The sequence below is a fragment of the Mucilaginibacter sp. BGA-UO-ETr-C110 genome, from assembly GCF_059567985.1.
In genome coordinates, this window is sequence record NZ_JCAQPB010000002.1 from 4,727,891 (window position 1) to 4,785,561 (window position 57,671).

A 57,671-nucleotide genomic window follows, 5' to 3' on the forward strand; every position below is an offset into this window, starting at 1 on the left:
TCAATTCATGGCAACATGATGGAACCTGGGTAACTCAGGATAGAATCGCCGCGGTTCTATTCCCATCTTTGAAAAGCCAACATCCTGACGAAATTCTCCCGACATCACCGGCTACACCTTCTTCTTCACCTGCTGCGAAAAAAGAGACAGAAGACTAACCTCCCCTGTCACCCTGAAAGGAGTGAAGGATCTATTAATGAATCGACTTGCGCTCGTTTGTAACGAGTGCTTATTGTGGTGCGGCGATTGCATCGCCATAGTGTTTTAAACGCAAACCCATGTTAAGCACTCGTTGCAAACGAGCGCAAGGGAGTAACCTCTTCTTTACTCCGCTACCCTTAATTCCTTTCGCCTGGTCCAAAAGTAAATTGCGAAGCAAACAGATACAGTGGCTATAACCGCCCCAAATTCGTCGGCAAAATACTTGGTCTGCGCATTAGCAACTGTTATTGGGGTAAAAAAACTTTGAATAAAAAGGTTATGGCTGGCATGTAGCATGACTCCGGTCCACAAACTATTTGACTTTAGCCTAAACCAGGCGCAAATGAAACTCATACTTACTACCGCTACCGTAAAGCATGTTAAGCTGTACCAGAAGGGTGTGCCGCCGTTATAGCTTCCCCATATAATTAAAGGATAATGCCACACAGCCCAGATAATCCCACTGATCAAAGAGGTAGAAGTGAAGCCGCTAATTTTACTGAGTTGTGGAACGAGAAAGCCCCGCCATCCTATCTCCTCGCCCAATGCCGTAGACATACTTGCAAAAAAACCCACGACGCCGTTAACCAGGAAAAACAAGGGAATGAAAACACTGTCGGGGAGATTACTCCATCCCAGGGATTGTGCGGCTTCTCTGATGAACTGTTTATTATAGAATCCACCCCATCCCATTATCCAGATAATACCATAGCTGATTGCCGCGTATATCAGCGGCACAAAATAAGCCCATACTTGATATTTCGGTTTCCCCCATTGCCAGGCCAGGCGTGTAAAGTCGAGTTTGAGTATTTTACACGTTAGGTAAGTTGCCAGGGCAGGGCACCACATAATACCGTATCCATATATACGGCCGCCGATACGGCCTGTACCCTGGTGCAGGGTTAATATCCAAACAACAGCACTGAGCAATAAAGTGAGTAAGAGATAAACAAAAATTGACTTCTTGATTTGTGGTTTAGTTTGACTTAATTCCATCTCCAAATATAAATAAGTACACTAATTAGGAAAATAATGGTGATGTCACAATTCCGCTGCCAACAGCAGCCTTCGCTGCCGCAAGCGTCTCGCTTGTGGTAAATTGAATAGTTGAGTTTATTGCAAATCATGGTGACCACAAGCGGGACGCTTTCGGTAGCAGGGAGAATTTTCCTCCAATGTCATCCTGAGGAACGAAGGATCTTCTTCGCATTGAAAGCCAGTAATATACATGATGACGAAGATCCTTCACTCCGTTCAGGATGACAAGTTTTGTAGTGCCAAACGGGCGCAAGGGTGATGCTCTGTTAGCTCCGGAAACTGCTAAAAATAAAGCTATTTGCTTTTCGCGTGTTGTGGCAGTTAAAGCATTGTTCTTTGGTTGGGTGCAGCGCCTTTGTGGTTACGCTATCGGTGTACATAAATTCCTCGTATCCCCAGCCACCTGTTTCGTTAAACTGGGAGCTGTTTTTAACCATTACATCTATCAGCTTTCTTTTGCCCTCGTAAATATCCCCGTTTTTTTGCGGGAGAGATTCCAATACATCAAACACGATGATGGAGCCATCGGCAAACTGACCCGTTTTGTAACCTTCCAGGGCTTTTGGATTGGCGTAGATATGATGAAAACCCGAATGTGACGCGAAAGTGGGGTTGTTAACTGCCGTTTTCACATGCGTCCAGTTCCGGTAACCTTCGGGGATTGAAATACCTTCAGGGCTTTTCTTTTCGGCCCGGCTAAATGAATACATCATGATCACCATCAGGCTTAGCAGGCCTACTATAATTATTTTTTTCATAGGTTTGGGTTTAATTGGCTTTATCAAACTTACAAATATTTGATAATAAACCCATTATGCCAATCCCACCTTTTAAAAGGAGCGCTACAAACAAAAATACATGTTGTATTACTTGTACACTGCTTGATCTTAGCTATCTTTAAATATTCATGATGCTTTTTGTTTCTTCCAAAAAACGCTCTATCTGCTCGCTTGATTTAAGCATTTGCAACATCATGCTCGCCTGTTGTTGAGTATTAGGTATGCGGTAATACATTTGTATTTCTGTACCTGTATATACCGAATTGGTGCTTTTACGTATGGTTTGAAAACCTGCAAAATCATTAAATGAGATGGATTTATCACCCCAACCCAGGGGGCTCGCCCTTTTAATGGTTTGGGCCCCTGTATCAAAAACAATGCGGGTAAAAGCGGCATGGATAAACCCCAGGCCAAAAACCAAACACACTACGATCACCAGTACTAATTTTAGTGTATTTACATCCTTCATCCAGGGATCGATCCATTCATGAATACCAAGGGCCAGGAACAAAATACCAAAAACAATAAGCCCTACTTTTCTACCCTTTATCGTGAAAGAGCCACCTGTATTGGTGTAATATTTATAGGAGGTGATAGGTTGTGGCGCGCTGTCAACCACAGGGCCGTATTGATCCAGATAGCCGTGTATAACCGGCACCACTTGTGCAACAAGGTCCTGTGCATTGGCATCGTTTTTTTTACTGTAGCCCGAAGAAACGAGGATACCTTTACCATACCTGTCTTTTTTTAAAAACATCCTGTAATTATACCCCCCCATTCCGGTAACCACATTAATGCCATAAAGCTCACTCATAGGCACGGTTTTAACCGGGATAAGCCCGAAAAGCTTTTTTTGCATAATGCCCCTTGAACCATCAAACTCCACATAAGTATTTCCGTGCCAAAAAAACAATGCCAGGATCACCACCAGGAAAACAAGGAACGCAACAGAACCAGCTATACTGCCATTTTCATATTTTATATAAAGCAGCATAATACCCACAAAAATGACGCCCAGTACCGTACCGAGGATGTAAGATACTCCATAAGGATAAACAGCTACACGGTTTCCATCTATGGTCCACCGTGTTTTATAAAGTGATTTAAGTGACATGATAGGCTTAAGTTTTATATTCTTTTTAAACGGATTCCTGACTTTTTGGTTTTGAATTTATCCAACTACGCTGGCTTTTTTTTAAATGCTTAATTTATTCTCCCCTGCTTTTATCGAATAGCTTTTACCTTTCCATACCAACACACCCGATGTATTTGGCGGCAGGTTGATCCAGACCGTCCACTTGCTTTTCGCCAATTCGTACTTTACCGACAGCTTGCCATTAGGATGTGGAATTTCGCCGCTCACATTTTTCAGGTCGCCTAAATGGGGTTCTATTTTTATTTTGTTGAAGCCCGGGCCATAGCTATTCACTCCTAATATCGTCCGGTAAAACTCGATGTTCGGGCTGGCGCCCCAGGCGTGACAGTCGGAGCGGTTATGCTCCAGATCGGATATCTCGGCCCAGGTGGTAAGACCCATATCGATGTTCTTGCGCCATATATCCAGCCATTGCAGGTAATCGTTACCCAAACCACCTTTGATTAAAGCCTGATGCAGATAATATTTAAAGTAGATGGTGCATTTGGTGATGGATGTATCGGTAAGCATTTTTTTGCAAACCGCCGCGGCATCGGCATCAGCCAGCATACCGGTTAATATCGCCAGGGTATTGGTGTGCTGCGAAAACAGTTGTTTATCTTCGGTATCGGCATATAATTGCCGGCCGGCATCCCAGTATTTATTTTGAATGGTAGTTTTTAATTGCGCGGCTTTAGCCTTGTACATTTCGGCGAAGGCGGGCATACCCATTTTCGCTTCCATTTCGGCAGCCTGGTTATAGGCCCACATCAGTTGCAGATCCAATACCGCCGAGTGGCCCTCTTTGCTTTGAGGGGCTTCGCCAAAATCCCAGCCTTTGTCGTTTACCCAGTCCACAAAAGTCCAATAAGGTGTATCTTTCAGCGAGCCATCAGCCTGTTGGTATTTACCAAAGAAAGCCAGCACGGCCCTTGCCCCTTCCAGCTTATCTTTTATAAAGGCGCTGTCGGGCCGGTACATCCAGTAATCATGCAGCATACCAATGTACCATAATGAAAAGGTAGAAATGATCTGTGGTGAGAAGGATGGGTGGCGGCTCAGCGTTAAACCTTCGGCAATACGCGATTGATCCATCTGGTTGATAGCGTTGCGTGCCAGCCGGTCGTCGCCACTATTATAGTAGGATACCAGGGCTTGGATGCGGGTATCGCCTACATATTGCAACTGCTCGTAGTAAGGGCAGTCGGTATAAGTTTCGCCGGCGCAAAGGCGGGCGGTGCGCCAGCCAATATCCAGTATCTTTTGCATTTCGGGCTTGCCGGTTTCCAGTTTGGCGTTCAGCTGGAAGGGATAACCGGTGAATGTTCCGTAAATATCATCAATAACCAAAGGCTCATTCGCGGTTTTAACCTGCAGCTGGATGTAGCGGTAAGTACGCCAGGCCAGGGTGGTGAATGTTTGACTGGCTGAGCCATCAGCGGTAATGCTATCCCGCCTTCCGGCAAAAATTTTACCGTCCACATCATTCCGGTTACCTTTAACTATGCCATGAGCCAGACTGTTGAACATGGATTCGGCATAAGTAAGTCTGATAGCCGCGTTTTTTCCTTTGCTAAAATTAAGCGTTACAAAAGCATTGGTTAAATAAGTTTGATCGAGCAGGAAAGTAGCTGTGGTATTAGCGGGTATTGTTACCGTTGTTTTTGCTGATGGAAAAGTTTTGGGCACATTTACCCCTTCCGCTTTACGGAGCACGGGGATCCGCTGATATTTCAATTCCATTTGCGGTAACGACGAGGGTACCAACATCCAGCCAAAAGCGTTCACGGTACCTTTAGGGTTACCAAAGTCGATTTTAACGGCATTTTTCCAGGAACTGTTGTCAAAATCAGTGGCGTTCCAGTTTTTGATGGTGGCGTTCATATCTACCAATTCGCCCGGACCTGCAACGTAATAAGGATGATAACCTATCCCGGTAAGCGGCCGGTAAGCTTTATCACGGATGCATTTCCAGGTTTTATCGGTATTCACTATGTCTTCTGCGGTGGTATTACCCTGCATAATGAAACCCGTGCAGATAGAGATCTGTGCTTCGGGGCGGTAATCACCCTCGTTCCAAACCAGTGCGGCAATGCTGTTGTTGCCTGCTTTGAGGTATGGGGCCAGGTCGACGGTTTCATAGTTCCAATAATAGGTATCGCCACGGGCCGGCCCCAGGGATACCAGCGTTTGATTTACGTATAATTTATACCGGTTATCGGCCGATACATGTACCATAAACGAGGCGGGTTTAGTGTTCAGACTGATGTTTTTGCGAAAATGATAAACACCGTAATCTTTTGCAGGCTCGTCGGGTGCGGTTATCCACACAGCTTTCCAATGCCCCCGTAACAACGATGGAGAAATGGTTTGCGACCGGGTGGTTGCGTTGATCAATAAGCAGCAGAGCAGCAGGGTGTGCTTAAAAAATAGCTTCATCATCAGGTTTTTTTATCGTCATTTACAGCATGGTTAGTGCCATAGGATTTATAACTATCGCTAAAGTAGTTAATTGACTTAGCATTACCTTATCTGTAAAAAGCAAATGTCTATCTGCGTACCTCTGCTATTTTTTTTGCCTTATGCAGTTCGGATCTCAGGCCTGTATTGATAAACCAGCCTTTGGTTATATGTCCGGCTTTATCGGTTTCAAATTCGATCTGCCGGTCGGTACCATCGCCGTAAAAAAACTTGGTATTTGACTCAGGTTTTAGTTCTACATCAGCTATCCCATTTTGATGGCGATATAATTTCCCATCCTTTTTGATGATATCGAAGCTTAAAGTTAAACCCTGAACATTACGGGAGTAAGCACCCAGGTATTTGTTGAGCATATTGGTATTTGTAGCTATTATTTCTTTATGAACATAGGGTAAGGCTACCTGTGCGTCGAACAAGATCCCGGTGATACCATAAGCTATATTGGAAACATTCGATTCGTTATTTGATAAAATGATGATGGTAACATCTTTTACCGGGTAACGTGTTAAAATAGTATGGTAACCTGGCCAGCCGCCGCTATGACTAATATAGCCCCCAAACTGATCTGTTCCGATACTTACTCCATAACCATAATATTTTTTAGCCAGCGTATCCATCAAAATTTGTGTTGCAAACATTTCGTTCTGAACGCCCTGACTCAATAAAGTATGGTTTTTTAATGCCTGATCCCACTTTAACAGATCGCCGGTTGTTGAATTAACAGTGCCATCGCCGACTATTCCATCCAGATAAAAAACGGCGTCATCTTCCTTTAAGCTATCGGGAAGTACATATTTTTTTAAACTGTCTGCAAAAACAAATCCATACGCATAATTGGGAATGGTCTTTTTTGCTGAGCGCCTGGTATTATAGATCTGTGAATGATCCATCCGTAAGGGGCCAAAAATGTTTGTATGCATGAAATACCAATAGGTTAACCCGGATACTTTTTCAATGATGCTGGCCAGCATAGCATAACCGGTATTGGAATACTCAAACTTTTTGCCCGGAGCAAAATTTGCAGGAACTTTTTGCGAAGCGAGAAAATTGATCATGTCATCATTAAACGCGATCTTTTTATGATCCCATTTATGCTCCATCGCGGTCATATAATCGGGCAAACCCGACGTGTGTGTGAGCAAGTTTTGTATAGTTACTCTTTTGTACGGAAGCTTCGGGAAAAATTTTCGCAAGGTATCTGTTAAAGACAGCCTCCCTCTTTCCCATAAAAGCAGGATCCCCATAGCTGTAAATTGTTTGGAAACAGAAGCTAATTCAAATACAGAATTGGTATCAAGCAGCTGCTTAGTATCGTAGTTACGGTACCCAAATGCCTTTTGATAGATCACTTTTCCGGCCTTTGCAATCAATACATTCCCGTTGAAGCTATTTACCGTAACCTGGGCCTGCATAAAATTATCAATGGAGGCCGGATAGTTTTGCTGAGCCAGCGTAGTTAAGGGCAATAAAAAGAGCAATATCAAAATGTTTTTCATAGCCTTTAAATTTAATAATTACCGCTGTCAATAAAAAGAAAGTCAACCGTCATAATACCGATGGAGTGAAATGAGGGGATCCTCCCAAACCGCTGCTAAATAATTTTTTTGTGATTGCCTTGCATAAATCATCTATCTTTAACTTTTGCCAAACCTATGCCCATGGACATTTTAACGATATGTATACTACTCCTGATTATATTTTTAATAGTAGGCAACAAAACGGATACCAACCGTAAGTTGAGCGATATTGACAATAAATTAGCTGAATTAAAACGGTTAACAGATGCACTTAAGTTTTACAGATCATCTGATGAACCGGCTAAAAAGGCCGAGGAAGCCAAACCCACCATCAGCGAAACACCTACTGTAGTTCCGCATGATGAACCGGTTAATATACCCCAACCAGAACCTGTTGTTCCGCAAGAACCACAACCGGAGCCGACATTTATTAAACCCGATCATATTGAACGGCAGCCTGAGGTAATATCAGATAGCTTATCTGCCATCCACCGACCGGTTAAAACCGGAGACTTTACTCCGCCAAAACCCAAAGAGCCGAAACCATCTTTCTTTGAAAGCCATCCCGACCTGGAAAAATTCATCGGCGAAAACCTGATCAACAAAATTGGTATTGCCATACTGGTTTTAGCCATTGGCTTTTTTGTGAAATACGCTATTGATAATGATTGGGTAGGGCCAATCGGACGCGTGGGCATCGGCGTTGTATGTGGGGCCATTTTAATTGGCATCGCGCATCGTTTGCGCAATAGTTATAAAGCGTTTAGTTCGGTATTAGTGGGTGGCGGTTTAGCCGTGTTTTATTTTACCATAACGCTGGCTTTTCACCAATTCAATCTATTTAGTCAAACGGTAGCGTTCATCATTTTGATCGTGATCACCATTTTCGCGGTACTGCTATCCTTGCTGTACGATAAGCAAGAGCTGGCGGTGATAGCCCTGGTAGGCGGCTTTGCCAGTCCGTTCATGGTAAGTACCGGGCATGCCAATTACGATGCCTTATTTATATACCTGCTGATACTTAACACCGGCTTGCTCATCATCTCCTACTTTAAAGCCTGGCGGGTCCTCAACATCATCAGCTTTGTGTTTACGGTGATCGTCTTCGCATCGGTGCTGTATACACTTACCGCGCCAAGCTATCATATCGGCTTTATTTACGCCAGTATTTTTTATGTGCTGTACTTTATTATCAATGTGGCGCATAACGTTAAGGAGAACAAAAAATTCATCGCCTCTGATTTTACTATCCTGCTCAGCAACACCGCGCTTTATTTTGCTGCCGGTTTATACCTGCTTACGGTGATGAAAGAAGAGCAGTTCCGGGGCTTGTTTTGTATAAGCCTGGGCGTGGTTAACCTGGTGTTATCCTACCTGTTATTCCGCAACCGCAAGGTGGATACCAATATATTGTACCTGCTCATCGGCATTACGCTAACCTTCATTTCGCTGGCGGCACCTATACAGCTGCATGGCCATAGTATTACTATTTTCTGGGCATCTGAAACCGTGTTATTATATTGGTTGTACCAGCGTTCGTCTATCCAGTTAATGAAGCTTACGTCTTTGCTGCTTTGGGTAGCCATGCTGCTGAGCCTCCTGATGGATTGGTACCAGATATACGTAGACAATAACTTAAGTCTCACCGTTATTGCCAATAAAGGCTTTATAACTACACTGGTTGCGGCCATCAGCTCATACCTGTTATCGCTATTGGCAGGTAAAGAAGAACCGACCACGGTAAAAGGCATAGCTGTTGACCGCCATGTTTTCAGTATAACGGCTTTGGCGCTTTTGTTTTTAAGTGGCTTATTTGAGGTTAACCATCAGTTTGTAAATCATTTCCCCTATACCTCACTTAATATATTATACATGATGCTGTACACGCCCGTGTTTGTGTATACGTATTACCTGGTATCGTTAAAAGTAAAAGCCCTCAACTTTAATGAAAAAATAAGGCTGGCCATACTCATGGTATGTGTTACGGTTTACCTGGTCTTAACTCCCGAATTTTTCGCCCTGCAACGCATCATGCTGAAGCAGCAAAAAGTGCCGGCAGGTCATTTCACGGCGCATTGGATAGCGGCCATTTTTGTTGGTCTTTTATTTTACCGCATCATTCGCCTGAGTCAGAAAAACCTGGATGCTAGGATGAAAGTGATCTTCACCTGGCTCATCAGCGCGGCCGTGGTATTGTTTTTAAGTTTGGAGATAAGCCTGCTCAGCAACCTGGTATTTTATAGTAATAGTCATTCCATTGATCGTATCGAAACAGTTTACATTAAAACCGGGCTGCCTATTTTATGGGGACTATTATCTTTTGCACTGATGTGGCTGGGAATGCGCCATAAGTTACGGGTGATGCGAATTGTATCGTTAAGTCTGTTTTCATTAACGCTGCTTAAATTATTTTTGTTCGATATTAATAACATACCGGTGGCAGGCAAAATAGCAGCTTTCTTTTGCCTGGGTATCATACTGCTGGTGATATCGTTCATGTACCAAAAGGTTAAAAAAATTATTGTTGATGATGAAGCCAAACCTAAGGATGAATAAAATATTAACCCTCACGACGCTATTTTGCGGACTGGTGCTATCGGCATCAGCACAACAAAATTTCAAATACCAGGCTACCTTGCCCAAGGTGGACAACACCGGTTTTTATCGTATCAGCCTGCAGCCTGCTTTTATAGCGAAAGCCAAAGCCGACTTGTCCGATATCCGGATAGTTGATGCCAAAGGTAATTTTATGCCTTATATACAGGCAGGCAGCCTGCCTCAGAAAGATCAAAAAAGCTTTGTGGTTTTTAACCCCGTTGATGCCAGGCTGAGTACCGATACCGGCACCACCTTTATTGTAGAAAATAAAACGGGCCTGGCGCTTGATCGCCTATGGATAAAGCTTCAAAACACAGCCGTACAACGCAAAGTAAATTTAGTAGGCAGCGACGATCTGAAACAATGGTTTGCCATTCAGGAAGATATCCCGCTACAGGAAGCCGTAGTGAATAGCGAGGGCACTTACATGCAATCACTCTCGTTTCCGGCAAGTAATTACCGGTATTTGAAATTGCTGGTGAATGATAAAAACAAAACGCCCATCAAGTTTTTGCAGGCTGGTGTGTATACAGAGTATGCGGCTACTTTAAGCTATGTAGCCATTCCTCCTGTTCAATTAACCCGTACTGACAGCAATAAAACCACCTACATCACCCTAAAGCTGAATGATAACTACCAGGTCAATAAGCTGCATTTAAACGTTACCGCACCGAAATATTTTAAGCGCGACGTTTCGGTTTACCAGGTTAGCGGGCATAATAAACAATTGCTTGGCGAAGCGGAACTGAACTCCACCAAAGCTACCGACCTGCTGATAGCCGCGAAAACCAATCAGCTGTTGGTACAAATAAGCAATGGCGATAATTTGCCTTTAACCATTACAGGTGCAAAGGCCTACCAATCTGCAGAGTCGTTGATCAGTTACCTGGATGGCAAACAAAGCTACCGCTTGCTGACAGGAGATCAATTGATACAGGCCCCAGAATACGACCTTAAATTTTTTGCAGACAGCATCCAGGATAATACCCCACAGATAAATCATGAGGCGGTTAGTCAAAACGCCGACTATCAAGCCAAACAGCCTATAAAAGCTGGCCGTGATTATACGGTGTTTATATGGATTGCCATTGTGGTAGCCGCGGGCCTGCTGCTTTTCCTGACCTTGAAAATGACCAAGGAGGTGAAGAAAAAAGCAGGGGAAAAGAACGATTAAAAGGCAACCCTGCCCGTCATCCCGAATTTATTTCGGGATCCCACAAGCCAGGTAATGAGCATGCATATTTGCTCTGCACGTGTCATGCTGAAACAAGTTCAGCATGACAAGCCCCCTCACCCTTTAATACTCAAAATATCGTGCACGGCATATTCGGCTTTTTCATATTGGAAGGTAAAACCAGAATCCAGCAGGCGTTTGGGTTTTACCCAGCGGCTTTTTAGGATCAACTCGGGTTCGGTACCAATCACTACGGCCCCAATGTCAAGCAGCCATTCCGGTGCGGGCAAGCCAAATGGCATCCCATAGCTTTTGCGTATAGTATGCATCATATCGGCATTTTTTATGGCGGCGGGCGCGGTGCAGTTAACAACCCCTTCAATTTCTGGATGATCAAGCAACCATTCGGTGCTGCGGGCAACATCATGTTCATGCACCCAGGCAATGTACTGCTCCCCGGTTCCTTGTTTACCTCCAAGACCAAACCTGACCAGATTAAGCAATCTCGGAAAAACACTATCGCTGCGACCCAACACAATGCCCATACGTAAAGCGATCTTGCGGGTATGTGGGGTTTCGCTTTTCAGGAAAACCTCCTCCCATATTTTACAAACGTCGATAGAAAAGCCATAACCAATTTCACCAGTTTCCTCATCCTGCGGATGGTCTTCTGCATGACGGTATATCGTGGCTGAAGTTACATTGATCCACAACTTTGGCGGGTTGCTCATTTTATGTATGGCGTGGCCAAGCAACTCGGTAGGTAAAACACGTGATGTAATGATCTCGGCCTTGTTTTTTTCGGTATATCGGCAGTTTACATTTTTCCCGCAAAGGTTTATCAGCATATCGGCACCGGCCAGGTGTACTGTCCAGCCGTTTTCGGCCTTACCATCCCAAACTACCGTACGGATGTTATCCACCGTTTTAGCCTGTTTACGGGCCAGTATGATCACTTCGTTTGCCTTGTCTTTATAATAGTTTGCCAGTACGGTACCTAAGTAGCCATTACCGCCGGCGAGTACAATTTTTTTGTAGGTTTTCATTAGTTCAGGTTTAAGATCAGTGCCAATAAAATAATACGGTATGCAACCCAGGTAATGGTCAATGTCCAACCCAGGTTCAATAGCTTAGTTCTGCGGATGTGTTCCAGAAACATTAATCCGGCCACTCCCATAAAATACAAGGCGTACACTTCAGACCCGAATTGAAGCCAATGGTTTATTACCATTGGAATTAAAAGCAGCAAACTGCCTGCCAAAGAAATGGTCATCATGTTGCCCAGGTAGGTCCAGGTTTGGCGGCGGTCCCAAAAGCTCATCACTGTTCCCTGGACAATGATCTGCCCGCCGCATATCATATACTCACGGTAAGCATTGCCTAAAGGCACCGTTGGGCTCAGTAAATGCGCGTAGGCGGTAAGCGTGTAGCCCACAATAAACCAGGTAAACAGCAGGTAAGCTATACGGTAACGTAGTTTAAACGTAGGCTGATATTCAAAACCATCGCCATCTTTATTCGGCGGGATAATAACCCGCCTGTTGTGTGATATAAAAGCGTAAAGCTTGCTCATGAGCCATACAAATGGCTTAAACGCGAACAGGGGCGCGAATACCGGCCATGTATTGCCTATTATTTTAAACAGGCTTTTGATGCCATAGGTTACTTCGCCGGTTTTTAGGTTGACCAGGGCAATTTCATCAGCAGCGCGCTGGCGATCGTACACCGGGCAGCTATTTTCGGACACCTGCTGATAAGCCTGCCGGCCATCGCCGGCCAACATGCCTGTTTTAACAAAAGCTTTGGTATATACACTGCACATAGGGCATTCAGCATCAAAAAGTACCACATGATCTTTTAGCGTTTTCATACTGCTATAATTTTATGTTCTGATGATTCAACAACACAAAATTACTATTTATTTTGAATTTTCAATAATTATTGAAAATATAATTAAAAAATCACCACTTCATTTTTTCTTCTTTCATCACGTGGTATCCTCATTTGAGTTATGTCTTATAGGGCTCTTCGTTTGTTGCCGGGAAAACGTGGGGTAGAGAAGCTTAATTATTGAATTTTTCTGAACCTTGATTAAAGGGATTTTTCACGGATTAATTTTTTTTTGCGTTCAAGAGGGCTCCGCCGTTTAAGGATTACCACGATTTTTAATTATTGAGTTGGTTTTCTTGACGCTAATAAGGGCGTTGCCTCCGGCACGCGCTATCCGCTTATACGCCACAAGGCATTAGCCACGGGCCGGTATCCGCTGCTATCGCTAACGCAGTTTAATTATTGAATTATTGATTTATTGAATTATTGATTTTCCCGTCAGCAGATAAGCTTCGGGCGAAAGCGGGCAGAACAATGGTGGCTTGTGCGGATGCGGGGCATAGCAAGTTTTGCAGAAGAACGGGGCTTGAGCGAGCGAAGCGGGGCAAATAATTGCGGCCCTGGTTCTGCCCGGTTTGCAGGGCAAAGGCCAGGAGCGCAAAGAAGCCTTTCGGCTGAAAGCGTTATTCGCAGTTATTTGTTTTTTATTGGTGCTCATTATCTCGCTGCGCTCGGTCTTGGTTACTTTGTGGCGACAAAGTAAAGGCCCTCCCGCGGCCAAGAGCGGGTATACGCCATGCCAAACTGCTCTGCCCTGTACAGCATAGTGATTGCCACGTCGTTCCTCCTCGCAATGACGCGCAGAGAGAAAAACGTATTATCACCCTTGCCATTTCAAATTATCTTAATAACTTTGAAAATCAAAGCACTTTCAATGGAAGAAAAAGACATTCATGCCGAGCTCAGTTCCATCCGCGACCTGATGGAGCGTTCGGCCAAGTTCATTTCGCTTAGCGGCTTGTCGGGCGTTATGGCGGGAATTTATGCCCTTATTGGGGCGGGCATTGGCTACAACCTGCTAAAATCCGGTGATTATGAACATCACAACGTGGTATCTATCACAGAGTTGTTTTTAGTGGCTTTCGCTGTTCTTGTTCTTTCTATCGGCACCGGTTTTTGGCTTTCCTATAGAAAGTCGCAAAAGAACGGGCAACCTTTCTTTAGCACAGGCAGCAAAAGATTGCTGATCAATATGGCCATCCCACTGGTAAGCGGTGGTTTGTTCACTTTCATCCTCATTTACCATGGCCATTATGGTATTGTTGCCCCGGCCACGCTCATATTTTATGGTCTGGCTTTGGTTGCCGGCAGCCATTACACCTATTCGGGCGTAAAGAGTTTGGGGATAATAGAGATTTTATTAGGTTTGCTTGCCGCGCTGATACCAGGATATGGCCTCCTGCTATGGACCATCGGTTTTGGCGTGCTGCATATTATATACGGCACCGTGATGCACTTTAAATACGATTCGTGAAAATATCGTTAGACCAGTTTGATAAAGCATTTGAAAATCGCATACGCCTGCAGATCATGAGCGTATTGGTTGCCAATGAAAGCTACGACTTTAACTCGCTTAAGGAGTTGTTGGACTTGACCGATGGTAACCTCGCATCGCACCTGAAAGCCCTGGAAAAAGAGGCTTATATGGAGGTGCAAAAAAGCTTTATCGGCCGCAAACCCAACACCCGCTACTCCGTTACCGAAAAAGGGCGAATTGCCTTTAAAAAGCACCTCCAGGCGCTGGAAAACCTGATCAAACAGCAGAAGAATTAATCGTCTATCTGTCTTTACTTACTCATCTCTTTCAACATAAAATCTAAAGCTGCCTTATCTGGTAAAGGCTTTGCCGCTGGCTTTTTGCCTAATATCATGATGCGCTGCTTTGTTACTTTGTCGCAAAACACCCTGTAAAAAGTCTTTTTTGCCCGTTTTACAGTTGCTGTTAAGCAGGTAATTTTATACCATCATAATTAAAGCTGACGAGCATGAAAATAGTAAGAGTACACTACACCACCCGGCCCGAATTTGCGCCTATAAACCAGGCCAATATTGCTGATATTGTAAAAGAGTTAAAAGAACTCAACCATCCTGGAATTAAATACGGCTGCTGGCTGTTGCCCGATGGAAAGACATTTATGCATTTTGACCAGTTTGAAAATGAGGCCGACCATGAGTTACTGACCTCTTTAGCATCATTCAAAAAGTTTGACGAAGACCTTTGGGCTAGCGGTCTCGAAATTGAACCCGTGCTCGAGTTGCTTTCCCCGGTTGCATCTACTGAAGAATTTTGGGGATAGGTAAAAGTTCATAAGTGTCGGTCTATTGTATTTTATAAAAAGTTGTCATTTCGACAAACTGCGACGGACAAAGCGGCGGAGTGAGGAGAAATCTTCTGCGTAATGCACTGCTTCAATTGCAAATCTCAGAAGATTTCTCCCTCCGGTCGAGAGATAGTTTCTCCTCGTGTCTCGTTCGAAATGACAACCTTGTTATCGGATGGTTATCCTTTGCCTATGGTTTTAACACCCCCTTTTTATACTTCACTGTACGGGCATCATTAATAACGCCTTTCCAGTTCAAACCGAAACCAAAATCATAGGTATTGCCTTGATCATCCACATAGCATTTCATATCATGGGGCACATCCTCAAACTGCTTTTCAACCGTTTGCATATCAGCGGGCATTTGCAGTGGTAACAATGCTGATGGCTCGCTATTGCCCGTCAGTATATCTAATGTAGCCTGTCCCTGTACGCCAAAGTCAACCACAATGGCATTGGCATTCTTTTCAAATTCCGAAAACACCATAGGGTTGGCCATATTAACCGAAACAATAACCGGCTTGCCTTTCATTTTGGTATAGGTATCATTCACCATAGCCAGATCGGTTACGTTGATAGCCGTTGCCGATTTATCTTTATAGGTACGGTTGGTAAATTTCTCCAGCGGATCGCCACCGGCTATGCTGGTTGCACGGGCATCGGTCGCGGTATATTTTTGATATTGCAAGCTTACCGGTACATAACCGTTGCCGCCATTTTTGGCATCCTCACTGTTATAACCTCCGCCGCTGTTTGGGCTGTTGATAAACACAAGGGCATAATCTGCCTCGTCGGGATTTTCGGTCACTTTAAAATATTTTTTTACTGTTTCTATATTCACGGGGTATTCCAGTTTTTCGGGGGTTTGCATACCCAGGAAGTTTTTGCCCGCCGGGGTAAATTGCTTAGGCACATACACCGTTTTGTTTTTCTGCAAAGGCAGAATATTACCCTTATTTTTCAGCAGTACAATAGATTTCAATTGCGCCTGGTAACCGGCATTCATAAAATCGGGATTGCCTACGATACTTTTTGATGCTTGCGGATCCAGGTATGGATTTTCAAAAAGCCCGGTACGGAATATATTCCTTAGCAACCGTACTGCCGACTGCTCAAACCTGCCCCGCATAAAGGTTTCGCCATGTTCTTTTACCCCCATCTGGTAAGCAGCCACCACCGGCGCTACTTCGTTATTACCACCAAACTGATCCACCCCGGCCATCAAAACCTTGTAGTGACGCTGCGCTACCGTCAGTCCTTCAACACCCCATGATTTACCCGACAAAAACTGATCGACCGCGGTTTCATCACCCGTCACCAGCCAGTCGGTACATACCACGCCGTCAAAATGATATTTTTTCCGGAGCAGGTCATTAATAATGTAAGAGTTATAGTTATTAGCCACGTTCTCTTTATTCTTGGTATCTTGGTTAAAGGATATCGTATAGTAAGGCATCACCGATGCCGCCATACCTGTTTTGCCCTTCAGCTTAAAGGCGCCTTCGGTAAAGGGGATCAAATGTTGTTTAAAATTGTTGCCCGGATAAACGGCGTATTTGCCATAACCATAATGCGCGTCGCGGCCGCCTTCACCGGCACCACCACCGGGCCAGTGTTTTACCATGGCGTTCACGCTACCGTACCCCCAACCACCGGCAATCTCTTTATCGCCAACGGAGGTTTGGAAACCATCGATATACCCCCGGGCCATATCGGCCGAGAGCTGCGGATCTTCGCCAAAAGTACCGCTCACCCGCCACCAGCGCGGATCGGTGGCGATATCTACCTGCGGCGAAAGCGCGGTAGCAATGCCCAAAGCCCGGTATTCCAACGCGGCTATATGGCCAAAATCTTCCACCACCTTTGGATCGAAGGTAGCGGCAAAACCCAGCGAACCCGGCCACATCGAGATCGAGCCACCCGCACCCGCATTAAACTCGGCAGTAGCCACAGTACCATGTCGCGGGTCGGAGCTGTTATTGTTGGGAATACCCAATCCTAAACCCTCCACAAAGGCCTGCGCGTTATTATTCCATTGCGCGGCCACCTCCGGGCTTTGTACCGAAGTGATCAGCACATGCCGAACGTTATCTTTTTCCAAAAACTGCTTTTGCTGATCGGACAGATCATAAGCTTTGGCACCGCTTTCGGCAAACACCTTACCACCATAAGTCCCCGCAAAAGGCCCGGCAGGTGCGGCGGGTATAGGCTGATGCTTGCTATATAACATCAGGCCGGCAATTTGCTCCACGCTCATTTTTGAGGCCAGGTCTTTCGCCCGTACATCAACCGGCAGGCGCCAGTCCTCGTACTTATCCAGCTTGCCGTTCTTGTTCAGGTCCTTAAAAGCCAGGCCATTCACCGTTAATATTTTTACGCCTGACGTGGTGGAATAGCCCAAGTTTTGCCCGCCGGAATTAGTCACCCAAACAACGTCGCCAGATCTTTTTTCTGTCCATTTGGTTTGGCCCATCGCTACGGTTGCAGGCAACAGACCCAGCAAGGCTATGAGTTTAAATTGGTTCGCCATAAAATTTAAGCAGGTTAGTTATAAATGCCATCACAACATATTGATGATGTTGCAATGGCGGTTTGTCTTATCTCTTGATTCTAACTTCTTGACTCTAACTTATAGTTTCAGTTCCTTGATAGCTTGCTCCGGTACCAGGGCTTTATTCACCTTCTCAACCGTAATATCCTTAGCTAGTTTAAAGGATGCTTTTTCTTCGATCATTCTTGATGACGAACCAACTTTCACCTCATACTTACCTTCATCGGCTATCCAGGCTTGCCTGTTAGTATAAAAAGAAGCCAGGTCGGCAGCTTTGATCACAAAACTCAACGTCTGCGACTGACCGGGAGCCAACAGGCGGGTTTTACCAAAGGCTTTCAATTCATCTTCAGGTTTATCCAGATCTTTTTTAGGAGCGGCCAGGTATAGCTGTACCACCTCTTTACCAGCTACATCGCCAGTGTTTTTTACGGTTACAGTGGCTGTAATGCTATTGGTAAAATTGGCTGAGCTCAGTTTCAACCCGCTAAATTTAAAACTGGTGTATGATAAACCATAGCCAAACTCGTAAGCCGGTTTAACTTTAGCCGCGTCGTAATAACGATAACCCACATAAATACCTTCTTCATAAACCACCTGCTCGGGTTTATCGGCAGGCGTGCCCGGGAAATTATTGGCCGATGGCACATCTTTATAATCAACCGGGAAAGTGGTAGCTAATTTGCCAGATGGATTTACCTTACCGCTCAGCACATCGGCAATAGCGTTGCCCGCTTCCAGGCCAGGTTGCCAGGCCAGTAAAATACCATCTACCTCGTCGCGCCAGCTGGCAACTTCAATTACACCACCAATGTTTAACACTACCGTCACTTTTTTGCCTTTGGCATGAAACGCGCATGCAATGGTTTTGATCAATGATTTTTCCGCGTCAGATAGGTAATAGTCATTCTCCAGTTTACGGTCGGCACCCTCACCGGCATTTCTGCCTATGGTGATCAGGGCAGCATCAGCACCATTGGCCTCGTCGGCTACAATACCGGCTACGTCCATTTCGGGGATAGGCGCAGGATGGTCAAAGAAATTTTTAGGTTTAGGTTGTTTCAGCTTCATTTCGGCAAGGTAAGTGGCATAGCTTTTTGACAGTTTTTCCTGTAGCTTATAACCGGCATTGGCCAGGCCCTGCATCAACGAAATAGTATACGCTTTATTAACATCGCCGCTGCCGGTACCTCCTGCAATAATATCGTAGGAAGTATTGCCAAATACGGCTACTCTTTTAGCTCCTTTTATAGGCAAAGCATGGTCGTCATTTTTTAGCAATACCATGCCTTGGGCCGCAGCTTCGCGGGCAACTTTAGCATGACCAATCAGATCGGGCTTATCAGAATATTTGTATTTGGTGAACGATGGCGATTTGATGATGATGTTCAGGATCCGCTCCACGTTGGCATTGAGCTGGTTGATATCCAGCGTACCATTTTTAACCGCGGCCACAATAGCCGCCGACTGTGTAGGGCTACCCGGCATGATGAGGTCGTTACCGGCTTTCATTTGCGCTACCGGATCGGCACCGCCAAACCAGTCGGTCATTACAAAGCCTTTAAAGCCCCATTCTTTTTTAAGGATGGTGGTTAAAAGGTCATGCCTTTGCGAGGTAAAAGTCCCGTTGATCTTGTTATAGGACGACATCACTGTCCAGGGTTGTGCTTTTTTCACTGCTATCTCAAAGCCGCGCAGATATAGTTCGCGCATGGCCCTTTCGCTTACAATGGTATTGATGCTGTTACGGTTGGTTTCCTGGTTGTTGGCGGCGTAGTGTTTGATGGATGTACCCACGCCGTTTGATTCCACCCCGTTAACAATGGCGGCGGTCATGCTACCGGCAATCAGCGGATCTTCTGAGTAATACTCAAAATTACGGCCGCCCAATGGATTACGGTGAATGTTTAAGCCGGGAGCCAATAGGATATCCACCCCGTACTCGCGTACCTCGTTACCAAAGGCCACGCCAACCCTATTTACTAATTCAGTATCCCAGCTTGATGCCAGCAGGGTTGCCACCGGGAAGGCGGTTGCATAATACGTTTTTGATTTATCGCCATTGCGGATCGGCTCGATCCTTAAGCCGGCAGGCCCATCGGATACGGTCATGGATGGGATACCCAGGCGGGCAATGCCATGAGTACGACCAGCCGCACCGGGCACCTTCTCTGGTATATTGTAAGCATCCGGATCAGATGGGGGCAATTTGAACCCGCCGATATCTATCGGCTCATTCATTTTATCTTTTGATGGCGGTGGCATGCCGGGCATTTTAAAGCCCATGCCCACTACCAGTTTCGACTTCTCTTCCAGCGTCATAGCAGCTATGATCTGCTTTACATTATTGGCACGCAGTTGCGGCGTCTGTGGTTTGCTTTGCGCCTGCACAGCTGTATGGAAATTGCCGGCAGCACACGCCATCATCAGCGCGACACCGAGTTTGTAGCTTATTCTCATTGATTAGGATTAAAAAGGTTAGCGCTTATTTATTGGTTATAAATGTCTAATTAACAGCAAATAACAATCATTGTGTCAATATTACACAATACTATGTATTAACTTTTTAAATTGCAAATGTTAGCAACCGAAAATAAATCAGCGCCGTTGCGGCAGACCATCCAAATGCCGCCTTTTATTAATGCTAAACCCTTTTTTAAAACTTTAATTAGTTTTTTTGATTTAGTATTTAATTCAGTAATCTTGAATAAATAATTCCGGATACCAATTGTAAGGCCGCCCCTTTTAATCCCGGCGCTTAAATATGATTTATTGTAAAAAAGACAGGTATCACCCTTTCTTTTGTTGAACTTTATATGCCTATGAACAGAACCAAAGTAGCCATACTCGGAGCCGGTTTTATTACCGATATCCACATGGAATCGTACCATCGCTTTATACCTGAAGCCGAAGTGGTAGCCGTATATGCCCGTAACCCGGATAAAGCCAAAGCCTTTGCCGAAAAATATGAGATAGCCCAATGGTTTGATGATATCGATCAGCTCATCGCCGAGTCGGGTTGCGAGGTGGTGGATATTTGCCTGCCCAATTACCTGCATGCACAAGCCACCATTAAGGCGGCTAATGCCGGTAAACATATTATTATTGAAAAGCCGCTGGCCTTAACGCTGGAAGAAGCTGATGAGATGATAGCCGTTTGCAAAGCCAATAAGGTAAAATTGATGTATGCCGAGGAGCTTTGCTTCGCGCCAAAATATGAGCGTGCCCGGCAATTGGTTAAAGACGGTGCCGTAGGCGAAGTTTTTATGCTGAAACAGGGCGAAAAACATTCGGGTCCGCATAGTGATTGGTTTTATGATATTAACCTGGCTGGCGGTGGTGTTATTATGGATATGGGCTGCCATGCACTGGGTTGGTTCAGGTGGATGCTTGATCATGCTAAGGTGAGCAATGTGTACGCCACCATGAGCACCGTATTTCATAAAGGCCGTACCAAGGGCGAAGATAACTCGGTGATTATTGTGGAGTTTGAGAATGGGGTGACCGCCGTAGCCGAAAACAGCTGGGCCAAACACGGCGGCATGGATGATCGTTGCGAGATTTATGGTACCGGGGGCGTAATTTATGCCGATCTGTTTATGGGCAACGCTGCGGTAACTTATAGCCGGGAAGGATATGGCTATGCCATGGAAAAGGCCGATACTTCCAAAGGCTGGAGCTTCACCATTTTTGAAGAGGCCTTTAACCAGGGTTACCCGCATGAGCTGAAACACTTTATTGATTGTGTGCGCCACGATAAAACTCCGCTGGTAACCGGTGAAGACGGCAGGGCTGTTCTGGAGATCATTTACGCGGCTTATGCCTCTGCCGGAGTAGGTAAAAAGATAAACCTGCCATTTTCGGCTAAAGTAGCCAAACCTATCGACCTTTGGTTAAAACATCAATAAGCGGGCATGACTATACAACGGTATAAAGATTACGATTCGTTATCATCAGCGGCAGCTTATTGGGTATGGCGGCAAATCAAACAGAAACCCGATTCACTGATCTGCTTCCCTTCAGGCGAATCACCTACCGGGATGTTTAAATTCCTGGTACAATATGTCAAGGAGGGGAAGATAGATTTTAGTCGCACGCATTTTGTGGGTTTGGATGAATGGATAGGCATGGATAAAAATGATGAAGGCAGCTGCAGTCATTACCTGCATGAACATTTCTTTTCCCTGTTAAAGATAGCACCCGCACAGCTGAGTTTTTTTGATGCCAAGGCTGCTGATCTTGATGAAGAGTGTGAAAAAATGAATAAGCATATTCAGGATCTCGGTGGCTTGGATATGATGATCGTAGGTATTGGGATGAACGGACATATCGGCTTGAATGAGCCCGGTACGGATTTTAATAACTATGCTCATCACTCCGCATTAGCTCCCGTGACCATCGATGTAGCCAAAAAATATTTTACACAGCAACCACAATTAACTGAAGGGATCACCCTGGGACTTCGTCATTTGGCCGAAGCCCGGACACCGATGCTGATCGCTAGTGGAGCGAAAAAGGCGGGCATCATAGCGCAGGCCCTAAACGGCCCGGTAACAACGGATGTACCGGCATCTATCTTTCAAACCCTGCCAAACGCACAGATCTTTTTAGATCATAGCGCGGCAGAAAAGTTGAATAAGGAGTAAAATAAAAGAACAGCTACACACCAATATCGACAAAATCTATATAAATAAAACATCGAATAGTTTTTACATATAATACCCAATCACTATGCCCGATCAACCAAAAAAACCACAGCAAACAGCAGATCATTTAACTTATGATGCCATTGTTATAGGCTCTGGCATCAGTGGTGGCTGGGCCGCCAAGGAATTATGCGAGCTGGGTTTAAAAACCCTGGTACTGGAACGCGGTCGTAATGTAGAGCATATCAAAGACTATCCAACCGCTACCCTGGATCCCTGGCAGTTTAAACACCGCGGGCAAATGACCCGGGAGTTTTTGGATGAGAACCCATTGATCAGCAAAGCGGCGGGTTTTGGTGAAGACGATGCGCATTTTTTTATAAAAGATAAAGACCATCCTTATATACAGGAAAAACCATTTGACTGGATACGTGGGTACCAGGTTGGCGGCAAGTCACTTACCTGGGGGCGCGCCTGCCAGCGCTGGAGCAAATATGAATTTATCAATCCCGAGCGGTTTGGCTATGGCATTGCCTGGCCTATTAGTTACGATGATGTAGCGCCCTGGTATTCGCACGTAGAAAAATTTATCGGCGTGTGTGGTAATAAAGATGGCATCGAATCCATGCCCGATGGCGAGTTTCTGCCTCCTTTCGATATGAATTGCGTGCAGGAGTTAGTCAGCAAAAAGATCAGTGAAAACTATCCCGACCGGCACCTGGTGCATGCGCGCTGGGCGCACTTAACCAAACCCAATCAGCTCCATCTGGATCAGGGACGCGGCAAATGCCAGGCACGCAACCTGTGTATGCGGGGCTGTCCGTTTGGTGGTTATTTCAGTTCCGTAAGCTCCACACTACCCTGGGCTAAGCGTACCGGAAATCTCACCGTCAGGCCATTTTCGGTAGTGCACTCCGTTATTTATGATGAAAAGCTGCGCAAGGCCACGGGTGTTAAAGTAATTGATGCCAACACAAAAGAGGCAATAGAATATAAAGCGAAGATCATTTTTATGAATGCCTCTGCGCTGAACACCAATCTCATCTTGCTGAATTCCACCTCTGCACGTTTCCCTAACGGGCTTGGAAATGATAATGGATTGTTGGGCAAGTATGTGGCCTTCCAAAACTACCGCGCATCGGTAACTGCCAGCATGGACGGCTTTTTAGACCGGTACTATTTTGGCCGCAACCCTACGGAGCTGATCCTGGCTAATTATCGCAACCTGCAACGTCAGGATACCGATTATAAAGGTGGATTTACTACTTTTATGGGAGCCTATCGCCACCAACACCCTACCGAAAAACCCGTTGGTGAAATTGGCGGCAACTATAAAGATGCCTTAACCGAACCCGGACCATGGCAGGTGTACATGTACCTGCAAGGCGAAACCATTCCCAAAGAAAGCAACCATGTTCGTCTGAGTAAAGATCAAAAAGATCAGTGGGGTATACCACTATTGATTACTTCCGTGGAATATGATGATAACGATGAACGCATGATCCAGGATTTTTTAACCCAAAGTGCCGAAATGCTGAAACGATCCGGCTGTACCAACATTGAAAAGCATGAGAACAAACAAGCGCCCGGCCTCGATATTCATGAAATGGGTGGTGTGCGCATGGGTAAAGATCCTAAAACCTCACTGCTCAATCAATGGAATCAACTACACCTGTGCAAAAATGTATTTGTGACCGATGGCGCCTGCATGACCAGCACCGGCAACCAAAGTCCGTCGATATTATATATGGCTTTGACTGCAAGGGCGGCTAATTACGCGGTGGAAGAGATCAGGAAAGGGAATTTGTAGCCAATTAACAGATCGAATTAAAGATTAAAAAGTCAGGGCTTGTGCGATTCCTTCCCTCGGGAAGGGAAGGTAGGGGTTTCGTAAGCATGACAGGGTTTCTATCGCACGCATAAACCCCTCCCTGCCAAAACACAATCCGGCGCGCCCCTCCCGTGGGGAGGGAATTAAAAATGTTATTTTACAAAAAAGAGCCAAAGCAGGTAACCTACCCACACCAGTATATTGGAGTAAACACCAGCCAGTACATCGTCCATCATAACACCCGTGCCGCTGGGCAGGGCCTCCATTTTACGGATTCCCAAAGGTTTTACGATATCAAAAAAGCGGAACAGGATAAGTCCGCCGATCAGGGTATAAATATTCATGGGCACAAACACCACGGCTATCAGCATACCGGCCACCTCATCGATCACCACGCGCGAACTGTCTTCACCCCAATCGGGTTCAACTTTGTTACTTACGTAAACACCCAACAGGGTTATTACAATGGTAATGACAAACAGGTACCAGGGATTTTGCAACACGGGGCTTTGCCATAACAACCAGATAAACCCACAGGTTACTATAGCCGCATAGGTACCGCCACCTTTTAAAAAGCCGATGCCAAATATAGAGGCGATAATTTTATTGATGTTCATTTGTTCAATGGTTCATTAGTTCATTGGGCATCTTTCAGTTCCCCTCTTGAGGGGGGTGAGCGTTAGGCAGTGTTGTGGCAGGGTGTGTTATTCGCTTTCATAAATACAGCCCTCCGCCCCTCTCAAGAGGGGATTCGCACAAGCCCAACCTGGACAAAATATTTTCGCCTTACTGCCAACTCAAAACTGCCAACTACTATTGTTTATCCAGCACATCCTCCGCTGCTTCGGCTACTTCCGGTTCAATAGTGTGCCTTTTAGGAAAGTTGAATAACAGTGATGTGAGTACCGGGATAATAAATATGCCCACGGTAAATACCGAGGTAAAAATATCAGCCTTCTCGCTTTCCATAAATTTGGAGAAGGATGACGTTTCATTAAAATGTACATACAATGATGCCGACAGTTTAATACCCAACACACCGATCACAATAAAGGCAACGGTTTCCAGAAAAGTAAACTTCTCCATCAGTTTCACAAAAGCTTGGGCCACAAAACGCATAGCCAGTATGCCGATGAATACACCAATGTATATCAACACTACGTGATCTGTAAAGGCCACGGCAGCAAACACGTTATCGATAGAAAAGGCCAGGTCCATCAGCTCAACCAAAGCCACAGTTGCCCAGAACACGCCAAACACGCCCACTGTTGAGCGGTAAAGCCAATTCTTGCTTTTATCAACCTCTTCTTCTCCGCCATCGTTATTGGCAGCCTGGATTTTACCTTTAAAATAATCAAAGCTCAGATACAAAAGATATAAGCCGCCAATAGGTTTTAACCACCAGATCTTTACCAGCCAGGCCGCTAAAAATAAACATACCCCACGCAATACATAAGCGCCGATTATACCATACCTCAACGCTTTTTTACGCTGATGGGGTGGCAGGTCCAGCACCATGGTAGCCAGCACCGCGGCATTATCAACAGAGAGCAAGCTCTCAATAACTATCAGGTTTAAAATGATGAGCAAACCGGCTTTAATATCGGGGCCCAGGATGGTGTGTAAGAAATCCATATTAACAGGTAAGGAATTAATTTCGGGTTAAATAAACTAAATTAAATCGGTATTCAACATGCTTTTTAAAATATTGGCCTGCACATCAATATTGCTGATGTTTTCCATAAAGCTCATGTCTGCTATCTTTTTATAATTGTCGGCCAGCAGGTTTTTGATCTCGAGTGGCATGGCCGCTTTCATAGCGGAGGCATTACCTTCCAGCTTGTCGTTTTTATCCCGCAACTCGTGTATCAGTTTTTCCTTTTTCGACATATTGTTCGTCATGTCGATACCGGCTAACTTCGTGATATCCAGAAACACAAACAGGTTATCCGACAGGGAATAGATCAGGTACCGGTCATCATCCACAAACTTGTATACTTCCGCCACCTGCGTGCCGGCCTTTAATCCGCAGTAAAATTCGGTTTTAAATTCGTATTTGCATAAAACGCCCATCAGCTTGCGTTGAATGGTAGCATACTCATCGGTGTAAACGTCCTTATCATTATAGACGGTTATCTCCTGTAGCAGCTCGGGTGCGATGGGATAAAAAAAGTCGGGCGCGAACCGGGAGCTAAACGCATTGATATTTTTAGACAGTGGATTATCGGTTGAATTATCCGACAATACCTGGAACAACTTCCGCAGTGACAGATTGACCTTCAGTGCCTGCCGTTGTTTTTCGAGGTTAAAATTAGCCAGGGTATAGTAAGGATCATTCAGCCTGTCGATCATTTCCTTATTGATCTGGATCTCATCAAAAAGCAGGCTCACGTTGGTTTCGTTATTCTTTTTGATCTTGCGGAGCAGATCTATCAGGCTCTGGGTAAATTGCAGGTGAAACAGATCGAGCTTGTTGATATCCAGCTCGGGGTTGGTTTCAAAAAGCTTGTGGATCACCTGGCTGCGCAGGTATATTTTATAAATGATATCATCGCCGAAAAAAACAGAAAGCAGTTGAAGCTTACTGAGCATCCGGTTTGACTGATTTAAAATATTTAACCTGCTTTCATCCATCAATTTGGCGACCTCAAATTTTGATTAAATGCAAATTTACGAAAATATGAGTGAATCCATTATAAAGCGTCATTGCGAGGTACGAAGCAATCTCTACATAAGCAGGTCTTGAGACTCTGTATAGTTTAGAGATTGCTTCGTACCTCGCAATGACGCGTTTTTTAATCATAATAGGGCCTGTCACCCTGAGCCTGTCGAAGGGGCGTGCGCAGAGGCCCACCCACCATGCTTCGACAAGCTCAGCATGACAGCCTTGTATTTTTGCTTACGCGTTGGTCACTGTTTTTTTCAGTTCCACTTCCAGGTTTTGCAGTTCGGTATTGAGGGTTTTGCGGTTGGCAGTACCTTCTTCGTGAATGCGTTTAACCTCGGTAAGTGTTTCAATAAGCGACGCGGTTGTTTTTTTCAAAGTATCCAGCGACACCACGGTTTTCTCATTTTCCTTAGCTACGTCAATACTGTTTTGTTTCAGCAGCTCGGCGTTCTTTTGCAAAATGGTATTGGTGGTGTCCGAGATCTTTTTCTGCATCTCCACGTTTTCCTTTTGACGATTCAAAGCTACAGCTATGGTCAACTGGTTTTTCCAAACCGGGATGGTGGTAGATACGATGGACTGCGCTTTTTCGGCAATGGTGGTATTGTTGCTTTGCACTACGCGTATTTGCGCCAGCGATTGCAGCATAATAAAACGTACCACTTTCAAATCGGCCAGGCGTTTATCTAAACGGTTCACAAAATCGCGCATATCGGCAATTTCATAATCATTATAGGCCGATGGATTGGCATCCATTTGTGCCAGCTGCTCGCTCAGCTCGTTGTATTTTAACTGGCCCGAAATGATTAGTTCTTCCATCTGATGGATATAACCCACGTTACTATCAAACATGGTTTGCAGCGAGCTGTTATCCTTTAATGAATTAACACGACCAGCTTTGATCTTGTTGGTGATCTTATCGATATTGTTAATTACAGTATCATACTTCTGGAAAAGCTTTTTGGCATCAACCACCAACTTTTTCATAAAAGGTATGTGCGATATAAAGGAGGTGAACGCGTTCTGGTTCAGCTCATCCACATCAATATAATTCAGTTCTGTAAGCAGCTCATTGATGAGGCCGCCAACTTCGCCGGAATTATAGGTACGTACCGAAGTAAGGAAAGTATTGCTATACTTTTCCATAGAGCTTTGTACCTCTGTACCATAATTCAGGATCGAGTTTACATCCTTAGGATCGAGTGCTTTGGCTACTTCGCCATATTTTTGCACCTCGGCCTGGCTAATATTGGCTAAATCAACATTACCTTCCTTATCCAGCAATTTTGCCGGTGTATTGGTACTTGTAGCCGGGGCCGGATTAATATCTAAATTAACCGGTGTTATATTTAGTTCGTTATTTCCTGGTGTGCCTTCCATTGTATTGAGTTTTAATGTTTTTTTCGGGATCGTGGTTCGTGTTGCGAGGTTCGTATTAAATAGTACGCGAACCACGATCCACAGACCTCGCTACCTATAAATAATTTTGTGCCATGGTTTTCACCGACTCTTCCAGTTTCCTGTCGCGGGTTGGTTCGCCAATGGCGTTAAATTTCCATTCGCCGTTTTTCTTATAAAATACGCCCATCGCCATAGATACGTGACCAGCAAAATCTTTACTGTGCGCGATATCATACGTAGCAAATACTTCATTTACATGGGTTGGAGTGCCTTCGTAAATGCGGATGGATGCAAAGGGAATAGTACCAAAATCCTGCCCGCGGAAGCTATTGAGGATAAAACCCACATAGCTTACAGACGCACTCAGGCCAGACAGGTCAACGGTGATCACCTCATTGTCCAGGCCGTCGTTGCCAGATAAGTCACCAGTTAAATCGTCGCCGCTGTGTTTTACCGCGCCATCCTTTGATTTCAGGTGACCGAAGTAAACCACATCTATCAGTTGTTTATTATCATCGTATAAGGCGCAGCTGGCGTCCAAATCAACCGCTTCTTTTGTTGTACCGATACCAAACAGGCCTTTCTTTTCGATAGCGCCCCAGTTAATGCCTACACAAACCGTTTGTAATTTGCTGCCGTTACTTTTCTCCAGACTTATCCGTTGTCCTTTTTGAAGATTGATAGCCATAATATATTATTGGTATTTGGTTAAATAATCCTGTAAACCGCCTTTCATGCCAACGCCTACAGCTTCAAACTTCCAGTTGTTATCTTTTTTGTAGATACGACCAAATTCAACAGCAGTTTCTATCGAAAAATCTTCTTCCAGCTCGTATTTTAAAATATCGGCACCGGTGGCGGCGTCAAATATGCGGATGAAAGAGTTACGTACCTGGCCGAAGTTTTGTTTGCGGGCCTCGGCTTCGTGGATGGTTACCACAATGCATATTTCAGATACTTTGGAATCGGCTTTTGACAGGTCGACTTTAATTTGCTCATCGTCGCCATCACCGGCACCAGTCAGGTTATCACCAGTATGCTCAACCGCGCCATCGGGCGATTTCAGATTGTTGTAAAAAACAAAATATTCGTCGGCTATAATTTTTTTGTTATCGCCCAATATAAAAACAGAAGCGTCCAAATCAAACGCGCTCCCTGTTGAAGAACTGTTGGTATCCCATCCCAGGCCAATGGTAAACTGGGGGGCATTAATGCTTTCCCGCTGACCTTTTTGCAAGTTAATTGCCATGTTGAATTAGTTTATGATTTAAAAATAGGTTTTCTTTTATGAAGTTCAGGTTAAGTGCATAAGCTTCGATGGTATGGTAACCGTTGCCCAGCGCCATATCATAAAGCAAGTTTATAAAATCAATTGATTGATCCTGAATAAAAATACAAAAACTCTCAAAATCGTAATTTAAAATATACTTTACGATACGGGTGTTGATGCAAAAATTATTGCTTTTGATGATGCCATCCAGATCAAAAATATTTTTTACCTGGTGATAATTTAAATGGTTCTCGATATTGGGGTGGATGTTTTTGTTCACCAGCTCGGCAAAATACAGCATGAATATATCGTTGCCGAGGCCATACTCATCAACCATTTTCATGATCATGCGCTCGTGGCTGCCGGTTATTTTGATGTCATCCAGGAATATCAGCGTTTTGCCCTCCAAAAAATCCTTATCGATATGAAATGAATCATTACCGATCAGGTTCATCCTTTGCTCGGCATCCAGTTCGCCATAATCTTCTTTATAGGTGATGGTGCGATGAACCTTGGTTTCCTGCACTACCGGGTAAGCATACCGGGCCAGCCAGCGGTTAAGCCGGGCCACAAACCAGTTTTTCATGGCGAAGGTAGCCGTTGGGATAAACGAGTACGGGCTTGATATCACTACAATTTGCTGCTTGATGGGATTTTCGGTGAGGTAGTCCCTGATAAAGCCATCGGCCAGGTGAGTGCCAAAATATTTGGCCACAGCATCATCGCCAAACTTAAAACGGCTGTAATCATCAGGGTTAAACCCAAATGCCTGCGCATTGTTGATATGATGTAATGAATAAGTAGTGTTCATTAAATAATTATTGAATTAGTGATTTTTTTTGGAGCAAGGAGCAAGGATATTTGGATTAAGGATTTTTTTATCTTTCAATATTTATCTTTTGTTCCTATAAAATCATTGTTCCAAATATCCTTGCTCCTTGCTCTCAAAATCTTTGTTCCAAAAATCCTTTTATCTATAATAAGTTAATAATGAAGAAATGGATGTGTTGTTTGAATTGACAAGCAAACTTTTTATGCCGGCCGCTGTAGCACCTTCAATATCAGCCTTAGGGTTATCGCCAATGTGAATAATGCCTGCTAAAGTTATATCTTTTTCTTTATTGATCTGTTTAATGTTTTGCAGCATCAAATTAAAAAACTCCAGGTTGGGTTTCGACATGCTAACCTCGTCTGAGTACAGCTGAAAATCAAAGTATTTATCCATCTTTAATTCGGCCAGTACCTTTTTTAATGTTGCTCCTTTTATAAAACCGGTGTTGCTTAGCAAGCTAAACGTGGCACCGCTTTTTTGTTTTAGATTATCCAACACCTCAATTGTTACAGGCTCGTAAACCGTAGGCAGGTAGTTAAACACCAGGGCTTCCATATCGGCGTAAAGCTTGGCAGTATCAATCTCATTCAAATTCAATTGGTTATCATTGATCAGACTGATCACCATCAGGAACATCTCCTCAGCGTCGATATTTTTTCCGGTACGTTCGTTAACGGCATTGCACATCAGATCCACTGTGCGGAATGCCTTAGCCACTTCATCGATACCTTTACCAGATGGGTTAAAATCGCGGTGAAAGATGCGGGTACGTTGAATTTTATAGTCAGGATTAGAACGGATCAGTGTAAGCCAAAGATCAAAGGAATAGTGCTGGTAGAACATTAGGGTCGGGTTGTGAGGGTCGGGTTGCGTGTTAAGGAGGTCGAATTGCGTGTTACGAGTTGCGGGGAACATAAAGGCATACCATTTAAGCCCCGAACCTCGCAACCCGATCCACGCAACCTTTAATATTGTTTCAATATTTCTAAAAAATTATCGGTGTTGTGCGGTTCGCCTATGGCGCGGAATTTCCAGGTGCCATCTTTACGGTAAACCTCGGCAAAGGTCATGGAGCACATACCGTTGTAAGTAGAATCACCCGAGAGACTGAACTTGGCTATCTCCTTGCCGTGATTATCTACCGCACGGATAAAAGCGTTATCAACCATGCCAAAATGCTGATTGTTTTTGCGTCCCTGATATATAGCCACAATAAAAAGGATGCGGTCGAATTTTGGATCAAGAGAATCCAGCTTTACGATGATCTGCTCATCGTCGCCATCACCTGCACCGGTACGGTTATCACCAGTAAGCCAGATATGACCCGATGGGTGCCGCATGGAATTGAAGTAGATCACATCACCTTCGTACAAACTTACTTTGTTGCCGTTTGGTTTTTCAAAGGTGCGACCACGGTTGGCCACGAGCCCGTTTTTATCCAGCAGAAAAGCGATAGCATCCAGGTCATACTCGGCTTCTTCGCCACCACCAAAAAGCTTGCCCAAAAAGCCGCCACCGCCGCTTTGTTTTACATCCCAGCCTAAGCCAATAGTAACCGACGACAGATCAAAACTTTCGCCTTTATCATTTTTACGCAGGTCAATTGTTTGACCTTTTACTAAATTAATTGCCATAGTTGATAGTTTATTAACCTCCTCTAAATCTCCTCCAAAGGAGGAGACTTCAAAAAACATTTTCAAAGCCCTCTCCTTTGGAGAGGGTTGGGTGAGGTCTTACTTAATGATCTGTCCTTTAAAATATTTACTTAAAAAGAAGGCCAGGTCCTCCTTATAACCCACACCCGATGCTTCAAATTTCCAGGCGCCGCCGCGGCGGTATAGCCTGCCGAACTCAATAGCCGTTTCAATCGAAAAATCTTCGCCCAGTTCATATTTACATACTTCGCTGCCGGTAAGGTCGTCAATAATACGGATGTAGGAGTCGCGTACCTGGCCAAAGTTTTGCCTGCGGGGCTGCGCCTCGTGTATGGTCACTACAAATAATATTTCCTGTATTTTGGGATCTACTTTGGTCAAATCCACGTTGATGGATTCATCATCGCCGCCGTCGCTGTTACCGCCCGATGGATCGTCACCGGTATGGTGAACGGCAGAGTCGGGCGAGTCCACATTATTATAAAAAACAAAAAATTCATCCTGCGGAACAAACCTATTCTCGTCTATCATAATTGCCGATACATCCAGGTCAAAGTCATAACCTGTACCTTCGTTCGGGTTCCAGCCCAAACCAACTGTCATTTTTGATAAACCGAGATCTATTTTCTGTCCCTTCTGTAAGTTGATAGCCATGTTAAAAGTATTTTATTAAAACTTGCGCTTCCGTATAATATTGCGGGGGGCAGGTTTGTTTTGTTCGTGAATTGATATTTTAAATATTAGTCTAAGATATATCCTTTTTTAATCCGTGCATCCTAAACAGTATAACAAATCTGTTAGGTTACATCTGAGGATTGTGACTAAGGAAAATGAAGAATGTTACAGGATGATCATAGTAGGAATTTCCGTAATGATGGATGAGCCGGAAAGATCATTTCCCCCTTTGCTTCGCCGAAATTGATTTGGTAATGGTTTTGCCCTGCATCAATTGTTTCGGGTCTTTTACCAATTTGAGCGAATTGACCCAGGCCTCCTGCAAAAGCTGCCTTATATAAATAACAGGAAACGCCTTAACATCCGGAACGGTAATGTACCGGTATTGCTTACCATTGCCAATCAGCAATTTTTCGGGGTCGGTAAGATCGGCGCCATGGTAAAAGCCAAACTGCAGGTTATTGTTTGTGCGAAAAACAGCGATGGAACAAAAGGTATGCCCCACCTTTTCTGTAGGCGACCAGCCAAAAGCCAGCGCGTTATAATTATCATAAATGAGCTCGTTGGCCTGCGGAAACAGGTCCCAAACAAAATCGCGCAGCCACAGCGCCCGCTCCTGCACATCAGACCGAAAGGGTGTGAGAAATTTCAACAAGTTGGATTTTTCTTCTATGGGCATATCGGTACTGGTTTATGTTTTTAGCTCCTGACAGGAACTGTTACTAAAGTTAAGTCGCAAATATTTAACTACCAAAATACCTAATGTATGATTATTTATTACCTGTATTTTAGGCTGTACGTTTCCCTATTTTTTGACATACAACGTATAACCTAAAACGTACAACCCTAATTCAAATGATTACTTTTGAACAATGAGCAACATCCCTCTTCATTTATTAAAGGACAGAACCGACTTTGGCTTACACCTGAAGCATTTTAAAAAGGGCGACCCCGTGGAGATGGACCCGCGCGTACTTGAAGCGCACCGGGATGATCATTATATTTTTTTTCTGATAGAGGAGGGCTCCGGTTCTTTGATGATCGATTTCAACGAAGTTCAGTTATCTGGCGGTATGCTGTATTATATCCTGCCAACCCAGGTACATCAACGCATCCGTAACGAACATACAGATGGCTGGTTTATTGGGGTTGATACCTCGTTGATACCGCCTGCATGCCGGAATGTATTTGAAGGGCAGCTGTTCCTGCAGCAACCTTATGTACTTAATGACATCCGGCTCAGGCAATATCAAAGCCTGTTAGTACTACTCCTGGAAAAATATAACGAAGATGATACCGATCCGTTTTATGCAACAACCATCCATGCCCTGCTAAAATCTTTTTTAACCATTGCAGCGGGTAGCTATAACGGGCATTCCGGTACAAATTTAAAAGTATCCCGCCCGGCTCAGCTTACCAGCCAGTTTAAAAATCTGCTGATGGCCGAATTGCGATCCAATAAAAGTCCTGCCGATTATGCGGCTATGTTAAACGTTTCCGAAGCTTACCTGAGCGAAGCGTTGAAAAAAATCACCGGGTTCCCGGTAAGTTACTGGATACAGCAGGAAGTAACCATGGAAGCCAAACGCCTGTTATACTATAGTCAGCTCACAGTTAAAGAGATAGCCCATAGTTTGGGTTATACCGATCATTCCTATTTCTCGCGCTTGTTTCGTAAAGTAACGGGCACTTCCGCGGTCGCCTTTCGCGAACAATACCGTAAATAGTCCTATCATTACGCCAAAGTCGCCATTTTATTATACTTAAAAAGCAAGTTTCTTTGTATCATCAAAAATATGTTACATGGAAACATCTATTTTACAACAAATAAAAAACAAAGCGGGAAAATACTTCGGACCACAACTGCTCCAAACCGGGCAGGTGCTGGATGTGCGTGTTTGGGAACCCGCTACTATGATAGAGATCGACCTGCATTTACCCCTGGCCGATATGCGGCTTTGGAACGAAATACCTTATATCAAATTCAAGGTTGATGAATTATGCTTTCGGGATTATACGCCATTTGGCTGGGATGCCGAAACGGCTACCTGTTCGCTGTTGGTTGATATCACACATGAAGGTTGTGGCAGCCGCTGGGCCGCGCAACTCCGTGCCGGCGACGCTGTTCAATACATGAAGATTGGCGATACGCATCAGTCACCCCATCCTACCAACCTGGTTGTGGGCCTGGGCGATGCCAGTAGCCTGGGGCACTTGCTGGCCTTACAGCAACTCACTTTGCCCGGGATCCGTTTTGACGGTGCCGTACTGTTGGATAGCCCGCACACCGGGCAATTGGTGAAGGATTATTTCCGGTCGCCGGTTAGTACGCTCACAACCCGCCACGAACTGGCTAACTGGCTGCTAAAGCAGGGTTATTGCACCGCGCACACTTCATTTTATCTCACGGGAAATCGCGAGTTGGTTGTGGAACTGCGCACCTTATTAAAAAACCTGGGGCATGTTAACATCCAGGCAAAAAAATTCTGGTCATGAACTGTCCAATTACGGTAATTCCATTCGAATACATTACAAAGCTTCTATTTATTTAAAATTATATACATCTCCTTTATGGAAACCGGATTCAGAAAATGGATCATCGTTATCACCATCATCACTTCAACTATTATTGAGCTGATTGATACTACCATCGTTAACGTATCCATCAATACCATGAGCGGTAACTTAGGCGCTTCACTGGAAGATACCGCCTGGGTGATCACTTCTTATGCCATTGCCAACGTGATCATCATCGCCATGACCAGCTTTTTAGCCGAAAAGATCGGCCGGAAGCAATACTATATTGGCTCTATCTTATTATTTACACTGGCATCGGCCATGTGCGGGTTCTCGACTAATTTATGGGAACTGGTGGCTTTCCGTTTCCTGCAGGGTATCGGCGGCGGGGCCTTGCTGTCAACTTCACAATCTATCCTGTTCGAAACATTCCCAGCTAAAGAGCGGGCAACCGCCAGTGGTATATTCAGCCTGGGTATTATTATCGGCCCCTCTATCGGGCCGGTAATGGGCGGCTACATAGTAGATAATTTATCATGGCAATGGATCTTTTATGTGAATATCCCTATCGGGATCGCAGCGGCGCTGCTATCCTACATCTACCTCAAGCCTACCAAAAAATCAGCGGATGGGCGAAGTATCGACTGGCTCGGTATCTTCCTGCTCACCGTAGGTGTAGGCTCGCTCCAGGTAGTTTTGGAGCGCGGCCAAACCGACGATTGGTTCTCTGCAACCTACATCCTGGTTCTCACCATCATTTCGATATTGTCAATAGCCACCCTCATTTGGTGGGAGCTGCGGATCCCTTTCCCAGTAATTAACCTGCGGGTGTTAAAAAGTACCACCTTGTCTATTTCGGCTATCATGACCTTTGTTTTGGGTTTCGGATTGTTTAGCAATGTGTTTGTTTTTCCTTTGTTTTCGCAGCGCATCATCGGCTACTCCGCTTTCCAAACCGGCACCATGCTGCTGCCCGGAACCTTGATGGCAGCCATGATCTCGCCTTTTTTGGGTAAGATGCTGCAAAGCGGTCTGCGGCCGCAATACCTGATCATTCTGGGGTTCGGACTTTCGGCAGCGTTTGGTTACATCATGTCGGGATCAAATCTGGCCACCGGGAGCGCTTACTTTTTTATTCCCCTAATTTTCCGGGGACTTAGCGCGGCATTGTTGATTGTCCCATTAACAGCACTGGCCGTATCAGAATTGAAACCGGCAGAGATACCGCAGGGAGCGGCCCTTAACAACATGATGCGGCAAATGGGTGGCTCATTTGGTATTGCTTTAATTAACACCTACATCGCACACCGGGAAGTTGCCAACCGAACCGCCTTAATTACGCATGTTACTGCTTCGGACCCGCAAACCATCATGCGGCAGCAATCCCTTATCCAGAATTTTATGGCACATGGCTCCAATTACCTGCGTGCCATACAGCAATCTATCGGCGCGCTGGAAAACATCGTAGTAAGGCAAACTTTTTTACTAAGCTATATGGATGCGTTTTTGCTGCTGGCTATTTTAAATGCCTGCTGTATCCCGCTGGTGATCATCACCATTAAAAAAAGGAAGGAAGTAAAAGCTGTAAAGGTAACTATACCCGATGCGCATTAAAGACGGCACGAATTAGGGTTATGTTACCGCAGCACTAATTTATAACGCAAAATAATGCCGTTGGTGTGGGCACGACCGGCATTAATGCTTCCATAAGTAGACAGCGAATACGCATCAAATACATGGGATCTTTCACCCGGCAAGGGGCGAAGAAGCAAACCAGGTGCCAGTACGCACCTGCACAATAAATACTTTATAAACACGGGCCTTTAAAAACAGGCTGGCCCGTGGCTGCTGCCAAATGGAAATTTGTTAGTCCTTCCATGTGTATAATGATCACATACTTTATGATCGCGATACATTTTAGGATTGTTGGGGTGATTGGCGAGCAATTCTGGGTGAGTAGCTTCAGTCTTATCAGGCTGAGGAACTATCGTAGCTTTTTTCTTCATGACGAATCCTCCTGAAATTAAGGTTTTAGAGCAATTGGTTATATAAATTTAAGCATAAAACTTACTCATTGCAAGGGTTTTATGAAGAAAATATTATTTTATTTATGAAAGGGATAAAAATACTTCTGATATCGCCGGATTTATCGGAAGAGATGTTAAAGCGGATATTATGATAAAACTTTCAGGAGGGCCTTTGGGGCAAAAGCTACCATTACCGATAAATAATTAACTTTAGCCTACACATCCTTATCATGAATTTATTACCGTACGAAAATTTCTATATCATTACCCAACTAAAACCTGCCGAAGTACAGGAGCGCCTGGAAACCGAAATTGAGCCTTACACACCATTTAGCTTTAAAAAATTATTCGTTCGTAAATCAGCTTATTTCTTTAAAGGGTACGCGGAAGATGGCAGTTTCCGGATCATACGAATAATTTTTAATCGTAATTCATTCCTGCCTATCATCAAAGGCTCTACCGAAAGTTATTTGACCGGCAGCCGGATACATGTTATCATGCATATGCACCTACTAGTTACTTTGTTTATGTGTATCTGGTTTGGCATGGTAGGTTTTGGCGCTATAACATATTTAACAGGGGCTACTGCAAATAAATTTTCCCCGCCCCCGCTCTTCGCCTTACTGATGTTTCTATTTGGCTATGGCATGATGATAGGTGCATTTAAATATGAAAGTATTAAAGCAAAGGATAAACTGCTGGAGTTATTAGAGGGTGAGGCAGATTACAAATAATATTTTTTTTTCAGAAATTTCTTGATTTATAAAATAATTGTGTATCATTGTGCCATGAAAACAACAACAATACTATGCTGTATACCGCAACCGATTTATCGGAGGGGATAGCTATGTATTGAATAAAATATAATCAAATGCGTGAATCCTCTTAGACAAATCTAAGGGGATTTTTTGCTTTAGGGAGAAAATTCAGGGTAGTATATCAATTGGTCAGATTACTCCGTTTGGGGCGGAGAGGCTCCTGGTTCGAGTCCAGGTTACCCTACTGATTATAAAGGAAATATAGCTCAATGGTTAGAGCAGCACCCTTATACGGTGTTGGCTAAAGGTTCAAGTCCTTTTATTTCCACGGGTTTATTTTCCTGCGTGCAAGGGCAGCACATCAGATTCTGTATCTGAAAGTCGTGGTTCCAACGCACGTAGGAAAACAGTTTATTCAAAAACAACAGGTGTTGCTTTTTGCCTTGATCTGTTACTGCTTAACCGGCCTGCGCCGGGTAGGGCGAAGTGCGCGATAAATTACAGAAATTTCTGTAATTTATAATATATAACAAAAAAAATGGCCGGTTGCCCGAGTGGTTCAAGGGAGTCCTCTGCAAAAGGAATGTCCGCAAGTTCGAATCTTGTACCGGCCTCATTTTTTAATTACTTTGTCATGCTGAGCGGAGTGAAGCATCTGTTATACAACAGGACATATTGAAGAAGATCCTTCGTTCCTCAGGATGACAAAAGTATGAGTACCGGAAAATAAAACTTCGGACTTAAATGCTTATATTTGTATATATCAACGGCCCGGTTTTTCTATAAAAAGGAAATCCGGGCCGTTCTGTTAAGGAGAAATATAGTCCCAAATCACACCGTTTTTCATTCAACACATTGACAATCAAATTATTAATACTTTTTAAACCTGTCAAAACCGTGTAAAAATTTGTTAAAAAGTGTTAAAATCGATGGTTTTGAATGAGTTTTGAGCAGTTTTTCGCTCGTTTTCAGTCGTTTTTGAGGCAAAAAGTGTTAAAATAAAACTTTAAAAAGTTTTCGGATACGGATTTTAGCATTTGAAATACCCTCGCCGGATATTTGGCAATCTGCCCGCAAATCATTAAAATAGTACCTCCTAATTAATTAACATTAACGATGAAATTCAAACCATCCTTATCGCAGGTGCTCGGCCTTTTGCTGATTACGGTTACCCTGCAAAGCTGCGAACCTACCCAACCCGGCAGCTGGAAAAATGAACAGATCAGCAGTCCGGATAAATTTCACCAGCTTAACGCCGAGCTTCTTAAACAGCTGAAAGTGAACAATGAAAAAGACCTGGAGAACATCATGTCGAGGGATTTTATTGATACCCGCAGCAAAAACAGACAAATAGAACTCGTGAGCAACCGTGTAAAAGCTACCGACTATACCCTGCTTGACGAATATTATGTGGTAAACCGCTATATAAGTGGCGATACCATCAGTTCGGGCATTAAGGGCCCTACTGGTTATTCGCTAACCTACCAGGGTGCTACACACGAAATGTATCTGGCTTTTTTTGTACCTAAAAATAAATCTATAGCCAACCAGGACATGATCACGGCGGTTTACTGCAAATATGATTATGGATGGAAACTGAGTCAGCTGGATGTGAGCCGCTATAAAGTTAATGGCAAAACGGCCCCAGAACTGCATGATCAGGCCCAGCAGTGCTATAACAAAGGTTTTTTAATAGATGCTTTAAATATATCATCATCGGCCATAGACTGCTCGCGCCCCAGCGATCTGTGGAAATACAACAGCGAAGAGGAGATGAGCAGTTTTTATAATAAGGTTTTAAAGGAAGCCTATGGCCTGTATAGATTCCCGCTGGCTATTAAACAGGTATCAAGCCATCCGTACATCATCCGGATATTTAACCAGACCACGCCCGAGGGTGTTTTCCCGATGATCTACTATATATCATCCATCAAAGTACAAGATACCACGGCTATCAAACAGGAAAATGAGAACATCAAAAAAGTGATCAACCAAACTTTACCCGGTATTGATCAGGACAAAAAATACGTGCTATACTCGGCTTTTAATAAATTACCATCGGGCATGACAGTTGATCATTTTGATATGACCGCGAAACTGAAGTAGAAGTAAATCAAAACAATATACCGGACAATAATTTGCCCGGTATATTGATAAAAACTTAATTAACCGTCCACTGGCTGCTTTCAGCAGTAGCGCCGATAGCGGTACACTGGGCAAACCCGCTTTGATTTTCGAGATTCAGGTAGGTATTCTGCCACTCGTTACGGAGGCGTTTATAACCATTGTAATCTTCCAGCACCCAATAGCTGCTGTAAAAGCTATCCGGAACAGCGGTGCTTTCGGCATAGCTGTACAGGTGTTCGATGTTGAGGTAATGACCGGTACTTACATTTTTGATGCGTGTATGGCCGTTAACCTGTTCCGTTGCCCATTTACCATTGGCCACGGTGCTTGACGAACTGTATTTTACCTGCCCGTTATCTTCGTAAAGGTAAGTATTCAGCCATTTGTTTTTGATACTTACGCCGGTAGTTACCGGAGGCGTGGTGCCGCCACTGATGGTGTTCATCAGGTTTTCGGCATTAGCTGGTTGCACATTGGCAAAATAAGTAAACACCTGGTTTAACTGATTTTGCACACTAGAGTTGCCTTTGTATTGCTTACGGTATTGATACAAGCGGTAGATCTGCTCCAACTCATGCTGGTGATAAGGTACCCCCAGCTTTTGCTGCATGGTAGTTAAAAAGCCATAACCAAACTCAACGGTTGGCTCGATCATAGTGCCTTCGCCATAATCATTCCAGGTAGCAAACTGAACAATACCCACGCTCGATGCCAGGGCTTTATCCAGCATAGTACCAAATGTTGAAGTGCCGTTATAGGCGATTTGCCAGGTTGGCCCGCTGGCCCCGCCGGCCGCGTAAAAGGAGTTAAAGCCCGGATAAACCACCCCAACCGAGATGGGGAAACTGGATGCCTGCGCGTAATAGTTATTCACTACGGTTGGGTGATCCTGGTATATCCAGGGGAACTCGCCACCCGCGTTGTTGGCACCAACCTGGCTGGTAAAACCATACAGTGGGATAACTTTGGGTTTGGGATTTAATCCGGCCAGGATCTGATCCCATTCGCTTGATGAATGGAAAGTTATCGGGCCAAAATTGAGCACTACGGGTACGTTGTTCACTTTGAGGTAATTGCCCTGGTTAAAATAGTTGCTTTGCATGTAGGTAAAATCGCCATGAGCACCGCTGGTTTGGCCGGCATCCCAGTTGCGGTCTTCCTCCACAATAGAAAACTGCAGACCCACCGCATTCAGCTTGGCAATGAGGGCGTTGGAGTTATTGAGATTGTCCGGATAATCATAAAGTACACGGGTGCCGGGCCAATCGATAGTGACCCCATCAACGCCCGAATATTTCATTAACAGAAGCTGATACTCAATAATATCGGCATCGCCCGATGCATAGGGGCCGGTTTGCGGGTAATAATAAGCGGCAATTTGCCGGCGACCGTTAGTAATGATGTCTGGATTTTGGGTGTTCATTTTCCAGTGATAACCCCAGGCGCCTTTTGATTCGGGCGTTTCAAACCAGGGCATCCAGTGCATAAAGATCTTTTTGGAGGTGGATTTACCCACCGGAACGGCGGCAAGCGTTTTGTTTTTGATGGAATTTGGCTCGTCGGGCCGGTTTTCCGATGAATTTTTCTTACAGCCAAAACATAGCATGGCCATAAGCATACAGATAGTGAGCTTTTTCATAAGGTAATTGGTTTTTAATTGGTTACAGCTACCGGGCTTAGGGTGGCCAGGTATTAATACAAAGGAGAGAAGTATATAGCGTAATACGCAGCAAAAGCCAGGCTGTCTTATGAAAATATAAATCAACAGCTCGTTGAAAATACCATTAATTAACTAATTATCAATAACATATGCAAACACCAAACACATATGAATACATGAAAAATATAAACTAGTGATCTTTTAAAAATACCTAAACGCATACATATAATTAATTATACGTATGCGTTTAGAGGCTGCCCAATATCACCTACTATCCAAGCTTTTAATAAATGCGATAATATCCTTGCTTTCTTTAGCACTAAGGTTCAATTTATCAAAGAGCAGGGTTTGATTATCGATTTTTATACCCAAACCGGTACCGCCGCCCTTGTTGTAAAAATCCATCACCTGGTCAAGTGTTTTGTACACCCCATTATGCATATATGGAGCTGTTCGTGAGGCATTGCGTACCGTGGTTACCTTAAAAGCATGTTTAAATGATGGCGTTTGCACTATATTAAACCTACCCAGATCGTTATCAATAGCATGTGCAGTTGCCGATTGAGGTACGCCGATCACTTCGCTTTCCATTTTCATGAAACGCGGCGGGAGATTGCCATTAAACAAAGGCATATAATGGCAGGTACCGCATTTGGCCTTACCCATAAACAGGTTAAAGCCATGCAGTTCGTCTTTGCTCATAGCGGTATTATCACCACGCATATAGGCGTCAAAGCGGCTGTTCAGCACGGTAAGGCTACGGACATAGGAGCCAATGGCGTTCATCACCTCAAGCGTGTCAATCGTTGTACGTTTTTTTGAAGGATAAGCATTGACGAATTTTTCGCGATAGATTTTATTTTGCCACAACCGTTTGGCAGCCCTGGCCATTGAGCCATGCATTTCATCAGGATTTTGCACAACGTTACTTACCTGGTCTTCCAGCGTTGTTGCCCGCAGGTCGTAAAACTGCGATGGCTGCAAGCCCGCGTTTAATAGAGTCGGTGTGTTTCTTTTTAGCGGTTGTTTACCACTGATCATGGTGTTCTTGACCAATCCGTCGGTAAAAGCTTTTTCGGGTTGATGACAGGAGCGGCAGCTTCTTGTTCCGGTACCAGATAATACCGGATCAGAAAACAGCATTTTGCCCAACATTACTTTTTGTGGGGTCGATACCGCATCGGCATTGGGCGAATATGCGTTTACGTCGAAAGCATTGGTATCAAACAAAGTTTTAGCATCCTGACGCAGCAAACGATTGTACCTGATCACATGGATCTTTAAATGTTGTTCTAAATCTGAAATGCTTCGGCTGATAGGATTGCCATACTGTGTTATAAATTCGGCCCGGTTAAAATTATTGAAACCTGCGTGGGTCTTCAGATAGGCAACAGCAGCCGAAATTTGCGATGATACTTTTTTAGAAGCTTCATCATTACCAGCATAAAACTTCAATACGCTTTTAAGACTTTCCAGGCTTGTAGCGCTTTCGGTCATACTTTTCTGCGTTAGCGGATCATCAAATCCGGCTATGCCCAGCGTTAATATCCTGAATACTTCGAGCCGGGCTGCATCAAACACCTGCCCGTCCAGAATATCAATATTGCCGAAATAGGTTTTGTATTTATTGCAGCCATATTGCAGCGTTTTAAGTTGTTTTACCAGATCCTTTTGTTTGCTGGCATCATACCTGGGGAACAGGTAGCCTTCTATGATCTGTAGCCCGGCAGGTTCAAATACCTGTCCGCTTCCCATTTCCACTTCTGGCACCGGTGCTCCGTTTACCGACCTGGTGGTGGCAGCGTCAAAATATTCGGCGGCCCATTCTATTTTTTTATACCGGAGCCGGGCTTGCAGAAACAATTGCTGTAACTGTTTTTCATCGGGCGAATTACTTTCGGCCGCTGCCTGGAATTTATCTTTCAAAAACATCGAAAGATCATCTACCTGTGTCAATAATAGCTGCGCTATCGCTTTAGCCGGAGTCCGTTTTTCCTCTCCGCTTGAAAAAAGTGCATAACCTATTACCGCGATCAGTACTCCCCCTATAAAAACAACTTTCTTCATGTACGATAATGGCTACGCCTGTAAACTATTTTCAAAACTCAAAACCTGATAAAAAAGTACAGGGGCAGTTCCATCGAACTGTCCCCTGATTTAATATTATTTTATAGATCGCTGTACCTATCCTGATATTAAAACTCAAACGCATTAAGCATAGGGTTGGCGTTTTTGTCGCGATCGTTAAGTGGCTGTAAGCTCCATCTTTTTTCAATAAACGATAGGATACTGATAGTTTCATATTGTGTATGATCTACATATCCTTTTTTAGCAAATGGCGAAATGATCAACGCAGGCACACGAGTACCAGGTCCCCATTTTTTATCAATTACTGGCGGGGCCACATGATCCCAGAAACCACCATTTTCATCATAGGTAATAATAATTACGGCGTCTTTTCCATTGGGGCCGTTTAATACATCGTTTATCAATTCAACAGTATGGCTTTCACCATTCTGCACATCTGAATATCCCGGATGTTCATTATTAATACCCAGTGGTTTTACAAATGAAACACTTGGCAGAGTACCATTTTTGGCGGCATCAATAAAAGCGGTCTCATCTTTTAAGTGGTCTTTTTTAGCTTGTGTACCATCGGCATACTTGGCAAAATAAGCAAATGGTTGATGGTGAAACTGGAAGGTAGCATCAGGGTTGCCAGCCAGGGCATTATCCCATCCGCCTGAATACCATGCCCATGAAATATTTTTGTCACTTAACCTGTCGCCAATGGTAGGCATGGTTTGATTAGGAATCAATGTAGCAGCATTGGCGCTGGCCGGGTGCGGGGCATTTACCGTATAACTGGTATTTACCACATACCCATCAGGTGTAACCGCACCATCAGTAATCACATTACCAGAGCCGTCCAATTTAGCAATCATGCTGGCTGGTGCATTAGGGAATACAGGGCTTGCAGCAGCAATAAGCCATTGGTGGTTCAGGAACGAGCCCCCAAAAGCGCTGTGAAAAAAGTTATCGCACAGGGTATATTTTTGAGCCATACCCAACAAAGGCAATAAACTGGTTTTATAATAGCCCATTGCCAAACCGGCGGTTGTATTGTACAAGGCAAACTTGTCCATTTTACCACCATCTATCTGCATTTGCTCCTGGTAATAACGGTGCAATACATCTGGTGTTTCCTGATCAGATGGGATATATTGGTCGATATTAAAATAGGTATTAGGCAAATTAGTTGGGAAAGCGCTGGTGCCGGATATAGGAGGCAAATAAGTATAAGCGTTTCCGTTGGCATCAACCTGAGTAATATTAGCGGTTGCTGCTGCCGATAATCCATTAGCACCAGAAAACTGGCCGTACAGGTTATCAAAACTATGGTTCTCCAGATAAATAACCACTACATGACCTACCTTGTCAATAGCTGGAGTAGGATTGTTTTTGTTTTTGCAGCTGATAAAGGCCGCACTTATAGCTACAATGCCAATGGCCGGAACTAATAATGCACCTATTTTTAAGTATCGCGAGTTGCTTTTCATGATGAAGATGACGGATTTTAAATTTGTTAAATTCCCGTTGCAAAAGACAACTTTAGCATCAATTGAACATTAGTTTAAAATAATCATTGTGTTAAGATAAATACTCCTCAGCGAATATTTATAACCGTAAAAGATTAATCTGAGCAATAAACAAATGCTTCCCCAAAGTGTAAATTCTCAATTATTGGTTTAATAGCTGCCTGATTACTTCTTGTTAAGAAGCTCCGATGAAAATTACTGATAGCCCCTGCAAGTACTTTGCTAATTGTGCAGCCATTAATGGATCTGTTAATTAAACCTAACACCATCTATTAAGATCAGTAACACTCATTGAATCAGCACATAATAAATGAGGTTGTCAATTATTAAAAATAATTACAATCGATTGCGATAAAATTTGAAACAAGCTCCATATTAATCAATTATTTATCTTTTATTAATCATCCGCTCTTGTTTTGTATGCAATTATAAACCAGTTGCATACCACTCTTGCCAACCCACCGGCAATGAGTTAGTGTACCAGATTAACCGATACAACCATGAATCACTATCAATCGTACCCGCCGTAGGTGTGCTGCCGCATTACACCTACTACCTTAACCAGGTAACCCAATAATTTAAACTTAATCATTAACGAGAAACAGTATGAAAAAACTTAAATACTCACTTATAATATTTTTTCTTTTCCCGCTTAGTTTGTTAGCCCAGCAAATTCCAATTAGCGGAAAAGTAATTGACTTAACCGATGGGTCGGCACTTCCGGGGGTAAGTGTAAAAATTAAAGGAACAACCATAGGTACTATTACCGATATAGGTGGAAAATTCCAACTCAATGTTGCCAATACCGATGCCATTTTACAGCTATCTTTTCTTGGTTATGTAACACAGGAATTAACTGTTAAAGATATTAAAGGCGGCACCATAGCCTTAAAAACAACCAACAAAAGCCTGGATGAGGTGGTAGTTGTAGGTTACGGTGTACAAAAACGGGCCACCATAACCGGATCCATATCAACGCTTCAAAGCAAGGAGATCGTTACTACCAAAAACGAGAGTGTGATCAATATGCTAACAGGTAAGATCCCGGGTGTACGCATTCTTCAAACAACCGCCGAGCCGGGCGAATATGATAACGTTTTAAATATCAGGGGTTATCAAACCCCTCCATTAATTGTAATTGATGGTATTATTGGTGGCGACCAGTCGACCATAGGCAGAATGGATCCCAATGAAATTGAGAGCATTTCGGTATTGAAAGATGCGGCTGCATCTATATACGGTATGCGGGCCGCCGGCGGCGCTATCCTGATCACCACTAAAAAGGGATCTAAGAACGGAAAAATCAACATCAACTACTCGGTTAATGATGCGATACAAACCTTTTTGGGAATGCCGGAAGGTGTGGGCGCGGTGGATTATATGATGCTGACCAATGAAAAAGTTAAACGCGATTTCGCCAATAATTTTATATCCAATGTAACCCCGCAATACTCTTATGCCGATATGAAACCCTGGCTTGACGGCACCCGCAAATCGGCAGATTGGGTAGGCCTCGCTTTCAAGAAAACCGCCAACCAGATACAACATAACTTAAACATTGACGGAGGCAGCGACAAGATCAGCTATTTCTTCAACTTTGGCTATCTAAAGCAAGACGGTGTTTTTAAAAGTGGCGATCTGAATTACAATAAATACAACTTCCGCTCAAACGTAACGGCCAGCATCACTAAAGGGCTAAAGGCACAAGTGCTGACATCGGCCTGGATGGATGAAAAAAATCAGCCTTTAACCGATGAATGGACCGTTTATAAGTATACCTGGAACGAGAAACCTATTGACCAGATTTACGCCAATGATAATCCATTATACCCCAACCTGATACCCGGTGGCGACAACGTGAACCCAGCTATTGCTACCGATGCCAGTAAAGTGGGGTCAAAAAGGGTCAGAAATAAGAACATTACCAGTCAGTTAAATTTAACTTATGACATACCCGGTATAGAAGGGCTAAGCGCTAAAGCTTTATTCAATATTGACTATGGTACTCAGGATAATAACCAGATTAAAAGGTCATACTATTTATATACATACAGCGCTGCTGATGACACTTATCTGCCAAATTTAACCAATTCGCCCGCGGGCATAAGCCGGTCTTATTATACTCATTTTAACACCCTGAGCCAGGTAACACTAAACTATTCACATACCTTTCTGGAAGATCATCATGTAACCGCCATGGCTACTTATGAACAAAGCCATGAAACTGCCGATAACTTTAGCGCTTACAGAGACGTGGAGATACCTATCGATTATTTGTTCGGTGGCTTGCCAAACTCCAATATGGCAGGTGGTATGGACGCAGGTGCATTGCAGGATCGCGCGCACAAAAGTATTATAGGCCGGTTTAACTATGATTACAAAGGCAAGTACCTGGCCGAGTTCAGCTTTCGCCGGGATGGTAACAACCTGTATCAACCCGGACCCGACCAATGGGGCTTTTTCCCGGGTGGATCTGTGGGCTGGGTGTTAACCAAAGAAAGCTTCTTCCGGAAGCTGATACCTGAAAATATCCTGACCAACTTAAAATTAAGAGCATCATATGGCCAAACCGGCGACGAGGCTAATGCGCCGCCATTCAACTATGTTAACGGATATACCTACCCTATCAATAGATATATTTTCGGATCAAGCCCTGTTAACGGCTCTGCTCCTAAACTGGGTAACCCTGGTTTAACCTGGTCGGTAAATACTATCAAAAATATCGCGATGGATTTCAGCCTGTTCGGCGGAAAAGTAGATGGTACCATTGAGGTTTTCAGAAACGACAGAACAGGATTACCTGCACAACCTTCCGTAGCCTTACCCGGAACCGTGGGAGCTGATGTACCCCAGATCAATTACGACAGCGACCGTGTACAAGGGTTGGATTTTAGCTTATCCTACAGAAATACGTTTGGCCAGGTTGGCTTAAATTTAACCGGTAACATAGGTACAACGCGGTTACAAAAAAGGAATGTACTTCGTACCCAATCAGGTAACGAATATTTAAACTGGAAAGAAAACCAGACCAATCGTTATCAGAATGTTTGGTGGGGACCAGAGTATGCCGGCCAATTCACCAGCTACAGTCAGATATACAATTATGGTGTAAACACAGGTGGCGGTAACAATAACGTTGTTCCGGGCGATTACTACTACAAAGATTGGAACAATGACGGGGTTATAGATGATAAAGATGACCATCCCATTGCCACTTCAGATATCCCTTTGTATAACTACGGCCTTACCATTGGCTTAAGTTATAAAGGCTTTGATATGAATATGCTTTTACAGGGTGCAGCAGGCGTTTACGTACAATACGGCGAACAGTTTGCATCGCCGCTGATGTATAACCGCAGTGCGCTAACCCGCTTCCTGGACAGCTGGCACACAGCCGATCCTTATGCCAATGTTTTTGATCCCAACACGGTATGGGTACCCGGATTTTATCCTGCAATGGGCTCGCCGGATGCGAAGGGCACCAAGGCTATACAAAGCGCCAGTTATCTGCGTGTAAAATCACTGGAATTTGGATATTCATTATCACCAAATGCACTGAAAGTTATAGGCATAAAAAAGTTAAGGGTATATGTTAACAGCTACAATCTATTAACATTCACTGGATTAAAGAATTACGATCCCGAGCACCAGGGCCCAAGCCCGAGGAATGGTAATGACGGCATTTCCGGATACACCTATCCCATAAACAGGACCTTTAACCTGGGAGCTAACGTTTCCTTTTAAACTATTGACATATGAAAAGTATACATAAATTAATTATAGCAATAACTGTGGGTGTGGGCGCTACGGTAACTTCATGCCAAAAGCTAAATATCCCACCAACCAATATAGTTACTCCCGACGTTATATACAGCAGCGAGGCCGGTGTCAGATCGTTCTTAGCCACTATATATACTAATCTTCCCATTGAAGATTTTAAGTACAGACCAGATGGTGGTGACGACATCAACATTAATGGCGTTAATCACCATCTTCCGGGCTTTAACCCTGGTAATCCATGGATGAATTTTTATAACACGGCCAGTGTTACCGGTGAAGAAGTTGGACCTTTCGGAGGCGTGGACGGGAGCGTGGCAGGCGGGTTTGGTTACTGGCCATACGGCGATATCAGAAATGTAAATACACTGATAGCCGAATTGCCAAAACACGTTGCTGCCCTTACTCAAACAACCGTAAATAACCTTTTAGGTGAGGCCCATTTCTTAAGGGCATACTATTATTTTGGCCTGGCCAAGCGCTATGGCGGTGTACCCATTATTACCATTCCACAGGATCCGGGAGCGCCACTGTCAACCTTGCAGGTACACCGCGATAAGGAAGAAGCTACCTGGGATTTTATAGGTACCGAACTTGACCTGGGATACCAGATGATGGCTGAAACCAGCGATGCAGGCCGTGCAAACAGATACGTAGCAGCTGCATTAAAATCAAGAGCCATGTTATATGCAGCATGCGTTGCTAAATATGGTTCAGTAAATTTTGTTGACGGGCCGGCCCGTTCAGCAGGAATTGTTGGTATTCCGGCCAGTCAGGCAGCCAAATATTTCCAGGGCGCTTATGATGCTGCCAAGTTACTGGAGGGCCACTACGCGCTTTATAATGCCAATGCAGATAAGGTTCAAAATTATGCCGACGTGTTCCTGAAAAGCACCAGCGAAAGTATCTTCATTAAACAATACTCCATTGCCACTAATACAGCACATAGCTGGGATGCCACCATGTCGCCCCGTTACATGACCGCTAATGCGCTGTCGCGCTCATACCCAACATTAGACTTCGTGCAGCTTTGGGGTAATCTGGCCGTAACCAATGATGATGGCACCCCTAAGCGTTTTGACAACCGTGCAGATCTGATGCAGGGCCTCGAACCAAGGCTGTTGGCTACCGTTTATTTCCCGGGCTCTACTTTAAGAGGGCTTACCTTTGATATGCAAAGAGGAATCTATCCTTCATTTAGCGGTACAGCAGCAGCCGAAGTTGCCAAACAGCCCAATTCCCGCTCATACGTACTGGCAGGTGATACAAAAACCCTGTACCAGGGCAAACAGATCATTGGCTTTACAGGCCCATGGACTGGTGGAGATGAGCTAACCCGCACAGGTTTCTATGTACGTAAATACATTGATTATAATAAGCCACAAGCAACTGTTGATCTGTACAGAAGCGAGCAACCCTGGATTGACCTCCGTTATGGTGAAATATTATTGAACCGTGCCGAAGCAGCAATGGAACTGGGCAACGCCTCTGATGCTTTAACCTCCATAAACCAGATCAGGAGCAGAGCGGGAGCGACGCCTTATTCCTCTATCGACCTGGATAAGGTACGCAAAGAGCGCCGTATGGAACTTGCCTTTGAGAATCAATATTACTGGGACCTGAAAAGATGGCGCATTGCCGACGTGGTATTGGATCGCGCTCACTTTAAAGGCCTGATGCCTTATTATGTGTTCAATGAAAACAAATACATTTTCCTGGCCGAGCCAGAGTTGTATAACCGCGAATACACGTTCCAAAAACAATATTATTATGAAGGGATCCCTGGCGACCAGATCGGCAAGAATCCAAACCTGCTTCCTAACAACCCTAACTATTAAGCATTAAAAATTTTAAATATGAAAAAGCTAATTAGCATTTTTTTAGTGGTCGCAGCTATCCTTACCATCTCTGCTTGTACAAAAATAGATAACTATGGTGGCCCTAACGCCTCATTTCAGGGTAATATCATTTCATCTGCAGGCGGTAACCTACCAACATCAGGCAACAGCACACAGATCAGGCTCCAACAGATCGGCTGGACAACCCCGCAAACCATCCCCAGCAAATTTGATGGTACGTTTGAAGATACCAAGCTGTTTAAAAGCGCTTACAAGGTTGTACCTACCAACGGCGCATTCTGGCCGGTAACCGATACCATAGTGGTAAACATTGCCCAGGGTACCAAGCATGATTTTACGGTTACGCCTTACATCGTTATCAAAAACTTCACTACAAGTTTAACCGGCACAACCCTAACCCTTAAGTATGACATTACCGCGCCTATTGCTGCCGGTTTGCCGACCATTAAGGACACGCAGCCTTATATCAATACTACTAAGCTTGTAGGCGCCGGGGCTTCCATCAGGGAATATTCGGATTTGTTAGCCGTAAGCATCAACAAAAACTTTACGGATCTGACCGATGCCGAAAAATCAGTAACCCTAACCGTACCAAACATGATTCCGGGCCGTACATTTTTTGTGCGGGTAGGGGTACGTTTAAGCGACAGTTTTAACAGTTCCAATTTTTCGGAAATAGTGCAGATAGATGTTCCTAAATAATTTAACCTAAACAAACAGGAAATGAAATTTATAAAAACAACGATGGTATGCTCCATCCTGATCATAGGCCTAATTGCCGGTTGTAAAAAAGAAAAATATGCCTCACGTGATACTTCGGGACTTAAACCGCCGCCTGTTGATACCACGACAGCCCCTCCACCCGATCCTACATTGGTGGTATTTGACAATGCCGACAAGAAAGATGGCTGGCAAACCGTGGGCGATGTAAACATTACCACACCGGGCCAAAAAGAAGGTGCAGGCTATATTAAAAATACCATAGCTAATGGCTCCGATTTTATGCAGTTTATCAAGGATCTGCCAACACCGCTGAATACAAAGCTTACCGAAACTAATGGGCAGTTCAAATTCTGGCTCTTTTTATCAGACCCTACCATTATTAAAGATGGCTCCATAGAAATTACCAGTTCAGGCAAGTCTGACGATCATGAGTCGGCCTGGGATGTAGCGCCTTTGGTAAGTACGTTAAAAAGCGGCTGGAACGAGATAGCCCTTAATTTTAACGTGGCTATTAAAACCAACGATGGCGGCGCAGATTATTCGGCGATAAACCATTTCCGTATATTCTTTTCCACTACCAGCAAAAGCCATCCCGACTTAACTACGGGCATAGATGACCTGGTGTTCAGGCAGGCGCCGCCCGCCCCTCCGGTTGTATTTGACGGTGCCGACCTGGCCGACGGCTGGCAAACAGTAGGCACCCCAACCATCGAAACATCAGGTGCAAAAGTGGGTACAGGGTATTTAAAAAACACCATCACCAACGGCAACGATTTCATGCAATTTATAAAGGATGTGGCCGTACCTGTAAATACAAGCTTTACCGAAGCTACCGGCAGGTTTAAATTCTGGTGGTATGTAGCTGATGTTTCTTTACTTAAAAATGATGGATCTATCGAGATCACCAGCTCCGGAAAATCAGATGACCATGAGTCGGCATGGGATGTGGCACCGCTTATACCTAATCTGAAAAACGGATGGAATGAAATAACGCTCGACTTTGACAAGGCGATCAAAACAGATGACGGAGGAGCAGACTATACGGCGATAAACCATTTCCGCATATTCTTTTTCACAACCGGGAAAGCCCATGCGGATCTTGCTACCGGGATAGACGACCTGAGGTTTATATCAAAGTAAGCGCCTTTAATTTTTACTGACAATACCGGTGGCGGGCAGCATCCCTCTACCGGTATTTAAAAGCAAATAGCAGACATAAAAATTAACCTGTTAACCCAACCCTTCATTCTACCTCAATTAAAATTTAAATGATGAGAAAGCATAAATTCGGCACTTTGCGCGTAATAGCCTTGTTTGCCATGATCAGCAGCTTTTCTATGAGCAGCTGCTCCAAAAAAACAACTGATAATCCCACGCCGCCACCGGTGGTGGTGGTTCCCCCTCCCACCACCCCTGTTGACGTTACTCCCTCGCCTGTAGGCGATGTGGTGGGTAAAGTAGTAGTGGGTTACCAGGGTTGGTTTGCTGCTATTGGCGATGGATCGCCCATCAACATGTTTTGGCATTGGTCAAACGACTGGGCAAAAGCACCTTCGCCAACCAATAAAGCTATATATGCATGGCCCGATGTGCGCGATTATACCACTACTTTTAAAACCGACTTTGCTAATCTGAATAATGGCAACGAAGCACGTGTATTTTCATCTTATACCGACCAAACTATTGATGTGCAGTTTAAGTGGATGAAAGATTATGGTATTGACGGGGCCGCTTTACAGCGCTTTAACCCAAGCGGCATAGAAGGCCCAGTGCGCGATGCCATGGCCGCCAAAGTAAAGATAGCTGCCGAAAAAAATGGCGTAAAATTTTACATTATGTATGATGTAAGCGGCTGGACAAACATGGCCACAGAAATGGAAACCGACTGGACCAATAAAATGTCGGCTTATACTTCCTCGTCAGCCTACGGTAAACAAAATGGTAAGCCGGTAGTGTGTATCTGGGGCTTTGGCTTCAGCGATGATAATCATAATTTTTCGGCTGCTTCCTGCCTGGCTGTGATCAATTGGTTTAAAAGCAAAGGTTGTTACGTTATCGGTGGTGTACCAACTCATTGGCGTAAGGAAGAAAGCGATTCCCGCCCTGGCTTCCTGGCTACTTACAAGGCCTTTGATATGTTATCGCCATGGATGGTAGGCCGCATAGGTAACGTGATCGAATCAGACAATTTTTACAATACCATCAATGTTCCGGACGAAGCTTATTGCAAGGCTAATGGCATTGATTACCAGCCCTGCGTTTTGCCCGGCGATTTAAGTGCACAGCAAAGGGCTCATGGCGATTTCATGTGGCGCCAGTTTTACAATATGAAACGGGCCGGTGCGCAAGGCATCTACATCTCCATGTTCGACGAGTACAACGAAAGCAACCAGATTGCCAAGACTGCAGAAAGCCAGGCTTTTGTACCGGCAGGATCAGGCTTTAAATCGCTTGATGAAGATGGCACCCCTTGTTCTTCTGATTATTACCTGAGACTAACCGGTGATGGGGCTAAAATGTTCAAAGGACAGATAGCCTTGACCACCGTGCGGCCAACTGTACCTAAACCATAAGTTCATATTAACCATTCAACAAAAAGCCCTGCTGTTAATAACAGCAGGGCTTTTATGTTTGCCGGAGACATATTTACTTTCTTCGTAGAGACGCCTGTGATGCGTCTCTACGTAACCACGTTATAAAAGTGGGTTTACATGGTTTACACTTTTTGGGGTTTACACTTATTTATTAAATTGATAATCAATTGATTATGATATTTTTTATTAAAAAAAACGGTTTACAGTGTAAACCATAACTTAAAAATAAAATGCCCTCTTATAATAGTAATAATCCATGATTAGACATTTGTCTAAAAAGGGTGTCATGCTGAGCTCCGTCGAAGCATGGCGGGAAGGCCTCTGCGCTCTACCCTTCGACGGAGCTCAGGGTGACAGCCGCCCTTTTTTGATATTATTGATGTGCTATGTCTAATGATAGGCTATTACCCTTATAATAGCCGCGGCTTTTACATGCAGAGACGTATTACATACATCTCTACATGTACTCCTTCCAAAATTATCTGCACATTTGCACATCCGCATATCTGCACATCTAAGACTATTTCACCCAAAAACTCCCCCGCAGCCTGATATCTTCAGACGATGATCCTATCATGATCTTAAATTCGCCGGGCTCTACAACGTGTTTCATCTCCCGGTTCCAGATCTTTAACTCTTCTGTATTTAATTTAAACTGAACCTTACCGCTTTCGCCGGGTTTCAGGCTGATACGGCTAAAGCCCTTTAATGATTTTACCGGGGTGGTAATGCTGGAAATTACATCTCGTATGTACAATTGTACTACCTCTGTACCTGCTACCTTGCCGGTATTTTTTACAGTGACGCTGATATTGACCGAACCATTAGCCGGTATACTTTTCTGACTAATATTTAAGTCTGAATACGCGAATGTGGTATAGCTCAAACCATGCCCAAAGGAGAACAAGGCCGAAGTATCCTGATCTACATATACGTGTCTTGACGTAGGTTTATGGTCGTAATAATAAGGTATCTGCCCGGTCGACCGCGGGAAGGTCATCGGTAATTTACCTGATGGGTTGATTTTTCCAAGCAGTACATCGGCAATGGCCGATCCGCCAGCCTCACCCAGGAACCATGACTCTACAATGGCCGGTATTTTTTTAGCCACAAAGTTGATGCACAAGGGCCGCCCATTAAAAAGCACCACAGCAATAGGTTTACCGGTTTTTTGAAGAGCCTCTATCAAGCGGGTTTGCCTGGCGTTAAGATCAAGATTTGATCTGTCCTTTCCTTCGCCAACTTCACCAATATCTTCGCCCAAAACCACCACAGCTACATCGGAATGGTTCACCAGGTCGACTGCCTTTTGCAGCCCTTCGCTTTGCTTTACTGCAGAAGTATCCTTGGTGGAATAACCAGCTTCATATTCAATTTTCATATCGCTGCCGGCTTTTTGCTTCAGGGCCTCCAATATGGCCACGCCTTTGCCTTCTGTGTTGGCATAACCACCCAGGTAAGTACTGGCAGCCAGCGGACCAATAACAGCAACCGAATGTGTATTGGAATTAAGCGGTAACAGCGCGTTATCATTTTTTAGCAGACTGATACCCTCCTGGGCCGTTTTCAAAGCCACAGCACGGCTCGCTTCGGTATGAAACACTTTTTTAATCAGGCTTTCATCAACATAGGGATGATCAAACAAACCCAGCATAAATTTAACCCGCAGTACATCGCCCACAGCCCGGTCAAGTTCGGACATGCTCAGTTGTTTGGTGGCCAGTGCTTTTTTGATGGCACTCATCAACTCCGTATGCGGAAAATCATAAAACTGCATATCCAGCCCGGCAGTAAGGGTTTGGGCCATCGCATCGGCTGTATTGGCGGCCACGCGGTGATTGATCATCGACATCTTGATAGCTCCCAGATCAGACAGCACAAAGCCTTTAAAACCCCATTCCTTGCGCAATACATCCTTCAACAACCATTTATTATCTACGCAGGGTATCCCGTCGAGCTCGCTGTAGGCAGCCATCATACCCAGGGCACCACCTTCTTTGATGGCTTTTTCAAACACATATAAAAACGATGATCGCGCTTCCCGTTCGCCCATATTTACGGGTGCAGTATTGCTGCCGGCTTCGGGTATGCCATGCACGGCAAAATGTTTGGGCTCGGCCAATACCGCATCAGGATCACTTACTTTGTTACCCTGTAAACCTTTTACCATGGCAACGCCATTGGCGGCTGCCAGATAGGGATCCTCGCCATAAGTTTCTTCTACACGCCCCCAGCGCGGATCGCGTGGCAGACAAAGTACCGGGCCCAAAACCATAGCAACCCCATGCGCACGCATTTCGGTAGCGATGATACGCCCGGCCTGGTGCACCAGGGTAGTATCCCAGGCCCCGGCCAATGCCAAAGGAATAGGGAAGGTTGTACTTCCCAAGCCCGAGTAACCATGCAAGCCTTCCTCAATAAACAATACAGGGATACCCAACCGGGTATGCTCAACAGCATAACGCTGTATCTGGTTGCTGATATCGCTGGTTAAAGGATAAAGGTCATGTACGGAACCGATGCCTTCGGTGCCTATGCTGATGCGGGCACTGTCTGAGTAGGATTCTGATTCATGGCCTTTCATATTGGCCACTTCATGACCACTGTACATATCCAGTTGCCTTATTTTTTCGGCAACCGTCATGCGGCTTAACAGATCGGCTACCCGTTTTTCAACCGGTAAGGCGGCATTTTGATACGGGTATTTAACAGGTGGTTTAGGCGACTCAAAAGAGCAAAACGCAGTTATTAAAATAGCCAGCGCACCGGCATACTTTTTCTTCATAAAATGTACGGTTATCAGGTTTAAATATTTTGTATATCGACAATCCGAGTGAATTGCCAACCAGGAGCTAAACTATGCGCCGCAAATAATAACACATTAATAAAACATTAACAGTGCCTGTTTAGAATATAAAATGTTATAGAATTTGCTAAAATCGATTTACCCGTGCCTGAATGGCTTTATTTTTCCTGAAGTATAAGAAGTTTAGGCCGCATCAATTTTCAGTTTCCTTTTTATAAACACCACTATAAGCATAGCAACAATTAAATAAGCAATAAAGCTCCAGGCTTTGTTTTGGTGTGCTTTAAAACTGTAAATAACTTCGCCATTTGCCTCAACCTGGCTAACCCTGCTCCCAAAATTAAGACAGTCAAGACTTAGTAAATTGTAAATACAGGAAGGGGTGTAAAGCGTAACCTTTTCGTTGATGTGTAATTGATCTCCTATCGACCAATCGCTATTTGTATTAAAATCGATATTATACGTTTGCTTGTTTTTTAAGGTAATTATCAATGAATAGTTTTGTTTACCTCCTCTGCCACCTTCATACGACGTGACCCTGACTTCTTTTGCCAGGATCAA

At 44.3% G+C, this 57,671-nt stretch carries 44 protein-coding genes and 3 tRNA genes (2 of these 47 running past the window's edge); 22 read left to right on the forward strand and 25 right to left on the reverse strand.

Features of this window, described 5'->3' with window-relative positions:
• Positions 1–158: the 3' portion of a hypothetical protein gene (locus AC57BQ_RS20335; RefSeq protein WP_496408004.1), read on the forward strand. It extends 124 nt beyond the left edge of the window; only the last 158 of its 282 coding nucleotides appear in the window; its start codon lies off the left edge, out of view; the stop codon is at positions 156–158.
• Between the two features lie 166 nt (positions 159–324).
• Here the strand turns inward: AC57BQ_RS20335 and AC57BQ_RS20340 are convergent, their stop codons facing one another.
• From AC57BQ_RS20340 to AC57BQ_RS20360, 5 genes are all read right to left on the reverse strand, one after another.
• Positions 325–1,197 carry a CPBP family intramembrane glutamic endopeptidase gene (locus tag AC57BQ_RS20340; protein ID WP_496408005.1) on the reverse strand — a complete coding sequence of 291 codons (873 nt, stop codon included), beginning with the start codon at positions 1,195–1,197 and terminating at the stop codon, positions 325–327.
• A gap of 308 nt (positions 1,198–1,505) precedes the next feature.
• Complete coding sequence (locus AC57BQ_RS20345; protein ID WP_496408006.1) at positions 1,506–1,997, reverse strand: cytochrome P460 family protein; 492 nt, start codon at positions 1,995–1,997, stop codon at positions 1,506–1,508.
• 139 nt (positions 1,998–2,136) lie between these two features.
• Positions 2,137–3,132: a hypothetical protein gene (locus AC57BQ_RS20350; RefSeq protein WP_496408007.1), complete on the reverse strand. Its 996-nt coding sequence runs from the start codon at positions 3,130–3,132 to the stop codon at positions 2,137–2,139.
• Between the two features lie 81 nt (positions 3,133–3,213).
• Complete coding sequence (locus AC57BQ_RS20355) at positions 3,214–5,595, reverse strand: alpha-L-rhamnosidase-related protein (protein ID WP_496408008.1); 2,382 nt, start codon at positions 5,593–5,595, stop codon at positions 3,214–3,216.
• A gap of 107 nt (positions 5,596–5,702) precedes the next feature.
• A complete protein-coding gene (locus AC57BQ_RS20360) occupies positions 5,703–7,130 on the reverse strand; it encodes a serine hydrolase domain-containing protein (protein WP_496408009.1) in 1,428 nt (475 codons plus the stop codon).
• Positions 7,131–7,292: 162 nt separating this feature from the next.
• Between AC57BQ_RS20360 and AC57BQ_RS20365 the strand changes: the two genes are divergently transcribed.
• Positions 7,293–9,707, forward strand: a complete 2,415-nt coding sequence (locus tag AC57BQ_RS20365) for a DUF2339 domain-containing protein (RefSeq protein ID WP_496408010.1) — start codon at positions 7,293–7,295, stop codon at positions 9,705–9,707.
• Entirely contained in the window at positions 9,700–10,923 is a 1,224-nt protein-coding gene (locus tag AC57BQ_RS20370; protein WP_496408011.1) for a DUF3999 family protein, read from the forward strand. Before AC57BQ_RS20365 ends, AC57BQ_RS20370 begins: the two co-directional genes overlap by 8 nt.
• 116 nt (positions 10,924–11,039) lie before the next feature.
• Here AC57BQ_RS20370 and AC57BQ_RS20375 read toward each other — a convergent pair whose 3' ends face one another.
• Positions 11,040–11,969 carry a TIGR01777 family oxidoreductase gene (locus tag AC57BQ_RS20375; protein ID WP_496408012.1) on the reverse strand — a complete coding sequence of 310 codons (930 nt, stop codon included), beginning with the start codon at positions 11,967–11,969 and terminating at the stop codon, positions 11,040–11,042.
• Positions 11,969–12,793 carry a DCC1-like thiol-disulfide oxidoreductase family protein gene (locus tag AC57BQ_RS20380; protein WP_496408013.1) on the reverse strand — a complete coding sequence of 275 codons (825 nt, stop codon included), beginning with the start codon at positions 12,791–12,793 and terminating at the stop codon, positions 11,969–11,971. Before AC57BQ_RS20380 ends, AC57BQ_RS20375 begins: the two co-directional genes overlap by 1 nt.
• Before the next feature lie 873 nt (positions 12,794–13,666).
• Between AC57BQ_RS20380 and AC57BQ_RS20385 the strand changes: the two genes are divergently transcribed.
• The 3 genes from AC57BQ_RS20385 (at position 13,667) to AC57BQ_RS20395 (ending at position 15,110) form a co-directional block, all read left to right on the forward strand.
• The gene (locus tag AC57BQ_RS20385) at positions 13,667–14,287 is read left to right on the forward strand and encodes a hypothetical protein (protein WP_496408014.1); all 621 of its coding nucleotides are present in this window, start codon (positions 13,667–13,669) and stop codon (positions 14,285–14,287) included.
• The gene (locus AC57BQ_RS20390) at positions 14,284–14,586 is read left to right on the forward strand and encodes a winged helix-turn-helix domain-containing protein (RefSeq protein WP_496408015.1); all 303 of its coding nucleotides are present in this window, start codon (positions 14,284–14,286) and stop codon (positions 14,584–14,586) included. The genes AC57BQ_RS20385 and AC57BQ_RS20390 overlap by 4 nt, the downstream gene beginning before the upstream one ends.
• Before the next feature lie 212 nt (positions 14,587–14,798).
• Complete coding sequence (locus AC57BQ_RS20395; protein ID WP_496408016.1) at positions 14,799–15,110, forward strand: hypothetical protein; 312 nt, start codon at positions 14,799–14,801, stop codon at positions 15,108–15,110.
• Positions 15,111–15,324: 214 nt separating this feature from the next.
• On the opposite strand, the gene AC57BQ_RS20400 is transcribed toward AC57BQ_RS20395, so the two are convergent.
• Both AC57BQ_RS20400 and AC57BQ_RS20405 read right to left on the reverse strand, forming a co-directional pair.
• Positions 15,325–17,664, reverse strand: a complete 2,340-nt coding sequence (locus tag AC57BQ_RS20400) for a glycoside hydrolase family 3 protein (RefSeq protein ID WP_496408017.1) — start codon at positions 17,662–17,664, stop codon at positions 15,325–15,327.
• A gap of 99 nt (positions 17,665–17,763) precedes the next feature.
• Entirely contained in the window at positions 17,764–20,145 is a 2,382-nt protein-coding gene (locus tag AC57BQ_RS20405; protein WP_496408018.1) for a glycoside hydrolase family 3 C-terminal domain-containing protein, read from the reverse strand.
• A 362-nt stretch (positions 20,146–20,507) separates the two neighbouring features.
• Between AC57BQ_RS20405 and AC57BQ_RS20410 the strand changes: the two genes are divergently transcribed.
• The 3 genes from AC57BQ_RS20410 (at position 20,508) to AC57BQ_RS20420 (ending at position 24,141) form a co-directional block, all read left to right on the forward strand.
• The gene (locus AC57BQ_RS20410) at positions 20,508–21,593 is read left to right on the forward strand and encodes a Gfo/Idh/MocA family protein (protein ID WP_496408019.1); all 1,086 of its coding nucleotides are present in this window, start codon (positions 20,508–20,510) and stop codon (positions 21,591–21,593) included.
• A 6-nt stretch (positions 21,594–21,599) separates the two neighbouring features.
• A complete protein-coding gene (locus AC57BQ_RS20415; RefSeq protein WP_496408020.1) occupies positions 21,600–22,331 on the forward strand; it encodes a 6-phosphogluconolactonase in 732 nt (243 codons plus the stop codon).
• 85 nt (positions 22,332–22,416) lie between these two features.
• Positions 22,417–24,141 carry a GMC oxidoreductase gene (locus AC57BQ_RS20420; RefSeq protein ID WP_496408021.1) on the forward strand — a complete coding sequence of 575 codons (1,725 nt, stop codon included), beginning with the start codon at positions 22,417–22,419 and terminating at the stop codon, positions 24,139–24,141.
• 173 nt (positions 24,142–24,314) lie between these two features.
• Here AC57BQ_RS20420 and AC57BQ_RS20425 read toward each other — a convergent pair whose 3' ends face one another.
• The 11 genes from AC57BQ_RS20425 to AC57BQ_RS20475 form a co-directional block, all read right to left on the reverse strand.
• Complete coding sequence (locus AC57BQ_RS20425) at positions 24,315–24,779, reverse strand: phosphatidylglycerophosphatase A family protein (protein ID WP_496408022.1); 465 nt, start codon at positions 24,777–24,779, stop codon at positions 24,315–24,317.
• 196 nt (positions 24,780–24,975) lie between these two features.
• Positions 24,976–25,797: a TerC family protein gene (locus AC57BQ_RS20430; RefSeq protein WP_496408023.1), complete on the reverse strand. Its 822-nt coding sequence runs from the start codon at positions 25,795–25,797 to the stop codon at positions 24,976–24,978.
• Between the two features lie 36 nt (positions 25,798–25,833).
• Positions 25,834–26,754, reverse strand: a complete 921-nt coding sequence (locus AC57BQ_RS20435) for a hypothetical protein (protein WP_496408024.1) — start codon at positions 26,752–26,754, stop codon at positions 25,834–25,836.
• A 307-nt stretch (positions 26,755–27,061) separates the two neighbouring features.
• Entirely contained in the window at positions 27,062–28,210 is a 1,149-nt protein-coding gene (locus tag AC57BQ_RS20440; protein ID WP_496408025.1) for a toxic anion resistance protein, read from the reverse strand.
• A 94-nt stretch (positions 28,211–28,304) separates the two neighbouring features.
• Complete coding sequence (locus tag AC57BQ_RS20445; RefSeq protein ID WP_496408026.1) at positions 28,305–28,919, reverse strand: TerD family protein; 615 nt, start codon at positions 28,917–28,919, stop codon at positions 28,305–28,307.
• A gap of 6 nt (positions 28,920–28,925) precedes the next feature.
• Positions 28,926–29,480 carry a TerD family protein gene (locus tag AC57BQ_RS20450; RefSeq protein ID WP_496408027.1) on the reverse strand — a complete coding sequence of 185 codons (555 nt, stop codon included), beginning with the start codon at positions 29,478–29,480 and terminating at the stop codon, positions 28,926–28,928.
• Positions 29,470–30,312 carry a phosphoribosyltransferase family protein gene (locus AC57BQ_RS20455; protein WP_496408028.1) on the reverse strand — a complete coding sequence of 281 codons (843 nt, stop codon included), beginning with the start codon at positions 30,310–30,312 and terminating at the stop codon, positions 29,470–29,472. Before AC57BQ_RS20455 ends, AC57BQ_RS20450 begins: the two co-directional genes overlap by 11 nt.
• Positions 30,313–30,471: 159 nt before the next feature.
• Positions 30,472–31,248 carry an HAD family hydrolase gene (locus AC57BQ_RS20460; protein ID WP_496408029.1) on the reverse strand — a complete coding sequence of 259 codons (777 nt, stop codon included), beginning with the start codon at positions 31,246–31,248 and terminating at the stop codon, positions 30,472–30,474.
• A 50-nt stretch (positions 31,249–31,298) separates the two neighbouring features.
• A complete protein-coding gene (locus AC57BQ_RS20465; RefSeq protein ID WP_496408030.1) occupies positions 31,299–31,967 on the reverse strand; it encodes a TerD family protein in 669 nt (222 codons plus the stop codon).
• A gap of 99 nt (positions 31,968–32,066) precedes the next feature.
• Entirely contained in the window at positions 32,067–32,642 is a 576-nt protein-coding gene (locus AC57BQ_RS20470; RefSeq protein WP_090470126.1) for a TerD family protein, read from the reverse strand.
• 238 nt (positions 32,643–32,880) lie between these two features.
• Positions 32,881–33,342, reverse strand: coding sequence for a DUF1801 domain-containing protein (locus AC57BQ_RS20475; protein ID WP_496408031.1), 462 nt, complete (start codon positions 33,340–33,342; stop codon positions 32,881–32,883).
• A 193-nt stretch (positions 33,343–33,535) separates the two neighbouring features.
• Between AC57BQ_RS20475 and AC57BQ_RS20480 the strand changes: the two genes are divergently transcribed.
• From AC57BQ_RS20480 to AC57BQ_RS20515, 8 genes are all read left to right on the forward strand, one after another.
• Positions 33,536–34,390, forward strand: coding sequence for an AraC family transcriptional regulator (locus AC57BQ_RS20480; RefSeq protein ID WP_496408032.1), 855 nt, complete (start codon positions 33,536–33,538; stop codon positions 34,388–34,390).
• Between the two features lie 76 nt (positions 34,391–34,466).
• Entirely contained in the window at positions 34,467–35,159 is a 693-nt protein-coding gene (locus tag AC57BQ_RS20485) for a ferredoxin reductase domain-containing protein (RefSeq protein WP_496408033.1), read from the forward strand.
• A 75-nt stretch (positions 35,160–35,234) separates the two neighbouring features.
• Positions 35,235–36,794, forward strand: coding sequence for a DHA2 family efflux MFS transporter permease subunit (locus tag AC57BQ_RS20490; RefSeq protein WP_496408034.1), 1,560 nt, complete (start codon positions 35,235–35,237; stop codon positions 36,792–36,794).
• Positions 36,795–37,437: 643 nt separating this feature from the next.
• Positions 37,438–37,941, forward strand: coding sequence for a hypothetical protein (locus AC57BQ_RS20495; RefSeq protein ID WP_496408035.1), 504 nt, complete (start codon positions 37,438–37,440; stop codon positions 37,939–37,941).
• A 194-nt stretch (positions 37,942–38,135) separates the two neighbouring features.
• Positions 38,136–38,209: transfer RNA gene (locus tag AC57BQ_RS20500), tRNA-Pro, on the forward strand.
• A gap of 11 nt (positions 38,210–38,220) precedes the next feature.
• Positions 38,221–38,293 (forward strand) — tRNA-Ile (locus tag AC57BQ_RS20505).
• Between the two features lie 212 nt (positions 38,294–38,505).
• Positions 38,506–38,579: transfer RNA gene (locus AC57BQ_RS20510), tRNA-Cys, on the forward strand.
• Between the two features lie 502 nt (positions 38,580–39,081).
• A complete protein-coding gene (locus AC57BQ_RS20515) occupies positions 39,082–40,071 on the forward strand; it encodes a hypothetical protein (RefSeq protein ID WP_496408036.1) in 990 nt (329 codons plus the stop codon).
• Positions 40,072–40,126: 55 nt separating this feature from the next.
• Here the strand turns inward: AC57BQ_RS20515 and AC57BQ_RS20520 are convergent, their stop codons facing one another.
• The 3 genes from AC57BQ_RS20520 to AC57BQ_RS20530 form a co-directional block, all read right to left on the reverse strand.
• On the reverse strand, positions 40,127–41,731 hold the full coding sequence (locus AC57BQ_RS20520; RefSeq protein WP_496408037.1) for a hypothetical protein: 1,605 nt from the start codon (positions 41,729–41,731) through the stop codon (positions 40,127–40,129).
• A 285-nt stretch (positions 41,732–42,016) separates the two neighbouring features.
• Positions 42,017–43,819: a cytochrome-c peroxidase gene (locus AC57BQ_RS20525; RefSeq protein WP_496408038.1), complete on the reverse strand. Its 1,803-nt coding sequence runs from the start codon at positions 43,817–43,819 to the stop codon at positions 42,017–42,019.
• A 128-nt stretch (positions 43,820–43,947) separates the two neighbouring features.
• Positions 43,948–45,312, reverse strand: a complete 1,365-nt coding sequence (locus tag AC57BQ_RS20530) for an alkaline phosphatase family protein (protein WP_496408039.1) — start codon at positions 45,310–45,312, stop codon at positions 43,948–43,950.
• Positions 45,313–45,957: 645 nt separating this feature from the next.
• Here AC57BQ_RS20530 and AC57BQ_RS20535 point away from each other — a divergent pair.
• The 5 genes from AC57BQ_RS20535 to AC57BQ_RS20555 all read left to right on the forward strand — a co-directional run bounded on the left by AC57BQ_RS20535 (position 45,958) and on the right by AC57BQ_RS20555 (position 54,283).
• Positions 45,958–49,095, forward strand: a complete 3,138-nt coding sequence (locus tag AC57BQ_RS20535; RefSeq protein WP_496408040.1) for a SusC/RagA family TonB-linked outer membrane protein — start codon at positions 45,958–45,960, stop codon at positions 49,093–49,095.
• Positions 49,096–49,106: 11 nt separating this feature from the next.
• Positions 49,107–50,966, forward strand: coding sequence for a RagB/SusD family nutrient uptake outer membrane protein (locus tag AC57BQ_RS20540; protein ID WP_496408041.1), 1,860 nt, complete (start codon positions 49,107–49,109; stop codon positions 50,964–50,966).
• Between the two features lie 18 nt (positions 50,967–50,984).
• Positions 50,985–51,689, forward strand: coding sequence for a DUF3823 domain-containing protein (locus AC57BQ_RS20545; protein ID WP_496408042.1), 705 nt, complete (start codon positions 50,985–50,987; stop codon positions 51,687–51,689).
• Positions 51,690–51,710: 21 nt separating this feature from the next.
• The gene (locus AC57BQ_RS20550) at positions 51,711–52,850 is read left to right on the forward strand and encodes a hypothetical protein (protein ID WP_496408043.1); all 1,140 of its coding nucleotides are present in this window, start codon (positions 51,711–51,713) and stop codon (positions 52,848–52,850) included.
• A gap of 128 nt (positions 52,851–52,978) precedes the next feature.
• Positions 52,979–54,283, forward strand: coding sequence for a glycoside hydrolase family 99 protein (locus AC57BQ_RS20555; RefSeq protein ID WP_496408044.1), 1,305 nt, complete (start codon positions 52,979–52,981; stop codon positions 54,281–54,283).
• A 541-nt stretch (positions 54,284–54,824) separates the two neighbouring features.
• Here AC57BQ_RS20555 and AC57BQ_RS20560 read toward each other — a convergent pair.
• Both AC57BQ_RS20560 and AC57BQ_RS20565 read right to left on the reverse strand, forming a co-directional pair.
• On the reverse strand, positions 54,825–57,089 hold the full coding sequence (locus AC57BQ_RS20560; protein ID WP_496408045.1) for a glycoside hydrolase family 3 N-terminal domain-containing protein: 2,265 nt from the start codon (positions 57,087–57,089) through the stop codon (positions 54,825–54,827).
• Positions 57,090–57,293: 204 nt separating this feature from the next.
• Positions 57,294–57,671, reverse strand: partial view of a hypothetical protein gene (locus tag AC57BQ_RS20565; RefSeq protein WP_496408046.1) — the 3' portion only. 168 nt of this gene lie beyond the right edge of the window; 378 of the gene's 546 nt are visible here — the last part of the coding sequence; the start codon falls outside the window, past its right edge; the stop codon is at positions 57,294–57,296.

Bases quoted from the DNA above. Each gene is read 5' to 3' on its own strand.
- AC57BQ_RS20340 (WP_496408005.1), bottom strand. From the start codon at position 1,197: ATGGAATTAAGTCAAACTAAACCACAAATCAAGAAGTCAATTTTTGTT.
- AC57BQ_RS20345 (WP_496408006.1), bottom strand. From the start codon at position 1,997: ATGAAAAAAATAATTATAGTAGGCCTGCTAAGCCTGATGGTGATCATG.
- AC57BQ_RS20350 (WP_496408007.1), bottom strand. From the start codon at position 3,132: ATGTCACTTAAATCACTTTATAAAACACGGTGGACCATAGATGGAAAC.
- AC57BQ_RS20355 (WP_496408008.1), bottom strand. From the start codon at position 5,595: ATGATGAAGCTATTTTTTAAGCACACCCTGCTGCTCTGCTGCTTATTG.
- AC57BQ_RS20360 (WP_496408009.1), bottom strand. From the start codon at position 7,130: ATGAAAAACATTTTGATATTGCTCTTTTTATTGCCCTTAACTACGCTG.
- AC57BQ_RS20365 (WP_496408010.1), top strand. From the start codon at position 7,293: ATGGACATTTTAACGATATGTATACTACTCCTGATTATATTTTTAATA.
- AC57BQ_RS20370 (WP_496408011.1), top strand. From the start codon at position 9,700: ATGAATAAAATATTAACCCTCACGACGCTATTTTGCGGACTGGTGCTA.
- AC57BQ_RS20375 (WP_496408012.1), bottom strand. From the start codon at position 11,969: ATGAAAACCTACAAAAAAATTGTACTCGCCGGCGGTAATGGCTACTTA.
- AC57BQ_RS20380 (WP_496408013.1), bottom strand. From the start codon at position 12,793: ATGAAAACGCTAAAAGATCATGTGGTACTTTTTGATGCTGAATGCCCT.
- AC57BQ_RS20395 (WP_496408016.1), top strand. From the start codon at position 14,799: ATGAAAATAGTAAGAGTACACTACACCACCCGGCCCGAATTTGCGCCT.
- AC57BQ_RS20400 (WP_496408017.1), bottom strand. From the start codon at position 17,664: ATGGCGAACCAATTTAAACTCATAGCCTTGCTGGGTCTGTTGCCTGCA.
- AC57BQ_RS20405 (WP_496408018.1), bottom strand. From the start codon at position 20,145: ATGAGAATAAGCTACAAACTCGGTGTCGCGCTGATGATGGCGTGTGCT.
- AC57BQ_RS20410 (WP_496408019.1), top strand. From the start codon at position 20,508: ATGAACAGAACCAAAGTAGCCATACTCGGAGCCGGTTTTATTACCGAT.
- AC57BQ_RS20415 (WP_496408020.1), top strand. From the start codon at position 21,600: ATGACTATACAACGGTATAAAGATTACGATTCGTTATCATCAGCGGCA.
- AC57BQ_RS20420 (WP_496408021.1), top strand. From the start codon at position 22,417: ATGCCCGATCAACCAAAAAAACCACAGCAAACAGCAGATCATTTAACT.
- AC57BQ_RS20425 (WP_496408022.1), bottom strand. From the start codon at position 24,779: ATGAACATCAATAAAATTATCGCCTCTATATTTGGCATCGGCTTTTTA.
- AC57BQ_RS20430 (WP_496408023.1), bottom strand. From the start codon at position 25,797: ATGGATTTCTTACACACCATCCTGGGCCCCGATATTAAAGCCGGTTTG.
- AC57BQ_RS20435 (WP_496408024.1), bottom strand. From the start codon at position 26,754: ATGCTCAGTAAGCTTCAACTGCTTTCTGTTTTTTTCGGCGATGATATC.
- AC57BQ_RS20440 (WP_496408025.1), bottom strand. From the start codon at position 28,210: ATGGAAGGCACACCAGGAAATAACGAACTAAATATAACACCGGTTAAT.
- AC57BQ_RS20445 (WP_496408026.1), bottom strand. From the start codon at position 28,919: ATGGCTATCAATCTTCAAAAAGGACAACGGATAAGTCTGGAGAAAAGT.
- AC57BQ_RS20450 (WP_496408027.1), bottom strand. From the start codon at position 29,480: ATGGCAATTAACTTGCAAAAAGGTCAGCGGGAAAGCATTAATGCCCCC.
- AC57BQ_RS20455 (WP_496408028.1), bottom strand. From the start codon at position 30,312: ATGAACACTACTTATTCATTACATCATATCAACAATGCGCAGGCATTT.
- AC57BQ_RS20460 (WP_496408029.1), bottom strand. From the start codon at position 31,248: ATGTTCCCCGCAACTCGTAACACGCAATTCGACCTCCTTAACACGCAA.
- AC57BQ_RS20465 (WP_496408030.1), bottom strand. From the start codon at position 31,967: ATGGCAATTAATTTAGTAAAAGGTCAAACAATTGACCTGCGTAAAAAT.
- AC57BQ_RS20470 (WP_090470126.1), bottom strand. From the start codon at position 32,642: ATGGCTATCAACTTACAGAAGGGACAGAAAATAGATCTCGGTTTATCA.
- AC57BQ_RS20475 (WP_496408031.1), bottom strand. From the start codon at position 33,342: ATGCCCATAGAAGAAAAATCCAACTTGTTGAAATTTCTCACACCCTTT.
- AC57BQ_RS20480 (WP_496408032.1), top strand. From the start codon at position 33,536: ATGAGCAACATCCCTCTTCATTTATTAAAGGACAGAACCGACTTTGGC.
- AC57BQ_RS20485 (WP_496408033.1), top strand. From the start codon at position 34,467: ATGGAAACATCTATTTTACAACAAATAAAAAACAAAGCGGGAAAATAC.
- AC57BQ_RS20490 (WP_496408034.1), top strand. From the start codon at position 35,235: ATGGAAACCGGATTCAGAAAATGGATCATCGTTATCACCATCATCACT.
- AC57BQ_RS20495 (WP_496408035.1), top strand. From the start codon at position 37,438: ATGAATTTATTACCGTACGAAAATTTCTATATCATTACCCAACTAAAA.
- AC57BQ_RS20515 (WP_496408036.1), top strand. From the start codon at position 39,082: ATGAAATTCAAACCATCCTTATCGCAGGTGCTCGGCCTTTTGCTGATT.
- AC57BQ_RS20520 (WP_496408037.1), bottom strand. From the start codon at position 41,731: ATGAAAAAGCTCACTATCTGTATGCTTATGGCCATGCTATGTTTTGGC.
- AC57BQ_RS20525 (WP_496408038.1), bottom strand. From the start codon at position 43,819: ATGAAGAAAGTTGTTTTTATAGGGGGAGTACTGATCGCGGTAATAGGT.
- AC57BQ_RS20530 (WP_496408039.1), bottom strand. From the start codon at position 45,312: ATGAAAAGCAACTCGCGATACTTAAAAATAGGTGCATTATTAGTTCCG.
- AC57BQ_RS20535 (WP_496408040.1), top strand. From the start codon at position 45,958: ATGAAAAAACTTAAATACTCACTTATAATATTTTTTCTTTTCCCGCTT.
- AC57BQ_RS20540 (WP_496408041.1), top strand. From the start codon at position 49,107: ATGAAAAGTATACATAAATTAATTATAGCAATAACTGTGGGTGTGGGC.
- AC57BQ_RS20545 (WP_496408042.1), top strand. From the start codon at position 50,985: ATGAAAAAGCTAATTAGCATTTTTTTAGTGGTCGCAGCTATCCTTACC.
- AC57BQ_RS20550 (WP_496408043.1), top strand. From the start codon at position 51,711: ATGAAATTTATAAAAACAACGATGGTATGCTCCATCCTGATCATAGGC.
- AC57BQ_RS20555 (WP_496408044.1), top strand. From the start codon at position 52,979: ATGATGAGAAAGCATAAATTCGGCACTTTGCGCGTAATAGCCTTGTTT.
- AC57BQ_RS20560 (WP_496408045.1), bottom strand. From the start codon at position 57,089: ATGAAGAAAAAGTATGCCGGTGCGCTGGCTATTTTAATAACTGCGTTT.